General features: G+C 66.5%; 56 protein-coding genes (2 of these 56 cut by a window edge). 27 read left to right on the top strand and 29 right to left on the bottom strand.

Annotated elements, in window-relative coordinates:
* Together murJ and secB are read right to left on the bottom strand one after the other, a co-directional pair.
* Positions 1 to 739, bottom strand: the start of a protein-coding gene (murJ, locus tag QOL79_RS13130; RefSeq protein WP_283419886.1) for a murein biosynthesis integral membrane protein MurJ. The gene continues 872 nt to the left of window position 1, outside the view; 739 of the gene's 1,611 nt are visible here — the first part of the coding sequence; it begins with the start codon at positions 737 to 739; the stop codon falls past the left edge of the window.
* 27 nt (positions 740 to 766) lie between these two features.
* Positions 767 to 1,279 carry a protein-export chaperone SecB gene (gene secB / locus QOL79_RS13125; RefSeq protein ID WP_058456313.1) on the bottom strand — a complete coding sequence of 171 codons (513 nt, stop codon included), beginning with the start codon at positions 1,277 to 1,279 and terminating at the stop codon, positions 767 to 769.
* Between the two features lie 207 nt (positions 1,280 to 1,486).
* On the opposite strand from secB, the gene QOL79_RS13120 reads away from it, so the two are divergent.
* Genes QOL79_RS13120 through QOL79_RS13110 form a run of 3 tightly spaced genes read left to right on the top strand, consistent with a single transcriptional unit; the run spans position 1,487 to position 4,084 of the window.
* Positions 1,487 to 2,167, top strand: a complete 681-nt coding sequence (locus QOL79_RS13120; RefSeq protein WP_283419885.1) for a Tim44/TimA family putative adaptor protein — start codon at positions 1,487 to 1,489, stop codon at positions 2,165 to 2,167.
* Positions 2,168 to 2,172: 5 nt separating this feature from the next.
* Complete coding sequence (gene mltA / locus QOL79_RS13115) at positions 2,173 to 3,510, top strand: murein transglycosylase A (protein ID WP_283419884.1); 1,338 nt, start codon at positions 2,173 to 2,175, stop codon at positions 3,508 to 3,510.
* A 1-nt stretch (position 3,511) separates the two neighbouring features.
* Positions 3,512 to 4,084: a Smr/MutS family protein gene (locus tag QOL79_RS13110; protein ID WP_283419883.1), complete on the top strand. Its 573-nt coding sequence runs from the start codon at positions 3,512 to 3,514 to the stop codon at positions 4,082 to 4,084.
* Here the strand turns inward: QOL79_RS13110 and dapE are convergent.
* Positions 4,081 to 5,214, bottom strand: coding sequence for a succinyl-diaminopimelate desuccinylase (dapE, locus tag QOL79_RS13105; protein ID WP_283419882.1), 1,134 nt, complete (start codon positions 5,212 to 5,214; stop codon positions 4,081 to 4,083). The genes QOL79_RS13110 and dapE overlap by 4 nt on opposite strands.
* 94 nt (positions 5,215 to 5,308) lie before the next feature.
* Between dapE and QOL79_RS13100 the strand changes: the two genes are divergently transcribed.
* From QOL79_RS13100 to QOL79_RS13090, 3 genes are all read left to right on the top strand, one after another.
* Positions 5,309 to 5,776, top strand: a complete 468-nt coding sequence (locus QOL79_RS13100) for a cupin domain-containing protein (protein ID WP_283419881.1) — start codon at positions 5,309 to 5,311, stop codon at positions 5,774 to 5,776.
* 167 nt (positions 5,777 to 5,943) lie between these two features.
* The gene (locus tag QOL79_RS13095) at positions 5,944 to 8,112 is read left to right on the top strand and encodes a primosomal protein N' (RefSeq protein WP_283419880.1); all 2,169 of its coding nucleotides are present in this window, start codon (positions 5,944 to 5,946) and stop codon (positions 8,110 to 8,112) included.
* 68 nt (positions 8,113 to 8,180) lie between these two features.
* Complete coding sequence (locus QOL79_RS13090; protein WP_283419879.1) at positions 8,181 to 9,713, top strand: tetratricopeptide repeat protein; 1,533 nt, start codon at positions 8,181 to 8,183, stop codon at positions 9,711 to 9,713.
* Positions 9,714 to 9,720: 7 nt separating this feature from the next.
* Here QOL79_RS13090 and QOL79_RS13085 read toward each other — a convergent pair whose 3' ends face one another.
* From QOL79_RS13085 to QOL79_RS13075, 3 genes are read right to left on the bottom strand one after another with little or no spacing between them, the layout of a single operon-like run.
* Positions 9,721 to 10,479, bottom strand: a complete 759-nt coding sequence (locus tag QOL79_RS13085) for an isocitrate lyase/PEP mutase family protein (RefSeq protein WP_283419878.1) — start codon at positions 10,477 to 10,479, stop codon at positions 9,721 to 9,723.
* On the bottom strand, positions 10,476 to 11,510 hold the full coding sequence (gene ada / locus QOL79_RS13080) for a bifunctional DNA-binding transcriptional regulator/O6-methylguanine-DNA methyltransferase Ada (protein WP_283419877.1): 1,035 nt from the start codon (positions 11,508 to 11,510) through the stop codon (positions 10,476 to 10,478). Before ada ends, QOL79_RS13085 begins: the two co-directional genes overlap by 4 nt.
* Positions 11,507 to 11,977, bottom strand: a complete 471-nt coding sequence (locus QOL79_RS13075; RefSeq protein WP_283419876.1) for a DUF1203 domain-containing protein — start codon at positions 11,975 to 11,977, stop codon at positions 11,507 to 11,509. Before QOL79_RS13075 ends, ada begins: the two co-directional genes overlap by 4 nt.
* 162 nt (positions 11,978 to 12,139) lie before the next feature.
* Here QOL79_RS13075 and QOL79_RS13070 point away from each other — a divergent pair, with 162 nt between their 5' ends.
* Both QOL79_RS13070 and QOL79_RS13065 read left to right on the top strand, forming a co-directional pair.
* Positions 12,140 to 12,961, top strand: a complete 822-nt coding sequence (locus QOL79_RS13070; RefSeq protein WP_283419875.1) for a DUF2306 domain-containing protein — start codon at positions 12,140 to 12,142, stop codon at positions 12,959 to 12,961.
* Positions 12,962 to 13,096: 135 nt separating this feature from the next.
* On the top strand, positions 13,097 to 14,632 hold the full coding sequence (locus QOL79_RS13065; RefSeq protein WP_283419874.1) for a S1C family serine protease: 1,536 nt from the start codon (positions 13,097 to 13,099) through the stop codon (positions 14,630 to 14,632).
* Positions 14,633 to 14,675: 43 nt separating this feature from the next.
* Here QOL79_RS13065 and QOL79_RS13060 read toward each other — a convergent pair whose 3' ends face one another.
* Both QOL79_RS13060 and QOL79_RS13055 read right to left on the bottom strand, forming a co-directional pair.
* The gene (locus QOL79_RS13060; protein WP_283419873.1) at positions 14,676 to 16,049 is read right to left on the bottom strand and encodes a M20/M25/M40 family metallo-hydrolase; all 1,374 of its coding nucleotides are present in this window, start codon (positions 16,047 to 16,049) and stop codon (positions 14,676 to 14,678) included.
* Positions 16,050 to 16,136: 87 nt separating this feature from the next.
* On the bottom strand, positions 16,137 to 17,459 hold the full coding sequence (locus tag QOL79_RS13055; RefSeq protein WP_283419872.1) for a hemolysin family protein: 1,323 nt from the start codon (positions 17,457 to 17,459) through the stop codon (positions 16,137 to 16,139).
* A gap of 222 nt (positions 17,460 to 17,681) precedes the next feature.
* Here QOL79_RS13055 and QOL79_RS13050 point away from each other — a divergent pair, with 222 nt between their 5' ends.
* Positions 17,682 to 18,371, top strand: coding sequence for a YiaD family glycine zipper/OmpA-like lipoprotein (locus QOL79_RS13050; protein ID WP_058456323.1), 690 nt, complete (start codon positions 17,682 to 17,684; stop codon positions 18,369 to 18,371).
* A 56-nt stretch (positions 18,372 to 18,427) separates the two neighbouring features.
* On the opposite strand, the gene QOL79_RS13045 is transcribed toward QOL79_RS13050, so the two are convergent.
* From QOL79_RS13045 to QOL79_RS13020, 6 genes are read right to left on the bottom strand one after another with little or no spacing between them, the layout of a single operon-like run.
* Positions 18,428 to 19,057: a MarC family protein gene (locus tag QOL79_RS13045; RefSeq protein ID WP_058456324.1), complete on the bottom strand. Its 630-nt coding sequence runs from the start codon at positions 19,055 to 19,057 to the stop codon at positions 18,428 to 18,430.
* Positions 19,054 to 19,719, bottom strand: coding sequence for a hypothetical protein (locus QOL79_RS13040; protein WP_058456325.1), 666 nt, complete (start codon positions 19,717 to 19,719; stop codon positions 19,054 to 19,056). Before QOL79_RS13040 ends, QOL79_RS13045 begins: the two co-directional genes overlap by 4 nt.
* The gene (gene folD / locus QOL79_RS13035) at positions 19,719 to 20,615 is read right to left on the bottom strand and encodes a bifunctional methylenetetrahydrofolate dehydrogenase/methenyltetrahydrofolate cyclohydrolase FolD (RefSeq protein WP_282949396.1); all 897 of its coding nucleotides are present in this window, start codon (positions 20,613 to 20,615) and stop codon (positions 19,719 to 19,721) included. Before folD ends, QOL79_RS13040 begins: the two co-directional genes overlap by 1 nt.
* Position 20,616: 1 nt before the next feature.
* Positions 20,617 to 20,925 (bottom strand): YggT family protein, encoded by a 309-nt coding sequence (locus QOL79_RS13030; protein ID WP_204992196.1) that lies wholly within the window; start codon positions 20,923 to 20,925, stop codon positions 20,617 to 20,619.
* A 36-nt stretch (positions 20,926 to 20,961) separates the two neighbouring features.
* Positions 20,962 to 21,870: an acetylglutamate kinase gene (gene argB / locus QOL79_RS13025; RefSeq protein ID WP_058456328.1), complete on the bottom strand. Its 909-nt coding sequence runs from the start codon at positions 21,868 to 21,870 to the stop codon at positions 20,962 to 20,964.
* Positions 21,867 to 22,514 (bottom strand): queuosine precursor transporter, encoded by a 648-nt coding sequence (locus QOL79_RS13020; RefSeq protein ID WP_283419871.1) that lies wholly within the window; start codon positions 22,512 to 22,514, stop codon positions 21,867 to 21,869. Before QOL79_RS13020 ends, argB begins: the two co-directional genes overlap by 4 nt.
* 117 nt (positions 22,515 to 22,631) lie before the next feature.
* On the opposite strand from QOL79_RS13020, the gene QOL79_RS13015 reads away from it, so the two are divergent.
* The 3 genes from QOL79_RS13015 (at position 22,632) to QOL79_RS13005 (ending at position 24,990) form a co-directional block, all read left to right on the top strand.
* A complete protein-coding gene (locus QOL79_RS13015) occupies positions 22,632 to 23,957 on the top strand; it encodes a NupC/NupG family nucleoside CNT transporter (RefSeq protein WP_283419870.1) in 1,326 nt (441 codons plus the stop codon).
* Between the two features lie 93 nt (positions 23,958 to 24,050).
* Positions 24,051 to 24,665: a beta/gamma crystallin-related protein gene (locus QOL79_RS13010; protein WP_283419869.1), complete on the top strand. Its 615-nt coding sequence runs from the start codon at positions 24,051 to 24,053 to the stop codon at positions 24,663 to 24,665.
* A gap of 13 nt (positions 24,666 to 24,678) precedes the next feature.
* A complete protein-coding gene (locus QOL79_RS13005) occupies positions 24,679 to 24,990 on the top strand; it encodes an MliC family protein (protein ID WP_283419868.1) in 312 nt (103 codons plus the stop codon).
* Here QOL79_RS13005 and QOL79_RS13000 read toward each other — a convergent pair.
* From QOL79_RS13000 to gluQRS, 8 genes are all read right to left on the bottom strand, one after another.
* Complete coding sequence (locus QOL79_RS13000) at positions 24,985 to 26,127, bottom strand: epoxide hydrolase family protein (protein WP_283419867.1); 1,143 nt, start codon at positions 26,125 to 26,127, stop codon at positions 24,985 to 24,987. The two genes, QOL79_RS13005 and QOL79_RS13000, sit on opposite strands and share 6 nt — an antisense overlap.
* A gap of 41 nt (positions 26,128 to 26,168) precedes the next feature.
* Positions 26,169 to 26,657 carry a hypothetical protein gene (locus tag QOL79_RS12995; protein ID WP_058456333.1) on the bottom strand — a complete coding sequence of 163 codons (489 nt, stop codon included), beginning with the start codon at positions 26,655 to 26,657 and terminating at the stop codon, positions 26,169 to 26,171.
* Between the two features lie 38 nt (positions 26,658 to 26,695).
* Positions 26,696 to 27,562, bottom strand: a complete 867-nt coding sequence (locus QOL79_RS12990) for a 3-hydroxyacyl-CoA dehydrogenase NAD-binding domain-containing protein (protein ID WP_283419866.1) — start codon at positions 27,560 to 27,562, stop codon at positions 26,696 to 26,698.
* 69 nt (positions 27,563 to 27,631) lie between these two features.
* Complete coding sequence (gene egtD, locus QOL79_RS12985) at positions 27,632 to 28,618, bottom strand: L-histidine N(alpha)-methyltransferase (RefSeq protein WP_283419865.1); 987 nt, start codon at positions 28,616 to 28,618, stop codon at positions 27,632 to 27,634.
* Position 28,619: 1 nt separating this feature from the next.
* Positions 28,620 to 29,906, bottom strand: coding sequence for an ergothioneine biosynthesis protein EgtB (gene egtB, locus QOL79_RS12980; RefSeq protein WP_283419864.1), 1,287 nt, complete (start codon positions 29,904 to 29,906; stop codon positions 28,620 to 28,622).
* A gap of 225 nt (positions 29,907 to 30,131) precedes the next feature.
* Positions 30,132 to 30,713: a cob(I)yrinic acid a,c-diamide adenosyltransferase gene (locus tag QOL79_RS12975; RefSeq protein ID WP_282949386.1), complete on the bottom strand. Its 582-nt coding sequence runs from the start codon at positions 30,711 to 30,713 to the stop codon at positions 30,132 to 30,134.
* A gap of 11 nt (positions 30,714 to 30,724) precedes the next feature.
* Positions 30,725 to 30,949 carry an HIG1 domain-containing protein gene (locus tag QOL79_RS12970; protein ID WP_058456338.1) on the bottom strand — a complete coding sequence of 75 codons (225 nt, stop codon included), beginning with the start codon at positions 30,947 to 30,949 and terminating at the stop codon, positions 30,725 to 30,727.
* A 9-nt stretch (positions 30,950 to 30,958) separates the two neighbouring features.
* Positions 30,959 to 31,810: a tRNA glutamyl-Q(34) synthetase GluQRS gene (gene gluQRS, locus QOL79_RS12965; protein WP_283419863.1), complete on the bottom strand. Its 852-nt coding sequence runs from the start codon at positions 31,808 to 31,810 to the stop codon at positions 30,959 to 30,961.
* A 170-nt stretch (positions 31,811 to 31,980) separates the two neighbouring features.
* Between gluQRS and QOL79_RS12960 the strand changes: the two genes are divergently transcribed.
* From QOL79_RS12960 to ppc, 3 genes are all read left to right on the top strand, one after another.
* A complete protein-coding gene (locus QOL79_RS12960) occupies positions 31,981 to 32,547 on the top strand; it encodes an HNH endonuclease (RefSeq protein WP_058456388.1) in 567 nt (188 codons plus the stop codon).
* Positions 32,548 to 32,688: 141 nt separating this feature from the next.
* A complete protein-coding gene (locus QOL79_RS12955; RefSeq protein WP_283419862.1) occupies positions 32,689 to 33,075 on the top strand; it encodes a YbaY family lipoprotein in 387 nt (128 codons plus the stop codon).
* 84 nt (positions 33,076 to 33,159) lie between these two features.
* On the top strand, positions 33,160 to 35,829 hold the full coding sequence (gene ppc, locus QOL79_RS12950) for a phosphoenolpyruvate carboxylase (protein WP_283419861.1): 2,670 nt from the start codon (positions 33,160 to 33,162) through the stop codon (positions 35,827 to 35,829).
* An 81-nt stretch (positions 35,830 to 35,910) separates the two neighbouring features.
* Here the strand turns inward: ppc and QOL79_RS12945 are convergent, their stop codons facing one another.
* The 4 genes from QOL79_RS12945 to QOL79_RS12930 form a co-directional block, all read right to left on the bottom strand.
* Complete coding sequence (locus QOL79_RS12945) at positions 35,911 to 36,432, bottom strand: hypothetical protein (RefSeq protein ID WP_283419860.1); 522 nt, start codon at positions 36,430 to 36,432, stop codon at positions 35,911 to 35,913.
* Positions 36,433 to 36,604: 172 nt separating this feature from the next.
* A complete protein-coding gene (locus QOL79_RS12940) occupies positions 36,605 to 37,408 on the bottom strand; it encodes an SDR family oxidoreductase (RefSeq protein WP_283419859.1) in 804 nt (267 codons plus the stop codon).
* Between the two features lie 17 nt (positions 37,409 to 37,425).
* On the bottom strand, positions 37,426 to 38,544 hold the full coding sequence (locus tag QOL79_RS12935) for an acyl-CoA dehydrogenase family protein (protein WP_283419858.1): 1,119 nt from the start codon (positions 38,542 to 38,544) through the stop codon (positions 37,426 to 37,428).
* Between the two features lie 120 nt (positions 38,545 to 38,664).
* Positions 38,665 to 39,846, bottom strand: coding sequence for an acyl-CoA dehydrogenase family protein (locus QOL79_RS12930; protein WP_282949380.1), 1,182 nt, complete (start codon positions 39,844 to 39,846; stop codon positions 38,665 to 38,667).
* Between the two features lie 171 nt (positions 39,847 to 40,017).
* On the opposite strand from QOL79_RS12930, the gene QOL79_RS12925 reads away from it, so the two are divergent.
* The 12 genes from QOL79_RS12925 (at position 40,018) to QOL79_RS12870 (ending at position 52,909) form a co-directional block, all read left to right on the top strand.
* On the top strand, positions 40,018 to 40,875 hold the full coding sequence (locus tag QOL79_RS12925) for an SDR family NAD(P)-dependent oxidoreductase (protein WP_058456346.1): 858 nt from the start codon (positions 40,018 to 40,020) through the stop codon (positions 40,873 to 40,875).
* On the top strand, positions 40,872 to 42,311 hold the full coding sequence (locus QOL79_RS12920) for an MFS transporter (protein WP_283419857.1): 1,440 nt from the start codon (positions 40,872 to 40,874) through the stop codon (positions 42,309 to 42,311). Before QOL79_RS12925 ends, QOL79_RS12920 begins: the two co-directional genes overlap by 4 nt.
* A complete protein-coding gene (locus tag QOL79_RS12915) occupies positions 42,308 to 43,747 on the top strand; it encodes an MFS transporter (protein WP_283419856.1) in 1,440 nt (479 codons plus the stop codon). The genes QOL79_RS12920 and QOL79_RS12915 overlap by 4 nt, the downstream gene beginning before the upstream one ends.
* 123 nt (positions 43,748 to 43,870) lie before the next feature.
* On the top strand, positions 43,871 to 45,163 hold the full coding sequence (locus QOL79_RS12910) for an acyl-CoA dehydrogenase family protein (RefSeq protein WP_283419855.1): 1,293 nt from the start codon (positions 43,871 to 43,873) through the stop codon (positions 45,161 to 45,163).
* A 26-nt stretch (positions 45,164 to 45,189) separates the two neighbouring features.
* On the top strand, positions 45,190 to 46,281 hold the full coding sequence (locus QOL79_RS12905; protein WP_283419854.1) for a Zn-dependent alcohol dehydrogenase: 1,092 nt from the start codon (positions 45,190 to 45,192) through the stop codon (positions 46,279 to 46,281).
* On the top strand, positions 46,278 to 47,351 hold the full coding sequence (locus QOL79_RS12900) for a phosphotransferase family protein (protein WP_058456351.1): 1,074 nt from the start codon (positions 46,278 to 46,280) through the stop codon (positions 47,349 to 47,351). Before QOL79_RS12905 ends, QOL79_RS12900 begins: the two co-directional genes overlap by 4 nt.
* Positions 47,348 to 48,124 (top strand): SDR family NAD(P)-dependent oxidoreductase, encoded by a 777-nt coding sequence (locus QOL79_RS12895; RefSeq protein WP_204992174.1) that lies wholly within the window; start codon positions 47,348 to 47,350, stop codon positions 48,122 to 48,124. Before QOL79_RS12900 ends, QOL79_RS12895 begins: the two co-directional genes overlap by 4 nt.
* Complete coding sequence (locus QOL79_RS12890; protein WP_058456353.1) at positions 48,124 to 48,927, top strand: SDR family NAD(P)-dependent oxidoreductase; 804 nt, start codon at positions 48,124 to 48,126, stop codon at positions 48,925 to 48,927. The genes QOL79_RS12895 and QOL79_RS12890 overlap by 1 nt, the downstream gene beginning before the upstream one ends.
* A 13-nt stretch (positions 48,928 to 48,940) precedes the next feature.
* The gene (locus QOL79_RS12885; protein ID WP_283419853.1) at positions 48,941 to 50,143 is read left to right on the top strand and encodes a serine hydrolase domain-containing protein; all 1,203 of its coding nucleotides are present in this window, start codon (positions 48,941 to 48,943) and stop codon (positions 50,141 to 50,143) included.
* A 73-nt stretch (positions 50,144 to 50,216) separates the two neighbouring features.
* Positions 50,217 to 52,250 carry a 3-hydroxyacyl-CoA dehydrogenase NAD-binding domain-containing protein gene (locus QOL79_RS12880; protein ID WP_283419852.1) on the top strand — a complete coding sequence of 678 codons (2,034 nt, stop codon included), beginning with the start codon at positions 50,217 to 50,219 and terminating at the stop codon, positions 52,248 to 52,250.
* 141 nt (positions 52,251 to 52,391) lie between these two features.
* On the top strand, positions 52,392 to 52,628 hold the full coding sequence (locus QOL79_RS12875) for a hypothetical protein (protein ID WP_283419851.1): 237 nt from the start codon (positions 52,392 to 52,394) through the stop codon (positions 52,626 to 52,628).
* Positions 52,629 to 52,759: 131 nt separating this feature from the next.
* Positions 52,760 to 52,909, top strand: coding sequence for a hypothetical protein (locus QOL79_RS12870; RefSeq protein WP_283419850.1), 150 nt, complete (start codon positions 52,760 to 52,762; stop codon positions 52,907 to 52,909).
* A 293-nt stretch (positions 52,910 to 53,202) separates the two neighbouring features.
* Here the strand turns inward: QOL79_RS12870 and mmsB are convergent, their stop codons facing one another.
* From mmsB to QOL79_RS12855, 3 genes are all read right to left on the bottom strand, one after another.
* Positions 53,203 to 54,078, bottom strand: coding sequence for a 3-hydroxyisobutyrate dehydrogenase (mmsB, locus tag QOL79_RS12865; protein WP_283419849.1), 876 nt, complete (start codon positions 54,076 to 54,078; stop codon positions 53,203 to 53,205).
* A 118-nt stretch (positions 54,079 to 54,196) separates the two neighbouring features.
* Positions 54,197 to 54,979, bottom strand: a complete 783-nt coding sequence (locus QOL79_RS12860) for an enoyl-CoA hydratase-related protein (RefSeq protein ID WP_204992170.1) — start codon at positions 54,977 to 54,979, stop codon at positions 54,197 to 54,199.
* Between the two features lie 95 nt (positions 54,980 to 55,074).
* Positions 55,075 to 55,179, bottom strand: partial view of an enoyl-CoA hydratase/isomerase family protein gene (locus QOL79_RS12855; RefSeq protein WP_283419848.1) — the 3' portion only. It continues 942 nt past the right edge of the window; only the last 105 of its 1,047 coding nucleotides appear in the window; the start codon falls outside the window, past its right edge; its stop codon occupies positions 55,075 to 55,077.

The following is a 55,179-nucleotide window of genomic DNA, read 5'->3' as shown; positions in this document are numbered from 1 at the left end:
GAATCAGCGCCCCAAGCCGCTTCACCTCGGGGGTGAATTTCGGGAGGCGCCAGTGGAGCGTCAGGCCCGCGCGCCGCACCGCCCACACCATATAGGCGAGCTGAACGACGCCAGCGAGGCTCACCGCGATCGCGAGCGCTTCCGCAACGATCCGGTCGTCGCCGCCGGGACCGCGCAGCCACCAGCCGGTGACGATCCCGCCGATCAGCACGATGTTGAGCAATACCGGCGCAAAGGCGCCGGGCGCGAAGCGCGAGCGCGCGTTGAGCAGGCCCGAGAGCATCGCGACGAGGCTGATGAGCGCCAGATAGGGAAAGGTCACGCGGCTCAGGAACACCGCGAAGTCGAACTTGCCCGGCACCTGCTGGAAATCGCGCGCGAGCAGCCACACGATCCCGGGCATCACAACCATCATGATCGCGGAGAAGCCGAGCAGCACCCAGAGGAAGACCGAGAGCACATCGTCGGCGAATTTCGCCGCCGCTTCCTCACCGCCCGCTCCGCCTTGTCCCGTTCCGTGCAGCGCGCGGCTGTACATCGGCACGAAGGCGACCGAAAAGGCCCCTTCCGCAAACAGGCGGCGGAAGGTGTTGGGCAGGGTGAAGGCCAGCTGGAAGGCGTCGGCGGCGAGCCCGGCGCCGAGGACGCGGGCAAGCAGCATGTCGCGCGCAAAGCCGAAAAGGCGGCTGACCATCGTCAGGCCGCCGATCGTCCCCACGCTTTTGACGAGGCTGCTCAACCCCTTCGCCTGCCCCCGTCGCGGGGTTTAGGCCTGACCGACCACGACGTCGCCGGCCGCCTCGGCCTGCATCGCCTGCGCCTGTTGCATGAACAGGCCGTGGAAATCGATCGGTTCGAGGAGCAAAGGCGCGAAGCCGCCGTCGCGCACGACGTCGGCGACGACGCGGCGCGCGAAGGGGAAGAGGATGCGCGGCGCTTCGGCCAGGAAGAACGGCTGCAGCTGGTCGTCGGGGACGTTGCGGACGCCGAACAGGCCGGCATATTTCAGGTCGACGATGAACGACGTGCCCTCGTCGGTCTTCGACGTGATGTCGATCTTCAGCGACACTTCGTACAGATTTTCGCCGACGTTGTCGGCGCCGATGTTGAACTGGACATCGACCTGCGGCGCCGACTGCCACTGGTAGACGGCGGGCGCGTTCGGATTCTCGAACGACAGATCCTTCACATATTGCGAGATCAGGCCGATCGCGGGCGCGGTATCCTCGCCGTTCGGCTGCAGGGCGGGGTTGAAGTCGCTGCTGGTCTCGTCAGCCATGATCTTAACGCTTTCGTTGGAAAAAAATGGGAAGGATCGGCCGCGAAGGCGGCGCGTTGCCGCGGCGCTTAGCAGCGGCGAAGCGTCAGCACAATGGGCGCGAATCGTTGACCTGCCGCAAGCCTGCGGTCATGGTGATTTGAAACATGGCCGCGGATCGCCTATGTTGAACCAAGATTTTCCATCGTCCGCACTGGATATTTGCCTGTGACCGCTTTTTCGATCGTCCTGCTCGCCATGATCGCTGCCTTTTTGGGTATGCGGCTCTACTCGGTGCTCGGCAAGCGAACGGGGCACGAGCAGGAACCCGTGCTCCCGCGCCGCGACGACCGTCCAACCTCGCCTTCTGCCTCCGCGCCGGTTCGCCTCGACGACGCCGACACGTTGAGCGCGCCGCAGGCGGCCGCGCCCGGCGGGACAGGCCTCGTCTATGAACCCGCCGCCGAAGCGGGCCTTCGCCAGCTGCTCGCGAGCGATCGCAATTTCGACGCCGGCCGCTTCATGGAGGGCGCCGAGGCGGCGTATCGGATGATCCTCGAGGCCTTCTGGACCGGCGACCGCGACACGCTCCGCGACCTCTGCGACGACGACAGCTACGATGGTTTCGTCACCGCGATCGAGGCGCGCGAGGCGCGCGGCGAGAAACTCGACAACCGCCTGATCGGGATCGATTCGGCAAAGATCACCGCGGTCGAGATCGACCGCCGCGAGGCGCGGATCACCGTCCGCTACCAGGCCGACATCAGCGCCGTCACCCGCGACGCCGACGGCAAGATGATCGCGGGGTCGATGAGCGACGCGTCGCAGACCGACGATTTCTGGACCTTCCGCCGCCAGCTCGGCAGCAGCGATCCGAACTGGCTGCTCGACGAAGTCGAAGCCGCCTGATTTCCGTGGCTGACGCGAAGACGCACCGGGCGCCGCTGGCGCGCCGATCCGGCTTCGCCCTCTTGGCCTTCCTGCCGTTGCTGTCGGCCTGCACTTCGGTGATCCCCGAAGCGGGCCCGCGTCCGGCCGCCGCGACGCCGGTCCCCACGCCTGCGCCTGCGCCCGTCGGTTCACCGCGCCCCTATACGCCGCGCCCATCGGAAACCGGGAGCGTCGCCGCGCAGCCGGTCCCTGCGACACCCAATCCGCCGCTACCGGCCCCCGCCCCGTCCGCGACAGCGACGACCGCGGCCGAGGCAGGCGTGATCGTCGGGCCGGAATATACCGAGCTGGGGATCGGCGCCGAACAGGCGACCGCCGCGCTGAAGGCGTTTCGCCTGAGCTGCCCGTCGCTGCTCCGCCGCACCGACACGAGCGGTCTCACCCAGAACGCCGAATGGACCGAAAGCTGTGCCGCGGCGAAGGACTGGGCCGACCGCGACGCGACCAATTTCTTCAGCCGCTATTTCGGAACCGTGCAGGTCGGCGCGGGCACCGCCTTCGTCACCGGCTATTACGAGCCCGAAATCGCCGGATCGCGGACCCCGCGCCCGGGCTATGACGTGCCCATCTATCGCCGCCCCGCCGACCTGGTCGACGTCGACCTCGGCCAGTTTTCGGACGACCTCGCGGGCAAGAAGATCCGCGGCCGCGTCGAAGGCAGCAATCTCATTCCCTATTACGACCGCACCGCGATCGAGAGCGGCGCGCTCGCGAACCGCGGGCTCGAAATCGCCTGGGCGGCCGACGCCGCCGAATTCTTCTTCCTGCAAGTTCAGGGGTCGGGACGACTCCGCCTGCCCGACGGCGGGATCATGCGGATCGGCTACGACAGCCAGAACGGCCGCGATTATGTCGGCATCGGCAAGCTCCTGCTCGACCGCGGCGAGTTGCAGCGAGGACAAGCGTCGATGCAGGGCATCCTCGACTATCTGCGCGCCGATCCGGTGCGCGGCGCGGCGGTGATGAACGAGAATCCGAGCTGGGTCTTCTTTCGCGAAGTCACCGGCCCCGGACCGCTCGGCGCGCTCGGCGTGCCGGTGACCGCGCGCTCAAGCCTTGCCGCCGATCCCAAATTTGTGCCGCTCGGCGCGCCGGTCTTCCTGTCGCTCGACCGCGCCGAACCGAACGGGCTTTGGATCGCACAGGACACCGGCGGCGCGATAAAGGGCGCGAATCGCTTCGACAGTTTCTGGGGCGCGGGCGATCAGGCGCGCGCGATCGCCGGCGGCATGGCGGCGCGCGGCGCGGCGCTGCTCCTCCTGCCGCGCGCGAGCGTCGCGCGGCTCGCCCCGCAACCCTGACATGGCACGCCGGCTCGATCCGCACGAAACGGCGCTCTGGAAAAGGGTCGCGGCGACCGTCGAGCCGATCGTCAAGCGCCCCGCAGCACCCGAACCCAAGGCCCCGCCGACCGTGCGCCCGCCGAAAGCCACGCCGCGAAGCACCGCCGTGCCTGCCGCTACACCTGATCCGGTCCGCTTGCCGCCACGGCGGCGGACCTGGTCGGGCGCGACCCTCGACGGCCATTGGGACCGGCGCCTGCGCAAGGGGCTCGTGCGCCCCGAGATGACCATCGACCTTCACGGGCACAGCCTCGCCTCGGCGCAGGCCCTGCTCGACGAGGCGATCGGGCGCGCACTGATGCGCGGGGCGCGTGTCCTGCTGGTGGTTGCCGGGCGATTGCGCCCCGGCGCCGACCGCTTGCCGCTGATGCACGGCGATCCGCGTCCGCGCGGCGCGATCCGCGCCTCGCTGCCCGACTGGCTGTCGGTGTCGCCCTATGCCGACCGGATCGTCGCGCTGCGCCCCGCGCATATCAGCCACGGCGGCGGCGGCGCGGTCTATGTGATCCTGCGCCGCCCGAGAGAAGACTAAAGGAAGGCGCGCATCAAAATGCCGCGATAGATGGCGGTCAGCTTGTGCAGGTCGTCGACCGCAACCGCCTCGTCGAGCTTGTGCATCGTCGCGTTGGTGAGGCCGAATTCGACCACCGGGCACAGCGCGTGGAGGAAACGCGCGTCGGAGGTGCCGCCGGTCGTCGACATTTCGGGCGTCAGGTCGGTCTCGGCATGGATCGCCTCGGCGACAAGCCCCGACAGTTCGCCCGGCGGGGTCAGAAAGGCTTCGCCCGAAATCCTGCCCACGACCTTCGCCAGCGGCTCCACGTCCTGCGCCAACCGTTCGACCATCGCGACGAGATCGGCGCCGCGATGCTGGTCGTTGAAGCGGATCGACAGCCGCGCGCGCGCCGAGGCGGGGATGACGTTGGTCGCGCCATTGCCGACCTCGATGTCGGTGAATTCGATGTTCGACGGCTGGAACCAGTCGGTCCCGGCGTCGAGGCTGACCGCGTCGATCGCCGCCAATATCCTGACCAGCTTGGGGATTGGATTGTCGGCGAGGTGGGGATAGGCGACATGGCCCTGCGTCCCCGGTACGTCGATCCAGATATTGACCGAGCCGCGCCGCCCGATCTTCACCATATCGCCGAGCCGGTTGACCGATGTCGGCTCGCCGACGACGATCATGTCGGGCCTTATGCCGCGCGCGTCCATATGCTCCATCAGCGCACGGGTGCCGAAGATCGCGGGCCCCTCCTCGTCGCCGGTGATGATCAGGCTGATCGTCCCCGCTTCGGCCGGGGTCGCAGCGGCGGCGGCAACGAAAGAGGCGATCGCGCCCTTCATGTCGACCGCCCCGCGGCCGTAGAGCAAATCACCACGGATCTCCGGCACGAAAGCGTCGCTCGTCCAGCCGACGCCCGGCGGCACCACATCGAGATGCCCCGCGAAGCCGAAATGCACCGGCCCCTTGCCAGCACGCACCGCGAGCAGATTCTCGACCGGCCCGTCGGGTTCGATGCCGTCGATGAACCGCTCGACCGTGAAACCAAGCGGCGTCAGCGCTGCCTCGAGCACGTCGAAAACGCTGCCCGTGGCGGGCGAGATGCTCGGCGCGGCGATCAGCGCCTGCGCGAGGGTGACGGGATCGACGGCGTTGCTCATGCCGCTCCCTTACCCGCTTGCGCCGCACCAAGTCGAGGCTTTGCATCGGACCCGCGTTGTGCGAAACAAAGGAAGAACAAGGAAAGGGACTGCCATGCCCAAGCTCGATCTCGACGCCATCCCGCAGACCAATGCCACCGGCTATCCCGCGCCCTATGATGCGCCGGTGCGGGGGCGCTGGTATCGCCGCCTCGCGCCGCCCGGCGGGATCAGCGACTTCGCGGCGAGCCACGTCGTGCTGAAACCCGGCGCCTGGTCGTCACAGCGCCACTGGCACGACGGCGAGGACGAGATGCTGGTAATGATTTCGGGCGAGGCGGTGCTTGTCGAGGACGACGGCCGCTGGCCGATGCGCGCCGGCGATATCGCGGTGTGGCCGAAAGGCAGCACCAACGGCCATCATCTGATCAATGAATCGGATGCCGATTGCGTGTTCGTCGCGCTGGGCGGCGGCAAGAAATATGATACCGGCGGGGGCTATTCGGACATCGACATGGTTTTTACGCCCGACGGCTATTTCCACAAGGACGGCACGCCCTATCCGGCGAAGCGGATTCCATGATGCCCAGGCAGCAGCGATGGGCCGCTTTGCGGCGGGGAGCAGACAGTGCTTCATCATCCTCGGTCATCGCGTGCCCAGCCCGGGAGTGACGATGAAACAAGCATCGCCTTCGGCCGGACCCTAGCCGCTTTCCTATTCTACCCGCCGCCCTATATCCTGCTCGCTTCATGACCCGCGCCCGCGTCCTCCTTTTGACCGCCGCCCTCGGCCCGCTCGACTATCGCGTGCCCTATGGCAGCGAAGCCCCGCTCGGCAGCGTCGTCGTCGTGCCCTTGGGGCCGCGGCGGATGGGCGGCGTGGTGTGGGAGGACGCCAGTTTCGGCGCCCCCGAGCCCGTCGGCGACAACCGCCTGCGTAACCTGCTCGAGGTCGTGCCGGTCCCGCCCGTCGCCGCGCCGCTGCGCAAGCTGGTCGAATGGACGAGCGACTATTATCTCGCACCGCCCGGATCGGTGCTGCGCATGGTGCTGCCCGGCGCGGCCTTTGCCGACGCGCGGCGCCCGATCGTCGAATATCGCGCCACCGGCGAATTGCCGGCGCGGATGACCCCGCAGCGCACCGTCGCGCTCGAAAAGATCGGCACGCGGCAGGGCATCGTCCGCGAACTCGCCGCCATGGCCGAAGTCAGCGAGGCGGTGATCCGCGGGCTCGTCCAGACCGGGGCGCTCGAAGCGGTGAGCATGTCGGCAGACCAGCCCTATCCCGAGCCCGACAGCGACTTTGCCCCGCCCGACCTCTCCGACGAGCAATCCGCCGCCGCGCAGCAACTGAGGGACGCGGTCGCCGCGGCGAAATTCGAGACTTTGCTGCTCGACGGCGTCACCGGATCGGGCAAGACCGAAGTCTATATGGAGGCGATCGCCGCCGCGGTCGAGGCGGGCAAGCAGGCGCTGGTGCTGCTCCCCGAAATCGCGCTCACCGAGCCGATGCTGACGCGCTTCGCCGCGCGCTTCGGCTGCGAACCCGTCGCCTGGCACTCGGGCCTGCGCTCGACCGAGCGCCGCCGCGCCTGGCACAGCATCGCCGCGGGCGAGGCGAAGATCGTCGTCGGCGCACGCTCGGCTCTGTTCCTGCCCTATGGCAACCTTGGGGTCATCGTCGTCGACGAGGCGCATGAGACGAGCTTCAAGCAGGAGGACGGCGTCCATTACCACGCGCGCGACGTCGCCGTGATGCGCGGGCATTTCGAGGGGCTGCCGGTCGTCCTCGCGAGCGCGACCCCGGCGCTCGAAAGCCTCGCGCAGGTCGAGGCGGGCCGCTACCGCCACATCGTCCTCCCTGCGCGCTACGGCGGCGCGACGATGCCCGACCTCGCCGCGATCGACATGCGGCAAGATCCGCCCGACCGCGGGCGCTGGCTCGCGCCGCCGCTCGTCGATGCACTCGCCGACCGGCTTCACAAGGGCGAGCAGAGCCTGCTCTTCCTCAACCGCCGCGGCTTCGCGCCGCTGACGCTCTGCCGCACCTGTGGCCACCGCATCCAGTGCCCGAACTGCACCGCGTGGATGGTCGAGCACCGCCTCGTCCATCGCCTCGCGTGCCACCATTGCGGGCATGTCATGCCGCCGCCGCGCCTCTGCCCCGAGTGCGAGGACGAGGACAGCCTGGTCGCCTGCGGCCCCGGGGTGGAGCGTGTTGCCGATGAGGTGAGCTTACGCTTTCCCGAAGCGCGCACCGCGATCGTCACCTCGGATACCCTGTGGTCACCCGCGAAGGCCGCCGAATTCGTCGATGCGGTCGAGGCGGGCATGGTCGACATCATCATCGGCACCCAGCTCGTGACCAAGGGCTATCATTTCCCGAACCTCACGCTCGTCGGGGTGGTCGACGCCGACCTCGGGCTCGACGGCGGCGACCTCCGCGCATCCGAGCGCACCTTCCAGCAGATCGCGCAGGTCGCGGGACGCGCAGGTCGCGGGGTCAAGCCCGGCGAAGTGCTGATCCAGACGCGCGTCCCCGACGCCCCCGTCATGGCCGCGCTCGTCGCGAACGACCGCGAGGGATTCTACGCCGCCGAGGCCGCGGCGCGAAGGCAAGCCGGCGCGCCGCCCTATGGCCGCTTCGCCGCCCTCGTCATCTCGTCCGAGGATATCGAGGTCGCGCGCGGCGTTGCCAAAAGGCTGGGCGAGAAGGCGCCGGTCGCCGACGGACTCGCCATCTACGGCCCTGCCCCCGCGCCGCTGGCGATGCTCCGCGGCCGCCACCGCTTCCGCCTTTTGCTCCACGCGCCGCGCAGTTTCGACCTGCAAGGGGCGATCCGCGACTGGGTCGGCCGCATCGACTGGCCGGCGAAGGCGCGCCTCGCGATCGATATTGATCCATATAGCTTTGTATAGGCGTACCAGCCCTTTACACCGTCGGAGGGTGCTGGCAGCATTGCGGCATCAGGGGACGGGGGCGCATAATGAAGAAAGCCGGTTTGGGCCTGTTGGCCGGAATCGCGATCATGGGCGGGGCAGACAGGGCTGAGGCCAAATGGCTGCGCGCCGATACCGACAATTTCATCATCTACAGCGAGGGCAGCGAGAAATCGCTGCGCGACTTTGCCGACAAGCTCGAACGCTTCGACGCGACGCTCAGCCTGCGCTTCGGCATTTTGCGCGTGAAAGAGCCCAACCGCCTGACCATCTATCTGGTCGAGCGCTCGGAGGATGCGGGAAGGCTCACCGCGGGCCGGCTGGGGCCATCGATCGCGGGCTTCTACAGCCCCGATCCCGAAGGCAGCTTCGCGGTGTCGAACCGCGAGAGTACGGTCATCAAGGGCACGCCCGAATGGCAGCAGACGCTGTTCCACGAATATGGGCATCATTTCATGCGGCGCTACCTGCCCGCCGCCTTTCCTGCCTGGTTCATCGAGGGCTTTGCCGAATATTATTCGACCACCGATTTCACCAAGGACGGAAAGGCGGAGATCGGCAAGCCACCCTACGGACGCGCCTATGGCCTGCTCGAAATGCCCAAGATCCCGGCGGAGACCCTGCTCTTCCAGCGGCCGGGCACGATGCGCAATTCGGGCCAGATGGACGTCTATTACGGGCGCGCGTGGCTGCTCACCCACATGCTCTACAGCAGTGCCACGCGCTCGGGTCAGCTCGGCGCCTATCTGGGCGCGATCAACAAGGGGGTGGAGGCGAAGAAGGCCGCGACCGACGCCTTCGGCGACCTGGCGCAGCTCGACCGCGACCTCAACGCCTATCTGAAACAGCGCCTATCCTATCGCACCACGGGCGAACCGATAGCCGTTTCGGCCACCGTCACGATCACGCCGCTGTCACCCGCCGACGATGCGATGCTGCCGCTGCAGCTCGAGCGCAAGAGCGCGAGCGGTGACGAGGAGCGGCTGAGCAAGGTGCGCGATGGCCTGGCGAAGCTGGCGGCGCAGTATCCGGGCGATGCCGACGTCTGGTATGAACTGGCGATGGCCGAATGGGACCGGGGCAAGGAAAAGCGCGACCCCGGCGCCGCGCGTGCGTCCGTCGACAAGGCGCTGGCGCTCGACCCCAAGCATGTCCGCGCCAATGTCCTGCTCGGGCGCATCATGCTCGACGCGCTGCGCGAGAAGGCCGATCCCTCGGCGGCCGACTGGAACGCCGCGCGCAAGCCGATCATCCTCGCCAATCAGGCCAACCCCGACGATCCGGTGCCGCTGCTGGCCTATTTCCAGAGCTTCGCCCCCCAGGGCCGCGAGCCGCCGTCGATCGCAGTTGACGGTCTAGCGCGCGCATTCGAACTTGCGCCCGAAAATGGCGAGGCGCGGATCAACTACGCCTTTGCGCTTGCGAATCGGGGCAAGTTCGACCGCGCCATCGCCCTCGCCAAGAGCATCGCCTACGATCCGCATGGCAATGGCGATGGCCCGGCGCTGCTCGACCAGCTCGAAGCGATGAAGGCAAAAAGCGAAGGCAAGGCCGCGGCCGACGACGAAAGCGCCGACTGACCCTGCCTCAATAGTCTGGCTCTTCGCCCCCCAGCACCTGCACCGCTTGCCCCGTCAGCCACGCCATCGCCCCTGCCCACGGCTGGTGCCCGTGGCTGATCCGCGCGACGCCGAGCGCGGCCAGTTCCCGGTGCGTCGGGCCGCCCCTGCCGCGCAATATGTTCACCGGCAGCGGCGAGCCTTCGCAGATCGCGCCGATAGATTTCGGGTCGAGCAGGAAAGGCACGAACAGCGACCCCGCGCCCGCGTCGGCGTAGGCACGCGCGCGTTCGAGCGTCGCGGCGACCAGCGCCGCGCCGTCCTTTGCGACGTCAGCCCCGCGAAACGTGTCGCAACGCGCATTGACGAAGATGCCGGTGTCGGCCGCGGCGCGATAGCGCGCCACCGCCTCGGCGACCGGCAGCAGCGCATTCTCGCCGGGCAGCCGGTCCTCCATATTGATCCCCGCCGCGCCCGCCGCCTTTGCGCGGCCGACCGATGTGCCGACCGCCGCGGCATCGGCGCCATAGCCCGATTCCATGTCGATCGTGACCGGCAGGTCGGTCACCGACAGGATACGGTCCAGATTTTCGAACACATCCTCGAGCGGGAAATCCTCGCCGTCGGCGCGGCCCTGCGCGCCCGCGACACCAAAGCTGCCCGTCGCGATCGCCTTCGCGCCCGCGCCGGCGACCGCGCGCGCGCTCCCGGCATCCCAGATATTGACGAGGATCAGCGGGTTGCCCGGAACATGCAGCGCGCGGAACTCAGCCACTTTATCGGTCATTTGCTTTCCCTCTTCAGAAGCTCGCGCTTGATCGGCAGGCCATAGGCATAGCCGCCGAGCGACCCGTCGCTGCGTACCACGCGGTGGCACGGGATCAACACCGCGACATTGTTCGCGCCGTTGGCGCTCCCCGCCGCGCGCACCGCCTTGGGCTTACCGACCGCGGCCGCGATATCGGCATAGCTGCGCGTCTCGCCCGCCGGAATCTTGCGCAGCTCGCGCCACACCGCCTCCTGGAAAGCGGTGCCCTTCACGTCGATCGGGATATGGTCGAAGCCGGCCGTCGGCGCCTCGACCGCGTCGACGACCTCTTTCAGCAGCGCCGAAAACTCGTCACCGCCTTCGACCAGCTCGGCCGCGGGAAACCGCTCTTCGAGCGCCTCGCGCCCCTCGTCGAAGCTCAGGCGGCACACGCCTTTATCGGTCGCCGCGACGAGCATGTCGCCAAGGCTGGTCGACACGACCGCCCAGTGGATCGTCGCGCCCTTGCCGCCATTCACCCACGCCGAAGCCGTCATGCCCATGCGTCCCTCCATATTGTCATAGAAACGCGAAGGCCCCGAAAAGCCCGCGTCGTAAATCGCGTCGGTCACCCTTGTCCCGTCGCTCAGCGCCTGCCGCGCGCGCTCCTCGCGCAGCGCGCGGGCGTAAGCGGCGGGCGACAGGCCGGTGTGGCGAGTGAAGACGCGCTGGAAATGCGTCGGCGAATAGCCGGTGCGCGATGCAAGATCGGCGAGCGCGAGCGGTTCTTCGCTCGCCTTGATCGCCTGGATCGCGGCGAGCACCGCCCCCTCGTCGCGCGCGACATCGTCGGGCAGGCAGCGCTTGCAGGGGCGAAGCCCCGTCTCGCGTGCCGCGGCGCCGTCGGCGAAGAAGCGGATATTCTCGCGCAGCGGATGGCGGGCGGCGCAGCTCGGCCGGCAATAGATGCCGGTCGTGAGCACGCCGGTCACGAAACGCCCGTCGAGCGCGCGGTCGCGGCGCAGCACCGCCGCCCAGCGATCGTCGTCGGTCATCAGATCGCCGGTCATGCTGCATCCCTTTCGATCCGCGCGGCAAAGCAGCCATACGCAGCGTTGTGAGCGTGAATATAGGCAATGCCATCGTCGGCGAACAGGTCGCGGATCGCCGTGTCGGCCTCTCCCGGCGCCGCGAGCCGCGCGGCCTGCAGCATCCCGGCAGAGTCGAAGGCGCGCAGCGCGAGCGGGCGGCCCTCGAACACCGGCGGCGTCCGGGCGCGATAGGTCGCCGCTTCGACGCCGGGCCGGACATAGATCGCATAGGCGCTCCGATAAGGCGTCGCGACGTCGTGGCTGGTGTGATGCAGCAGGATCAGCTCCTCCCCCGCCCTCGCATCCTCCAGGCTGATGCGGCAGGGAAAGCCGCGGTCGGCGGTCGCGGTGACGCGGCGGGCGTTCAGGGCATCGAGGTCGGCCTCATCGAGGTCGAACAATCGGGAAAAGGGTTCGGGGTCGAGCCCCCGGATCACATAGGTCATGGCTTGTCCTTTCTCTTGCCTGGACCGCCAATGCCACGCCTCGATCCCGGCCGCGTCCCGATGCTTGCGTTCAAAATATCGCAGCGAACTGTATTACTGTATTATATCATTGACTCACTTCGGCAACAGCGCCATTCTCCCAACAATTTCGGGGAGTCTGCCATGGCGACAATCGACGCATCCCTCGCATCCGCCCCGCCCGGGCGCCGCGCCGACTGGCTGGGCCGCGCCGCGACCTTTTGCTATCTGTCGATCGCGGCGGGACAATTACTCTTCGCCGCTTTCATCCTGCTCTTCTATTACCCCTCGTCGCTGTCGGGCGATTTCGCGGCATGGAACGCCAAGCCGCTGATCAAGGGCTTCGTCGCGGGCGACGCGAGCGGCAATCTTTTCTTCGCGGCCCATGTGCTGATGGCGGCGGTGATCACCTTCGGCGGGCTGGTCCAACTCGTCCCGGCGATCCGGGGTCGCTGGCCGCAGGTCCATCGCTGGAACGGCCGCCTCTATCTGGCGAGCGCGCTCATGCTGTCGCTCGGCGGGCTGTGGCTGACATGGGGCCGCGGCACCTGGCTCAACCTGATCGGCGCGGCCGGCATCACGCTTGACGCGCTGCTCATCCTGGCATTTGCGGCGATGGCGTATCGCGCCGCCCGCGCACGCCGTTTTGCCGATCATCGCCGCTGGGCGCTGCGCCTGTTCGCGGTCGCTTCCGCCGTCTGGTTCATGCGGGTCGGCTATATGGCGTGGGGCGTCGCGACCGGCAGCGCGGGGATCGGCAAGTCGATGGACGGACCGTTCGACATCTTCCTTGCCTTCGCCAACTCGCTGCTGCCGCTGGTCGTGACCGAACTCTATCTCCGCGCCGGCGCACGCGGGACGCCAGCCGCCAGGAATGGCGTCGCCGCGCTGCTGGCAATCGGCGGCGTCGTCATCCTCGCGGGCAGCGCGGGCGCGTGGATGATGATGTGGAGCCCTTATCTGTAACTGGCTGACTATAAAGTCGTGCTCGCGCCATCCCGCTTTGACTCCTCGGGAGCCGGATTCCCGCCTTCGCGGGGACGCAGGACATTTCATGTCCAGCGGCTTGCCTTCGTGGCCTCAACGGCTAGGTTCGCCGCCATGACCCGCTTCCTCGCGCTCCTGCTCGCCCTCCTCACCGTCACCCTCCCCGCCCGCGCCGCCGACGATATCAGCGCCGTTTCGCGCAGCGTCGTGCGCGTCGTCACCGTGGCGATGGTCGATGGCGAGGTCGTCGGCTTCGGCCACGGCAGCGGCATCGCCATTTCGCCGACGCGCATCGTCACCAACGCGCACGTCGTCGAATCGGCGGCGCGCTACCCGGGCAATGTCGCCCTGGGTGTCGTCCCGTCGGAGGGGCAGAAAAGCTATGCCGCGAAACTGATCGCGATCGACACCGAGCGCGACCTCGCGCTGATCGAGATGACCGAGGGGCGCGTTCCCGCCGCCGCGGTCTATTCGGGGCCGATCGAATCGGGGGTCGACGTCGTCGCCCTGGGCTATCCGGGCAACGTCGATCTCGCGACCGCGCGCAGCGCCGCCGACTATATCACCCCGCGCACCCCGGTGCGCAGCGAGGGCAATGTCTCGAACCGCCAGCTCGTCGAGGGTGTCGATTCGCTCGTCCATACAGCAAAGATCTCGCGCGGCAATTCGGGCGGGCCGCTCGTCGACCAGTGCGGCCGCGTCGTCGGCATCAACGCCGCGATCACCCGCGCAGACGAAGGCGATTCGCCTTTCGCCTTCGCGATATCGACGCGCGAGCTCGCGCGCTTCCTCGCCGATGCGAACCAGCCCTACAGCTCGATCGGGACGCCCTGCCTGTCGATGGCCGAGGCCGATGCGCGCGACCGCGCCGCGCTCGACGCCGACGCACGCAAGGCGGCCGAAGCCAATGCCGCGAAGGAAGAGGCCGCGGCGCGCGACCGCCAGCTGAGGCAGGAGCGCGCCGATGAGGAAGCGCTTGCCGCGCGCGAGAACCGTATCGCGCTGGCCGGAGTGTTGTTCGTCATCGGCGCGCTGTCGGCCGGCGCGGGCCTGATGTTCCATGGCCAGGAGAACGCCCGCAACGCAAAGATCGCCGGCGCCGCCGGTGCGGCGCTGATCCTGGCCGCGGCGGTCGTCTTCATCACCCGCCCCGACGCCCATGCCGAGCCGCCCGCGGAGAAAGCGAAACCTGTATTCGCCGATGCGCCGACGGTCGCCGAGGGGCAGTTCCTCTGCACGATCCGCGCCGACCGCAGCCGCATCACCGTCTCATCGACCACCGACGTGCCGATGAAGGTCGCCGCGAACGGCTGTGTCAACGACCGCACCCAATATGCGCAGGGGGCCGACGGCCATTGGCAGCGCATCCTCGTCCCCAACGACGACGCGACCGTCACCGTCGCCTCGCTCGACCCGACGGGGAAGGAGTATCGCGTCGAACGCTATCTGCTCGACGCCGACACGATGACGCGGGCGCGCGAGATTCGCGCCGGGGTGACGCTCAAGAGCTGCACCGCCGACCCCGACGCACTCGCGGGCCTCGCGACCCAACAGGAGGCGATCCGCGCCGTCCTGCCCGCGAGCCCGAACGAGCGCCTCGTCTATCAGTGTCAGAAGGCAGCCGCGAGCGCGGCCGCGCCTGCCCCCTGATCGGGGAAACGACGGCCGGGGAGCGGGCGCGAGCGGCCGCGCGCTATTTCGACAGGTCGCGCAGCAGACTGTCCCAGTGCGCCAGCGCGGGGGCGATCGCGTCGACGGGCACGCGCTCGTTGAGGCCGTGCGCGTAGCTGTCGCTGGCTTTCGAGAAGAGCCCCGCGACGCCGTAGCTCGGCACGCCCTGGATGCGGAAATGATAGCTGTCGGTCGCGCCCGCGCTCATCGACGGGATGATCGGCAGGCCCGGCGCGCGGGCATGGACCGCCTTCGCCACCGCCGCCATCACGTCTGCGCGCAGCGGCGAGGCGTCGCTGGCGCTGGCGTCGGGATCGGGGTTCACCGTCACGCCGGGGTCGCCGATCACCTTCACCAGTTCGGCGCGCACCTCTTCGACCGGCACGCCCGGGAAGATGCGGCAATTGATGTTCGCGGTCGCGCGCTGGGGCAGCGCATTTTCGGCATGGCCGCCCTTGACGAGCGTCGGCACGCAAGTCGTGCCGATCTGGCCGACATATTCGGGGTCGGCGCGGATCGCGGCGATCGCCTTCGCATCCGACGGGTTCGCGGCAAAGGCTTTCAGCGCCGCGCCGATGTCGCCGCCGACCTGATCGGCGACGATCGGCATACCGACCTTGGTCAGCTCGTTCTGCTGCGGCGTAAAGCGATAGGCGCCGATCCTGGCGAGCGCCTCGGACAGCTCGGCGATCGCATTGACTGCGCCGGGGCGCGAGCTGTGGCCGCCGGGATTGGTGACTTCGAGGGTGAAGTCGGCATAGGTCTTCTCGCCCGCCTGCAGCCCGTAATATTTGGGCTTGCCGTCCTCGCCGATCAGCCCGCCGCCGCCGTCGCCGTTGAGCGCGAACTCGGCGTTCTTGTATTTGGCGGCGAGCGCGCGCGTCGTCGTCATCGAGGTTTCCTCGTCGCCCGACAGGAGCAGGATGATCGAGCGCTTGGGCTTGAAGCCGTCCTTCTTGAGCTGCGCCATCGTCGCGACCATCATCGAGACGTCGAACTTGTTATCCTCTGACCCGCGGCCGAAAATATAGCCATTTTCCTCGACCGGAACGAAGGGATCGCGCGTCCAGTCCTTCGGATCGGCCTCGACGACGTCCATATGGCCGAGCAGGACGATCGGCTTTTGCTTCGTCGTGCCCTGCAGGGTCGCGGCGAAGGTTGCGGTCTCGCCCATCGGGGTGATTTCGATGTCGGCGTCGGTGTAGCCCGCCGCCTTGAGCACGCTCGCGTAATAGGCCGCCAGCTCGGGAACCTTGCCGCGGCCCATCACCGTCGGGATCGCGATGCTGTCCTTCAGGATCTTTTTCGCCGCGTCGGTGTCGGCGGGCTTGGCGTGGACGGGCGCGGCGGCGAGCAGGGCGGCGGCGAGGGCGATGGGGGCGGTAAGGTTTCGCATGGAAACCCAACCTAGCCGGCCGGCGCCGCGGCGCAAGAGATAGAAATGGATCACCATCGCGTCGATGCCGATCCGCATCGCAGCAACCTATTCGCTCGTCTCGGCCTTCGGCTTGCGGAATTCACTGACCAGCAATTTGTCGATCTTGCGCCCGTCCATATCGACGATCTCGAACTTCCAGCCGCGATCGGTGAAGCATTCGCCTTCCTTGGGCAGATGTTTCAGGATCGCAAGCGCATGGCCCGCCGCGGTTGCATAGTCGCGGTCGTCGCCAAGCTCGATCCCAAGCCGCTCGGCCATCTGGTCGGCGGGCATCGATCCCGCGATCAGCAGGCTGCCATCCTCGCGCTCGACCACGAAGGGCTCGCTGCCGATATCCTGGTCGGACGCGAATTCGCCCGCGATTGCGGAGAGCAGATCGGCGGGGGTCACCAGCCCGTCGAAATGGCCATATTCGTCGTGGACGAGCAGCATCGGCACCTCGGCCGCGCGCAACCCCTCGAGTGCGTCCATCGCGTCGAGCTGGTCGTGGATGACCTTTACCGGCCGCATCAGCTGCTCGAGGTCGATCACGTCGCCGCGAAACAGCGCCGCCACTATATCGCGCGCCTGCACGACGCCGACGATGTCGTCGACCGACCCGCGTGCGACCGGCAATCGGCTGTGCGGGGTGTCGAGCAGCTTGTCGCGCACTCCGCGCGCGTCGAGCGACGTGTCGATCCAGTCGACGTCCTTGCGCGGGGTCATCACCTCGCGCACCGGCCGATCGGCGAGCCGCACGACGCCCGAGATGATCGCACGTTCGCTTTCCTCGATCAGGCCCGACTTCGACGCCTCGGCGACGATCAGGTGCAACTCCTCGGCGGTCACCCGGTCCTCGGATTCGCGGCTGAGCCCGAGCAGGCGAAAGACGAGCGCCGAGCTGTTGTCGAGCAGCCAGACGAGCGGCGCCGCGACGCGCGACAGCCAGACCATCGGTCCCGCCATCGCGATCGCGATGCGTTCGGGCGCGCGCAGCGCAAACTGCTTCGGGACCAGCTCGCCCGCAATCAACGAGAAATAGGTGGTGATGCCGATGACGACCGCGAACCCCGCAGCCTCGGCATGTTCGGCGTCGAGCCCGAACCAGGCGACGAGCCGGTCGGCGACCGGCTGCCCCAGACTCGCGCCCGAATAGGCGCCCGCCAGAATGCCGATCAAGGTGATGCCGACCTGCACGGTCGACAGGAAGCGGCCGGGGTCGGCGGCGAGTTGCCGCGCTATCTTCGCGCCGCGGCTCCCGCGCTTTTCTGCCGCCTGCAGCCGCGGGTCGCGCGACGAGACGATTGCGAGCTCGGACATGGCGAACAGGCCGTTGAGGAGGATCAGCACCGCGATGATCGCGACGTCGGACCAGGGGAAAGGAGTCATCGGGCGTGCGTGCGGCGCATCGGCGCCCGGCCCCTGTCGGCGTTGGTCATCGCGCACCTATAGGCGAAACAGGACGCGCAGCACAATGGCGCTCGCTGAACGGCCCGGTCAGGGGGCGTTCAGCGAGATTTTGGAACCAGTTGCCCCGGCCATATGTTATCGACACCGACGGCGGCGATCGCAGGGCCGACAGGCAGCCGCCGCAGACAAGGGAGCGACAAGATGAACAGCAAGACGATCAAGCTCACCGCCCTCGCCAGCATCGGCGCGCTCGCGCTGACCGGCTGTGTGACCGACCCCGAAACCGGCAAGCAGACGATCTCGAAGGCCGCGATCGGCGGCATCGGCGGCGCGCTCGGCGGCTATCTGCTCGGCGATCTCGTCGGCGGCCGCAACGATCGCACCGAGAAGATCCTCGGCGCGGGCATCGGCGCCGTCGCGGGCGCGGGGGTCGGCTATTATATGGACCAGCAGGAAAAGAAGCTGCGCGAACGGACCGCGGGCACCGGCATCGACGTCGAGCGCCAGGGCGACCAGCTCGTCCTCAACATGCCCGGCGACGTCACCTTCGACTATAACAGCGCGGTGGTGAAGCCGAACTTCCGCAGCGCGCTCGACAGCGTCGCCTCGACCCTCGGCGAGTATCCGAGCACCTTCATCGACGTCTACGGCCACACCGATTCGACCGGCAGCGACACCTATAACCAGGGCCTGTCCGAGCGCCGCGCCGCGTCGGTCGCCGACTATCTCGCCGGCCGCGGGGTCAATCGCGCGCGCATGGCGACGCTCGGCTATGGCGAATCGCAACTGAAGTGTGCACCCGAGCGCAGCGAGGCGGATTATCAGTGCAACCGCCGCGTCGAAATCCGCATCGCGCCGGTGACGCAGAACGACGTCAACGCCGCGCAGTAACAAGCTTCCATTCCCGTGGAAGGATCGGGGCGTCGCCGCAGGGCGGCGCCCCGTTCTTATCCTAGGCTGGGGAAGCTGGCCTTCAGGCCGTCGATCACGAACTGCGCCGCGAGCGCCGCAAGCAGCACGCCGAGCAGGCGGGTGATCACCGCCTCGCCCTTGTTGCCGATCAGCCGCATCAGCGGCCCCGCTGCGAGGAGCGCTCCCAGCGTGAGAAGCAACACCAGCAGCAGCGCCGCAAAAATCACCACTGCCCGGTCAAGCCCGTTGTTCTGAGCGACGAGCAGCATCACCGAGGCGATCGACCCCGGTCCCGCGAGCATCGGCATCGCCATCGGAAAGACCGAGACATCCTCGACCTCGGGCGTCGCCTTCACTTTCTCGGCGCGTTGTTCGCGGCGTTCGGTGCGCTTTTCGAACACCATATCGATCGCGATGATGAACAGCATGATCCCGCCCGCGATGCGGAAACTGTCGAGGTCGATGTGGAGGAAACTGAGCAGCGCCTCGCCGAACATCGCGAAAAAGACGAGGATGAACCCCGCGATGACCGTCGCGCGAATCGCCATCGAGCGACGCTGCTGCGCGCTCGCGCCGGTCGTCAGGCTGGCGTAGATCGGGGCGCAGCCCGGCGGATCGATGACGACGAACAAGGTCACGAACGCCGAGATGAAAAGGTCCATCATTTCGGCGGCGCGGCCACTTTATCGTCGATCACCGTCGCCATCGTCTTGCCGTCCCAGAGGCGGATGACGAGGCGGCGCGACTGGTCGGGGTGAACGGTCGAGGTCCAGCTGAGCGTCTGGTCAGGCGACAGGCCGACCGCCATGTCGTCGCCCTCGTCGCCGGCCTCGATCGGCACCGCGGGACGCGAGCCGCATTTCGCCTGTTTCGTTTCGATGAAATCGGGCGCGGCACGCGGCGCCGTCAGCGCGTCGCCATGATCGAGCACCCAGTTGATCTTGCCGCTGATCGGGTCGCGCAGCCAGACGGTGGTGAAATAGCCGTTGCCGCCCCCCTTTTGCCAGGCGCCGGTGGTTGCGCCGGCGTTTCCGTCGCAGCTCACATAGACGGCGTGCGGCTGCCACTTCACCGCTTCGGCGGGGTTCGCCTGCGCCTTCAGCCAGTCGCGCGCTTTCACCCGTTGCGGCACGAACATCACCGCATCGGGCGCCGAGGTCTCGCGGAACGCCGTCCACTGGCCTTTCTCCTGCGCCAGCCGCGCGAAGGCGATTTCGGCGGCGACATAAGCACTCGGGTTCGCGGCGAGCGGCCGCTTGCGCGGATCGGGCCCCTGCGCGCAGCCGGCAACCAGCGAAAGCGTGACGGCAGCAAGCACAAGGCGCATCAGAAACCCTCCGGGTCGGCGAGCCCGGCGCGGCGATGCGCCGCGACAAGCGTGTTGCGAAGCAGGCAGGCAATCGTCATCGGCCCGACGCCGCCGGGGACCGGGGTGATCGCCGAGGCGACCGCAGCCACATCGGCATAATCGACGTCGCCGACGAGCCGCCCTTTTGGCGCGCCGTCGGCGGGCGGCAGGCGGTTGATCCCGACGTCGATGACGACCGCGCCGGGCTTGATCCAGTCACCCTTGACCATCTCCGCCCTGCCCACCGCCGCGACGACGATATCGGCGCGGCGGACAAGGTCGGGCAGGTCGCGAGTGCGGCTGTGCGCCATGGTGACGGTCGCGTTGGCGCCGAGCAGCAGCGCCGCCATCGGCTTGCCGACGAGGATCGAGCGACCGATCACGACCGCGTCCTTGCCCGACAGGTCGCCAAGCCGGTCCTGTAGCAGCAACAGGCAGCCATAGGGCGTGCAGGGTACCATGCCGGGGATACCGAGCGCGAGCCGCCCGGCGCTGACCGGCGTCAGCCCGTCGACATCCTTGTCGGGGTCGATCGTCGCCACCGCGCGCTGTTCGTCGAGATGGCCCGGCAGCGGGAGCTGGAGGAGAATGCCGTCGACGGCTTCGTCGGTATTAAGCGCCGCAAGCAGCGCCTCGACCTCGTCCTGCGTTGCCGTTGCCGGCAGGCGATGCTCGAAGCTTTCCATGCCGGCGGCGAGGGTCGCCTTGCCCTTGGACCCGACATAGACCGCGCTCGCCGGATCGTCGCCGACTAGGACGACCGCGAGCCCCGGCACGCGGCCGGTCGCGGCCTTGAACGCGGGTACGGCCGCCGCAATGCGGTCGCGCAGCCCGGCGGCGAATGCCTTGCCGTCAATGACCTGCGCATCGGTCACCTCAGATCGCCCCCGAGTTGACGCCGAGCGTGTAGAGATATCTGATCACCGGCCCCTGGAGGATGATGAGAAGGATCAGCACCACCATCGGCGTCAGGTCGAGCCCGCCGAAATCGGGCATGATCCGCCGGAACGGCCGGTAAAGCGGCTCGGTGATCCGGTCGAGCACATGCCAGAGCTGGCCAACGAAATCGTTGTGCGTGTTGATGACGTTGAAGGCGATCAGCCACGACATCACCGCCTGCACGATGATGATCCACCACAGGATGTTGAGGAGGATCGACAGGATTTGAAGGAACATCAGGTACATGAATATCTCCGGCGGGGCGCGTCGGCTTGCCGCACCCTAGCGATGAATGAGCGTGCCCGCACCCCGTGCGGTGAAAATTTCGAGCAGCATCGCGTGCGGGATGCGCCCGTCGAGGATGACCGCGGCCTCGACTCCGGCGTCGACCGCGGCAACGCAAGTTTCGACCTTCGGGATCATGCCGCCGGTGATCGTCTCATCGGCCTTCAGCGCATCGATCGCTTCGCGATCGAGATCGGTCAGCAGCGAACCCGATTTGTCGAGCACGCCGGCAACGTCGGTGAGCAGGAAGAAGCGCTTGGCGCCGAGCGCCCCGGCGATCGCCCCCGCCATCGTGTCGGCGTTGATATTGTATGTCGCTCCGTCGGCGCCAAGCGCCACCGGCGCCACCACGGGAATGAAATTGTCGCTCGCGAGATTGGTCAGGATCGTCGGGTCGACCGCGACCGGTTCGCCGACGAAGCCCAGGTCGACGTGGCGCTCGATCCCCGAATTCGGGTCGGGCTCGGTGCGGCTGATCTTTTCGGCGAGCACCAGATTGGCATCCTTGCCCGAAATGCCGACCGCCCGCCCTCCGAGCCCGGCGATCCAGCCGACGATTTCCTTATTGATCTTGCCCGCCAGCACCATCTCGGCGACCTCGGCGGTCGCGGCGTCGGTGACGCGCAGCCCGCCGACGAAGGTCGATTCGATCCCGAGCTGTTTCAGCATCCGGCCGATCTGCGGCCCGCCGCCGTGCACGACGACGGGGTTGATGCCGACCGCTTTCAGGAGGACGACATCCTCGGCGAAGTCGCGCTGCGCCTCGGGATCGCCCATCGCGTGGCCGCCATATTTGATCACAAAGGTCTGGCCGGCATAGCGCTGAAGATAGGGCAGCGCCTCGACGAGCGTCTCGGCCTTTGCGAGCAGGTCGGGCATTTTCGAAGGGTCGGTCACGGGCGTCATCCAGCGTTGTTCGCGTCGAGTTTGCGGCCGATGGCGACCACCGCCATCACGAGCAGCGGGACCATGACCGCCGACAGCACGACCTTTGCCAGCATCTGGCCAAGCATCAGGTTCAGGATCGGGCGCTCACCGTAAAAGCTGATGGTAATGAAGATCAGCGTGTCGACAATCTGGCTCAGAGCCGCCGCGACAAAACCGCGGACCGGAAGCAGGCGACCGTTATTGGCCGTCATGCGCGAGAAGAGCCAGACGTTGAGACTGACCGATACGCCATAGGCGAAGATGCCAGCCACCATCATGCGCCAGCTCTGTCCGATAATGATCGGGAAGGCAGCCTTCGCGGGCTCGAACATCTCTTCGTCCGTCGGGAGTTGCAGGACGAAAACAGCCAGGATGATCGCGACGATCAGCGGAATAAAACCGAACCTTACCAGCCGGTCGGCGATGTCGCGCCCGTGCAGTTCGGCGATGCCACTCGAAATCGCGATCAGGGTCAGAAAAGGAAAAATTCCCGCCTCGACCGCGAGCGGGCCGAGCGCGACCTGCTTCGCGCCCAGAAAGCCGCCGAGCGGGACCATGCCGCCATAAAGGATTGCGAACAGCAGCAACGAAGGCGCGATCACGCGCGTGGGGCTAGTTTCCATCGGCGCCGCTTAATCGCTTTTACGGCGCGTGGAAAGATGGCGCATCAGCGCAGGCTTGCCCCGCGCCCAAAGCCCGTTAGACACGGGCAACAAACTTGCGGGGGACGCACGCTTATTATGGAACGCCTGATCGGTCTGCTCGGCATTGTCGCATTGCTCGCGATAGCCCTGCTTTTTTCTTCAAACAGGCGCTGGATTCGTCCGCGCGTCGTAATCCCTGCGTTTCTTTTGCAAGCCGGTTTCGCTTTGCTGGTGCTCGGCACCCCATGGGGCCGATCGATCATCGGCGGCATGTCGGCCGGCGTGTCGAACCTGCTTGGCTATGCAAAGGCAGGCACCGACTTCATCTTCGGCCCGCTCGCAAGCCCCGAAATGGGCGGGCACAGCTTCGCGATCGCCGCGCTCCCCGTCATCATCTTCTTCGCCTCGATGATCTCGATCCTCTATTATCTCGGCATCATGCAACTGGTGATCAAATGGGTCGGCGGTGCGATCCAGAAGATCACAGGGATCACCAAGGTCGAAAGCCTCGGCGCAGCGGCGAATATTTTCGTCGGGCAGAGCGAAAGTCCGCTCGTCATCCGCCCCTATCTCGCCGCACTGACGCCGTCGCAGCTCTTCACGGTGATGACGGTCGGCATGGCGGGCGTCGCGGGGACGATCCTCGGCGCTTATGCCAGCATGATCGGCGAGCAATTGCTGCCCTATCTGCTCGCCGCGAGCTTCATGTCGGCGCCGGGTGGCATATTGATGGCGAAGATCATGATGCCCGACGACCCCAAGGATCTCGGCATCGAACCGGTGATCATGCCCGAGGCGAGCCATGACGAGGAAAAGCCCGCGAACATCATCATGGCGGCGGCCCAAGGCGCGCAAACCGGCGTGAAGCTCGCGGTCGCGGTCGGCGCGATGGTGCTCGCCTTCGTCGCGCTCGTCGCGCTCGCCAACGGACTGCTCGCCGGGATCGGCGGCTGGTTCGGCTATCCCGATCTCTCGTTCCAGGCGGTGATCGGAACGATCTTCCGCCCGGTGATGTGGTTGATGGGCGTACCGTGGGACGAAAGCGCCGCCGTCGGCGGACTGTTCGGCACGAAGATCGTACTCAACGAATTTGTCGCTTTCATCGACCTCGGCAAGGTGCAGGGCGCCATGTCGCCCGCGTCGATCGCGATCGCGACCTTTGCGCTGTGCGGCTTCGCCAACTTCAGCTCGATTGCGATCCAGATGGCGGTCACCGGCGGCCTCGCTCCGAACCAGCGCCCGATGATCGCGAAACTCGGCCTGAAAGCCCTGCTCGCGGGCAGCCTGTCGAACCTGATGTCGGCGGCGCTCGCCGGGCTGATGCTCGGCATCGCGCCGCCGGCCGCACCCCCTCCCGCAAAGACCGTCGCGGCGCCCGCCGCGCCCGCCACAACGACCGCACCGGCGTCCGTCGATCCCTGACGACAGGGAGAATTTGCAAGCCGCTCCAGCTTGGCTTAAGCTTCCGGAATATAACGAATCCCGGGTCGCGTTTCGCTGAAATGGGAGGCTATCATGAAAAGCGCATATCGTTTGTCGATCGTTGCCGCTGTGGTCGCGGTTTCGGGGGCGGGACTTTTCGCAACTTCGAGCGCCCAGACGCCCGAAGACAAGATGCTGCGCCCGCCCGAAGCGACCATCTATCGCGACGCGGCTTATAAGGGGCCGGCGGTCTTCATCGGCGAGGAGAAGTCCAATCTCGGCCTCGCCTGGCCGGTCAATTCGATCCGGGTCGCGAGCGGCCGCTGGGAATTGTGCGAAAGGACACGCTTCCGCGGCCAGTGCCGCACCGTCGACCGCGACACCCCGATGATGGGCAATATCCTGCGCGGCATCACCGTCCAGTCGATCCGGCCCGTCGGTTCGGGCGGGGGCGGCTGGAACCCCAACCCGCCCGCCAACGACCAGGTCGCGCGCGGCAATTTCGCCGAATTTCACACCCAGCCTTCGCAAGGCAATTACCGTGTTCTCGCCTGCACACGAGGGTCGGCGACGGCCAATTGCGCGGCGCAGACCGCCGACACCTGGTGCCGCTCGATCGGCTGGAACGGGTCGGCGCGCGAACATATGGAGACGGTCGCGGGGCGGATCTATCTCGCCGACGTGCTGTGCGTACGCTCGGGCTATTAGGGGGAGAGACATCATGAATAAGACGGTGGCAATCCTCGCCGCAGCGCTTGCGCTTGCCGGCTGCTCGTCGGTCCCGCGCAATACGGGCACCAGCTATGAGTGCAGCGGCGGTACGAAACTCAAGGTCGACTATGTCAGCAACGGTGCGATCGTGCGCGTCAACGGGATGCGGACGATGGTCCTGAAGGCGACGCCCGCCAACGCGGGTCAGATCTACGAGAACAAGTCGGGCGCCCGCCTCGCCCGCAATGGCAATGACGTGATGTGGAACACGGCCGCACGCACCGCAGCCGAAAGCTGCCGCGTCGTTTATACCCCGCTATAGGGTCATTTCGGCGAGGGCCGCGCGCACTTCGCCGACGAACAGGTCGGGCTGCTCCCACGCGGCGAAATGGCCGCCGCGGGGCAGGTCGTTCCAGTAGACGATATTCTTGTATCGCCCCTCGGCCCAGCGGCGCGACAGGCGCATGATCTCGTTCGGAAAGAGGCTGCATCCTGTCGGCACATGAATTTCGCCGAAGCCGAATTGCGCGAAGCTGTGCCAATAAAGCCGCGCCGACGAGGCCGCGCTATTGGTCAGCCAGTAGAGGCTGACGGTGTCGAGCATCGCATCCTTCGACAGCGCCTTTTCGGGATGGCCGCCGATCGACTGTCCGCCCGGCTCATGACCGCAATCGGTCCATCCGTGAAATTTCTCGACGATCCAGCACATCTGTCCCACCGGAGAATCGGCAAGGGCGTAACTCACGGTCTGGGGCCGCGTCGCCTGCTGGGTCGAATAGCCGTTATCCTTGGCGCGATACCAGCCGAAGCGGGCGAGATAGGCCTTCTCGTCGTCGGTGAGGTCGGACATCGTCGCCGGGTCGGGCTGGCCGACGATCATGTTGACGTGGATGCCCGCGCAATGGTTCGCGTGATTGCCGCCGATCGCGCAGGTCACGGCGCTGCCCCAGTCGCCCCCCTGCGCAAAATAGCGGTCGTAGCCGAGCGCGACCATCAATGCGTCCCATGCCGCCGCAATATGCTCGACGCTCCATTTGGCCTCCGCCGGCTTGCCCGAAAAGCCGTAGCCGGGGAGCGACGGGATCACGAGATGATAGTCGGCCGACAGCGGTTCGATGACATCGAGGAATTCGAGCACCGAGCCCGGCCAGCCGTGCGTCAGGACGAGCGGCCGCGCCGCGGGATTCGGCGAGCGGATGTGGAGGAAATGGATGTCGAGGCCATCGATCTGCGCGAGGAAGTTGGGATAGCTATTGAGCCGCGCCTCTACCTCTCGCCAGTCGTAACGGTCCTGCCAATAGGCCGCGAGTTCCTGCGCATAGGCGAGCGGAACGCCCTGGTCCCAATCGTCGACGGTCTCCTTATCGGGCCAGCGCGTCCGCGCCAGCCGATCGCGCAGATCGTCGAGCGCCGCCTGCGGCACATCGACGGTGAAGGCCCGGATATCGGCGACGTCCATCCAAATCCCCTCGCTCGCTGCTCCCTATGTCGGGGCATGTATCAGGGCCGCGCGGGCGCTTTGCAACCGCGTTGCAGGCCGACCCCTTTCAGAAAACCACGCCGTACCGTTCCGGCATAGACCGCCGCGGCATAGCGCCGCCGTTCGGCGTTGGCCCCGGTGACTTCACCGATTAGCCCGCGGAAGGGAATGACCGATCCGGCCAGACTGCCCGCGACGCGCCCCGCGGTTTCTTCGCGCTTTTTTTCGCGGTCCTTGTCGACCATTTCGTTGACGTCGGGGCCGAGCACCTCGTTGAGTTCGGTCACCTCGCGAATGATCGCCGAACATTTGCCCAGCCCGGCCAGCGAATAGGGGTCGCCTTGGATCGCCAGCAGTTTCGGGGGCGCTTCCTTGCCGTCGAACGGTTCGGTCACCTGGTTGGCGGTGTCCTTGATGGTGGAATCTTCGGGCGCGCCCTGCTGGGCGTATGCGGTCGCCGAAACGGCCAGCGCGGCGGTCGATAAAACTGCGAAAGTCCCTTTGTGCATCTGACGCCTCCTTCGCTGCTCCCGTGCAGCCTGCCAAGCTAACGCGTCGGAACCGGTTCGGCTCCCGTCCAGTCGTAGAAGCCGCGCCCCGCCTTCTTGCCGACCCATCCCGCCTCGACATATTGGACGAGCAGCGGCGCGGGGCGGAATTTCGGATCGCCGGTGCCGCTCTGCAGCACGCGGATGATTTCGAGGCAGGTGTCGAGCCCGATGAAGTCGGCGAGCGTGATCGGACCCATCGGATGGTTGAGGCCGAGGCGGCAACCGGTGTCGATATCCTGCATCGTCGCGACCCCCTCGCCGAGCGCAAAGATCGCCTCGTTGATCAGCGGCATCAGGACACGGTTGACGATAAAGCCCGGCGCGTCGTTGGCATGGACGATTTCCTTGCCGAGCCCGCGGCCATAGGCCTCGACCTTGGCGAGCGTATCGTCGCTCGTCGCGAGGCCGCGGATCAGTTCGATCAGGCCCATGACGGGCACAGGGTTGAAGAAATGGACGCCGATGAAGCGCGCGGGATCGGGCGCGGCCTGCGCAAGGCGGGTGATCGGGATCGAGCTGGTGTTCGACGCCAGGATCGCGGTCGCCGAAAGATGCTGGCCGACGCTGGCGAAGATCGCGCGCTTGATCTCCTCGCGCTCGGTCGCGGCTTCGACGATAAGGTCGGCAGGTGCGAAGGCGGCATGATCGGCGACGGGGGTGATCCGGCCGAGCAAGGCGTCGGCGTCGGCTTGCGTCGTCTTTTCCTTGGCAACGAGGCGCCCGAGCGATTTCGCGATTCCTGCCTTGCCGGCCTCGGCGCGCGCGATGTCGATGTCGGAAAGGAGCACATCATGGCCCGCGCCCGCCGAAACCTGCGCGATGCCCGCGCCCATCTGCCCTGCCCCGATCACGCCTACGATCATTGCCTGCCCTTTCGCTGAAATCCTGCCCGTGCCCCTACGGCTTCGAGCATAGGCGTCAAGAGCGGAGCATCACGGAGCCGAGCGAAACTCGGTCGCTTCGGCGAGGATCAGTGCGAAGGCGGGGTCGGCGTCGTCCCAGGTCGCGACCGGGGTCCAGCCGCCGGCCCGGAGCAGCAGGTTCGCGTCGCGCGGGCCGTACTTGTGGCTGTTCTCGCTGTGGATCGTCTCGCCCTTCGCCATCGCATAGCTGCGGCCGTCGACGGTGAATTCCATCTCGCACGCCGCAACGAGATGCATTTCGATGCGCGCATGGACATCGTTCCAGATCGCGCGATGGCTGAAATTCTCGACCGGGATCGTCCCGCCGAGTTCGCGATTGATGCGTTCGAGGAGGTTGAGATTGAACGCCGCGGTGACCCCAGCCGGGTCGTCATAGGCACGTTCGAGGACGGCGATATCCTTGATCCGGTCGACCCCGATCAGCATCAGCGAGCCGTCGCCGAGTGCAACGCGCCAGTTGCGAAGGAGGTCGATTGCCGTGCGCGCGACCATGTTGCCGATCGTCGAGCCCGGAAAGAAGCCGAGCTTGGGCAGCGGGCAGATTTCGCGCGGCAGGTCGACGCGCTGGGTGAAATCGGCCTCGACCGGATAGATGGCGAGCGCCGGAAAGCGGTCCGCGAGCGCCTCGGCGCTGTCGCGGAGGAAAGCGCCCGAAATATCGACGGGGACATAGGCGGCGGGATCGATCGCCTCGAGCAGCAACGGCGTCTTGGTCGAGCTGCCCGAGCCCAATTCGACGACCGCGCGGCGCGGACCGATCGCCGCCGCCATTTCGGCGGCGTGACGGGTCAAGAGATCGGTTTCGCTGCGGGTCGGATAATATTCGGGGAGCGCGGTGATATCCTCGAACAGCGCCGATCCCGTCGCGTCGTAGAACCAGCGCGCGGGGATCGCTTTTTGCCGCTGCGACAAGCCCGCGTGGACGTCGGCGCGAAACGCGATGTCGACGCCCGTTGCATCGGCATCGACCTGTCGGAGTTGGCGGACAACGCCCATGTCAGAGATCCTTTGCGAGACGGAGGCCGGTGAATTGCCAGCGCTGGTGGGGGTAGAAGAAATTGCGATAGGACGCGCGCATATGGCCGCGCGGCGTGGCGCAGCTACCGCCGCGCAGCACGAACTGCCCGCTCATGAACTTGCCATTATATTCGCCGACCGCGCCGGGCGCGGCACGGAAACCGGGATAGGGGCGATAGGCGCTGCCGGTCCATTCCCACACGCTGCCGAACATCTGTTGCAGATCCGTGTCGTCGCTGGCAGCCTGCGGCTGGACCGGCCCGGCCGTATCGAGCTGCTGTCCGCCAAGCGGGTCGAGCGCGACCGCCGCGGCTTCCCATTCGAACTCGGTTGGCAGGCGCGCCCCGGCCCAGGTCGCGAAGGCGTCGGCCTCGAAGAAGCTGATGTGGGTGACCGGCGCGGCGGGGTCGATCTCGCGCCATCCCGACAAGGTGAAATGTCGGCCTTCGCGCCAATAGGCCGGCCCCTGAATATCCTCGGCCTGCACCCATGCCCAGCCGTCGCTGAGCCAGAGCGCGGATGTGTGATAGCCGCCGTCGGCGATGAATTCCTGCCATTCGCGGTTGCTCACCGGACGGCTGGCGAGCGCATGCGGCGCGAGAAGCGCATCGTGGCGCGGGCCTTCGCAGTCGAAGGCGAAGCCGCCGCCGACGTCACCGACCGGGATTACCCCTTCGGCGCCCTTGACCCACTGCAGAGCGCCCTGCCCGGAATCGGCGGAAATCTGCGCAACTTCACTCGCGATTGCACCCTGTTCCCACACCGCGGGGCCGAGCGGGTTCTGCGCGAAGAGATGCTTGAGGTCGGTGAGCAGCAATTCCTGATGCTGCTGTTCGTGGTGGATGCCAAGCTCGACCAGCGCCAGCGCGGCGGGCGGCAGATCGGGGAGCGCGGTCTGTAGCGCGGCGTCAACGTGCGCGCGCCATATGCAGACTTCGTCGAGCGAGGGGCGGGTCAGCAGCCCGCGGTGCGGGCGCGCATGGCGCGGCCCCTCGGCCTCGTAATAGCTGTTGAAGAGATAGGCGTAGCGGGTGTCGAAGAGGCGATAGCCGGGCAGATGGTCGCGCAGCACGAACGTCTCGAAAAACCATGTCGTGTGCGCGAGATGCCATTTGGCGGGCGAAGCGTCGGGCATCGACTGCGCGCTCGCGTCGGCGTCGGACAGGGTGGCGACAAGATCGCGCGACAGGCACCGGGTCGCGGCGAAGCGGCGGGCCAGTTCGTCCAGCGGATCGGTGCGGTTCGAAGCGTCGGTGCGGCTGGCCATAACTGAGACAATCCCCCGAGGTGCGATTCGGTTTCGCTGCAGAACCGATTATGGTTACGGCGCGAAGGATTGTCTAGAACAATAGGGGAACATAGCCCTCCCTGTCGCGCAGCGATGGGGAGGTGGCAGCCGCGCAACCGCCGACGGAGGGGCTATGGCGCAGCCCCTCTACCACGCGCTTCGCAAGCGGTCCCCCTCCCCACGGCTTCGCCGCAGGGAGGATGCTCAGCGCGTGGCGCCGGGCTTCCAGAGCACATCGCCCCCGGCGGCGGCGTTGATGTGCCGCGTCATCACGAACAGATGGTCCGACAGGCGGTTGAGGTAGTTGAGCGCGAGCGGATTGAGGTCGCGGTCGGCGTTGGCGGCGACGGCCGCGCGCTCGGCGCGGCGCGTCACCGCGCGCGCCAGATGCAGCCGCGCCGCCGCATCGGTGCCGCCGGGCAGGATGAAACTCCGCAGCGCATCGAGCGCATCGTTCATGCGGTCGATCTCGTCTTCCAGCCGCGCGATCTGGCTCGGCACGATGCGCAGCGCCATGTCGTGCGGGCCGAAACCGAACTGGATGTCGGGCGGGGTTGCCAGGTCGGCGCCGAGGTCGAACAGCTCGTTCTGGATGCGCGACAGCATCGCCGCCTCTTCGCTCGCCGGATCGAGCGCAACTGCCGCGAACCCGACCGCGCTGTTCGCTTCGTCGACGTCGCCGATCGCCGCCATCAGCGGCGCCGATTTGGCAATCCGCGAGCCGTCGACGAGGCCGGTGGTGCCGTCGTCGCCGGTGCGCGTGTAGATCTTGTTGAGCTTGACCATGGGGCCGCGGCTTAGCTTCCCGCGGCGGTCACGCCGATGATGATCAGCAGGATGATCGTGATCGCCTGCCACTTAACCCGGGCCATCATCATCTTGTTCTGCATGATCTGGTTTTCGCGGAGATTGCCCTCGGCCTCGGCGCGGTGGCCTTGCGCGAAATAGATGAGCCCGCGCGCGAGCGAGAAGAGGACGAGACCGGCGGCCGCGATGACCGCGAGGACGAGGATGATCTGCATGACCCCACTTTAGGGAATTTGCAGCGAATAGCCAGCGGGAAGCCGCTGCGCGAGCAAATCGGCGGCGAGCGCAGGGCCGTCGACGCCGCTATCGCGAAGCGAAGCGAGCGCGGCGGCGGCGTCGCGTTTCGCGAGCCTCTTGCCGTCGGGGCCGCAGACGAGGCCGTGGTGGCGATAGACCGGGGTCGGCAGGCCGAGCAGTGCCTGCAGCAGCCGGTGGACATCGGTCGAGGCGATAAGGTCGGCGCCGCGAATGACGTGCGTGACGCCCATCGCGGCATCGTCGAGGGTCGAGGCGAGATGATAGCTGGCGGGCGCGTCCTTGCGCGCGAGGACGATATCGCCATGCGCCAAGGGATCGGCGATGCGCATCCCCCGCCCCTGCTCTTCCCAGCGAAGGTCCCCCGCGAGCGCGGCGGCGCGCGCCATATCGAGGCGCCACGCGTGCGGCTCTGCGGCGAGGCGACGGTCGCGTTCGGCCCCGGATAGATGGCGGCAGGTGCCGGGGTAGATCGAACCGGATGGGCCGTGCGGCGCGGCGAGGCTCGCGGCGATATCGGCGCGGGTACAGAAGCAGGGATAGACGAGCCCGCGCGAACGCAGCTCGTCGAGCGCGGCGGCATAGCGCCCGAGATGCGCCGACTGGCGCACCGGATCACCGTCCGGGTCGAGCCCGAGCCAGACGAGGTCGGCGAGCGAGGCCGCGACATAGTCCTCGCGCGAGCGGCTGCCATCGATATCGTCGATCCGGACCCGAAAGCGCCCGTTTGCGGCGCGCGCCGCGCCGTGCGCGAGCACCGCGCTATAGGCATGGCCCAGATGAAGCTCGCCCGTCGGACTCGGCGCGAAGCGCGTCAGCATGGCAGCCCGAGCGAATCCATATGCTGTGCCGTGCCAAAGCGAATCATTCCATATCTTGCGGGCATAAGCCCCTTGACGTCAGAATCTGATACGTCATGTAATGACGGTGTCACGCAGGGAAGGCAGTGGCGCGCCATCCCGCGAAGAAATGGGGGCAGCGTTACCAAGCCATGTTCCATCCCGATCTTGCCCGGCATCCCGATTCCTGTCCGGCTCTCGTCCTCAACGCAGACTATACGCCGCTGAGTTACTATCCGCTGAGCCTGTGGCCATGGCAGACTGCGGTCAAGGCGGTTTTCCTCGACCGGGTGACGATCGTCGAGAATTACGAACGCGAAATCCATTCGCCGACGCGGACGATGCCGATCCCGAGCGTGATCGCACTCAGGCAGTATGTGAAGCCGTCGCAATATCCCGCCTTCACGCGCTTCAACCTGTTCCTGCGCGACCGCTTCGCGTGCCAATATTGCGGGTCGGGGAAAGATCTGACGTTCGATCATGTCGTCCCGCGCCGCCTCGGCGGACGGACGAGCTGGGAGAATGTCGCCACCGCGTGCGCGCCGTGCAACCTCAAGAAGGGCGGGCGGACGCCGCAACAGGCGCACATGCCGCTGCACCAGCAGCCGTGGCGCCCGACGAGCTGGCAGCTGCAGGACAATGGCCGCTGCTTCCCGCCCAATTACCTGCATGAAAGCTGGATCGACTGGCTTTACTGGGATGTTGAACTGGAAGGTTAGGCAGCCCCGCCCGTTTGGGCTATGCCTTTGGTTTCCGTGTCCCTGCGAAGGCAGGGATCCATCTTCTGCCGGTTCCATTTTGCACCGGCCGGTGATGGGCCCCTGCCTTCGCAGGGGTGCATGGTTTGCAGGGAGAAGATCATGCTCCGTATCGCGGTCCCCATCGCCCTTTCACTGACCGCCTGCGCGACGACCGCGCCTGCCGAACGGACGCTCGCCGTCACGGGCAGCATCGCCTATCGCGAGCGCATCGCGCTGCCGCCGACCGCGCGGATCGAGGTGCGGCTCGACGATGTCAGCCGTGCCGACGCGCCCGCCACCAATATGGCGACGCAGAGCTTTGCGAGCGAAGGCAAGCAGGTGCCCTTCGCGTTCACCCTGACCGTCGACCGCGCCGACATAGACCCGCGGCACAGCTATGCCGTGTCGGCGCGGATCACCGATGCCGACGGCAAGCTGATGTTCATCACCGACACGCGCAACTCCGTTACGTTCGATAGCCGTCAGAGATCGATCTGGGAACGCTGATGCTCGTCAGGACGCACTGATCTTTCGCAAGCATAGCTATGCGCGGCTTGACGCTGCGCCTTCGCAGGTGCAGCAAAGCCGCCCATGGGACCGCCGATCCAGATCTCGCAAAATCCCGACATCCGCTATCTCGGGCGGATTCTCGGCGACGTCATCCGTGCCTATGGCGGCGAGAAACTGTTCCGGCAGACCGAATATATCCGCTCGTCGAGCGTCGACCGGCATCGCGGCATCGCGGGGGCCGAGGCGATCGATCCGGGGCTCGATGCGCTGAGCCTCGACGATACGGTCGCCTTCGTGCGCGGTTTCATGCTGTTCTCGATGCTCGCGAACCTGGCCGAGGACCGGCAGGGCGTCGCGGCCGAGCCCGAGGCGACGGTTGCCGCCGCGCTCGAAAAGCTGCGCGCCGACGGGATCGATGGCGACGCGGTCGCGGCGCTGCTGAACGCCGCGCTCGTTGCGCCGGTGCTCACCGCGCATCCAACCGAGGTGCGGCGCAAGTCGGTGCTCGACCACAAGAACCGCATCGCCGAACTGATGCGGCTGCGCGACGCGGGGCTCGACGAGACGCCCGAGGGCGACATCGTCGAAGAAGCGATCCGGCGCCAGATCGTGCTCTTGTGGCAGACGCGGCCGCTGCGCATGGAAAAGCTGTTCGTCGCCGACGAGATCGACAATGCGCTGACCTACCTTCGCGACGTCTTCGTGCCGGTGCTGCCCAAGCTCTATGCGCGCTGGGAGAAGGAACTGGGGCAGCGCCCCGCGAGCTTCCTGCGCGTCGGGAGCTGGATCGGCGGCGACCGCGACGGCAATCCCTTCGTCACCGCCGAGACGCTGAACATGGCGACGAGCCGCAACGCCGCGGCGGTGCTCGGCCACTACGCAGACGCCGTTCACGCCCTCGGCGCCGAGCTGTCGGTGTCGTCGGGCCTCGCGCCGGTGCCGCAAGCGGTCGAGGCGCTGGCCGAGGCGAGCGGCGACAATGCGCCGAGCCGCCGCGACGAGCCCTATCGCCGCGCGCTGTCGGGCATCTACGCGCGCGTCTGTGCGACTTATGCGAGCATCGTCGGCAAGGCGCCGCCGCGCGCGTCGGCGCTGAGGGGCGAGGCTTACGCGACCCCCGCCGATTTCCGCCGCGACCTGCTGGTCATCGCGAACGGGCTGTCGGCGAGCGGCGAAGGTCAGCTTGTCGGGATCGGCGCGCTCGGGCGGCTGATCCGCGCGGTCGAAGTTTTCGGCTTCCATCTCGCGACGCTCGACATGCGACAGAACAGCGCGGTCCACGAGCGCGTGCTGGCGGAGTTGCTCAAGGTGTCGGGGGTCGAGAGCGACTATCTGGCGCTGGACGAGGAGGCGCGCGTCGCGCTGCTCCGCCGCGAGCTGGGCGTGAACCGGCCGCTTGCCGCCACATGGCACGAGTGGAGCGAGGAGACTGCGGGCGAGCTTGCGATCGTCCACGCCGCCGCTTCGGTCCGCGCGCGGCTCGGCCATCAGGCGATATTGCAGTGGATCATCAGCAAGGCCGAGAGCCTGTCCGACCTGCTCGAAGTCCATGTCCTCGCGCGCGAGGCGGGACTCTGGTCTGCCGAGGGCAAAGACACGCTGATGGTCGTGCCGCTGTTCGAGACCATCGCCGACCTCGACGACGCGCCCGCGATCATGGCGCGTTACTTCGCGCTGCCCGAGATCGCGCCGCACATCGCCGCGCGCGGGCATCAGGAAGTGATGATCGGCTATTCGGATTCGAACAAGGACGGCGGCTACCTCACCTCGACCTGGGGGCTGCATCAGGCGTCCGACGCGCTGACCCCGGTGTTCGACGCCGCCGACACGTCGATGCAGCTGTTCCACGGCCGCGGTGGCGCAGTCGGGCGCGGCGGCGGCAGCGCCTTTGCCGCGATCCGCGCGCAGCCCGCCGGCACGGTGCAGGGACGCATCCGCATCACCGAGCAGGGCGAGGTGATCGCGGCGAAATATGGCACCGCCGACAGCGCGGCGACGAACCTCGAGGCGATGGTCTCGGCGAGCCTGCTCGCGAGCCTCGAGCCCGAGGGCATGAGCGACGCGAATTGCGGGCGCTTTACCGCGGCGATGGATGCGCTGTCGAACAGCGCGTTCACGGCGTATCGCGGGCTCGTTTACGAGACGCCGGCGTTCAAGGATTTCTTCCGCGCGATGACTCCCATCGCCGAGATTGCGGGGCTGAAGATCGGGTCGCGGCCGTCGAGCCGGACCAAATCGACCGCTATCGAGGATCTGCGCGCGATCCCGTGGGTGTTCAGCTGGGCGCAGGCGCGCACGATGCTGCCCGGCTGGTACGGAACGGGTGAGGCCTTTTCGGAGTTCGGCGACAAGGCCCTGCTCGCCGACATGGCCGAGAGCTGGCCCTTCTTCGCCGCGCTGCTCGGCAATATGGAGATGGTGCTCGCGAAATCGGACATGGGGATCGCGGCGCGCTATGCCGAACTGGCGAGCGGCGTCGACGGGCATGCGGCCATCTTCACCCGCATCCGCGACGGCTGGAATCGCGCGCATGACGGGCTGCTCGCCATCACCGGCCAGTCGCGGCTGCTCGAGAAGAATCCCGCGCTCGAGGCGTCGATCCGGCTGCGGCTGCCCTATATCGAACCCTTGAACCTGCTGCAGATCGAGCTGATGAAGCGCCACCGCGCGGGTGAAACCGACCCGCGCATCGCCGAGGGCATCCAGCTGACGATCAACGCGATCGCGACCGCGCTCAGGAACAGCGGCTAATGCTGTGAACCCCGGCGAAAGCCGGGGCCCATGTCCGAACATTGCTACTGGGCCCCGGCTTTCGCCGGGGAGCACGTCCGGTCAGCTCTTGCTGATCGTCACCTTGCCCTTGGCGTTCGCGCCGTCGGGGCCGAAGTCGATCTTGAAATCATCGCCGTCCTTGGTCGTCCCGCGCAAGGTGTCACCGGCGCGCTGGACCTGGATATTCTTCTTGGCGAACTCGCCCGCCATCCAGTCGGCCGCCTTGGCCGGCGGGGCGGGAGAGGTGAAGCCGAGTTCGACGATTGCCTTGTCGCCGCCGCTGCCATTGTCGCGCGCATCGACATTGACCGTCGTGACATTGCTGCCCGGATAGAGTTTCACGCCGTCGATATCGAAATCGCCCTCGACGTCGAGGTCGACGAAATCGGGGATCTTCATGTCGATCCCGACGCCGTCGCCACCGATCTTGATCCGGCCGTTGCCGTCCTTGCCGGCCGTGATCTGGACCCCGCCATGCTCGTCGCCGGCGTTGATCGAGACTTCGGTCTTATCCTTCTTCTCCTCGCCCTGCCCGCAGGCGGCGAGGAGCATCATCGGGGGGATCAGAAAGGCAAAACGCATGGCACATCTCCTTGGTGCATTAGTTACATAATACACCTTGGGTTTGCCGAGTCAACGCCTCCACTCTCGTCATCCCGGACCTGATCCGGGATCCATGCAACAGCGGTCGTTTTGGCCCCGGATCAGGTCGAACGAGTCACGTGTCTCGTTCGAGGGTGACGATGCTTGAGAATCAGGCGTCGATGCTGGTCTTCAGATCGCCGTGGACCAGCCCGCCGTCGACCGCGATCGTATCGCCGACGACATAGTCGCCCGCCTTCGACGCGAGGAAGATCGCGGCGCCGGCCATATCCTCGGGCACGCCGATGCGCTTGACCGGGATGCTCTTCGCGACCGCGTCGCCATGGTCGCGCGCCGCCTTGTTCATGTCCGACTGGAAGGCGCCGGGGGCGATCGCGGTGACGATGATATTGTCGGTCACCAGCCGCGCCGCGAGGCGCTTGGTGAGATAGAGGATCGCCGCCTTCGACGCGTGATAGCTGTAGGTTTCCCACGGATTGAGCCGCAGCCCGTCGATCGAGCCGATGTTGATGACCTTCGCCGGGCGCTCAGGCGTACCCGCCGCCTTCATCAGCCCGTGCAGCGCCTGCGTCAGGAAAAAGGGCGATTTGACGTTGATGTCCATCACCTTGTCCCAGCCCGCCTCGGGAAAACCCTCGAACGGCTCGCCCCATGCGGCGCCCGCGTTGTTGACGAGGATGTCGAGGCGCTCCTCGCGCGCTTCGAGTTCCTTGGCGAGCGCGCGGCAGCCCTCGACGGTCGAGAGGTCGACGGGAAGCCCGATCACCTTGCCCGGATAGCGCGTCTCGAAATCGGCGACGGCTTCCTCGATCTGCGCACTCTTGCGCGCCGAGATATAGACGCGCGCGCAGCCCGCGGCGAGATAGCCCTCGACGATCATCTTGCCGATCCCGCGCGAGCCGCCGGTGACGAGCGCGATGCGGCCGTCGAGGCCGAACATGTCCTGAAGATTCATCTGGCTTCTCCCGTCGATCAGTAGCCGCTCATCCGTGCGACCTGTTCGGTGTGATAATGGACGTCGCCCATAAATTCGGCGAGCGCACGGTCGCGCTTCATATAGAGGCCGATGTCATATTCGTCGGTCATGCCGATGCCGCCGTGCATCTGCACGCCTTCGCGCACCGCGAGGTTCGCGGCGCGGCCGGCCTTCGCCTTGGCGACCGAGACCATCAGCTTCGCGCCGTCATTGCCCTGGTCGAGCAGTTCCTGCGCCTTCATCACCGCCGCGCGCGCGACTTCCATCTCGCCATAAAGATGCGCGGCGCGGTGCTGGAGCGCCTGGAATTCGCCGATCAGACGCCCGAACTGCTTGCGTTCCTTGAGGTAACCGACCGTCATGTCCATCGCACCCTGGCCGACGCCGACCATTTCGGCGGCGGCGCCGGTGCGCGCAGCGGCGAGCAGCGCGTTCAGCACCTCTTCGCCGGCATCGACTTCGCCGATCACCGCATCGGCGTCGACCTCGACGCCGTCGAGCGTGACGTGGCTCGCAAGCGAGGAATCGACGAGGCGGCGCGGATCGGCGGTCACGCCCTTCGCTTGCCTAGGCACCGCGAACAATGTGATCCCGCCGTCGGTCTTCGCCGCGACGATGCTCATGTCGGCGACATGGCCGTGGAGCACGAAGCTTTTCTTGCCGTCGAGGCGGAAGCCGTTGCCCGCGCGCGTCGCGGTCGTCGCGATGCGGTCGGGGCGATGCTTCGATCCCTCGTCGATCGCGAGTGCGACGATCGCCTCGCCGCTGGCAATCGCGGGAAGCCAGCGGCCCGCCTGCGTGCCGCCCGCCTTCGCCAGCGCGGCGACCGCGCCGACGCTGGTCGCGAGGAAGGGCGACGGCGTCAGGTTGCGGCCGATTTCCTCGAGCACGATGCCCGCTTCCATATGCCCCATGCCGAGCCCGCCATGCGCCTCGGGAACGAGCATCCCGGGCAGACCCATTTCGACGAACTGCGCCCAGAGGTCGCGCGAGAAGCCGGTGGCGTCGTCGCTGTCGCGAAGCTGGCGAAGATGCGCGACCGGCGCCTGTTCGGCGATGAACGGGCCGACGCTGTCCTTCAGCATCAGCTGGTCTTCATTATGATAAAGCGGCATTTTGTTTCTCCAGTTCCCCTCCCGCTTGCGGGAGGGGTTAGGGGAGGGCTTGTTAAGACACCGCCCCTGAAATCGACAGGCCCTCCCCCGACCCCTCCCGCAAGCGGGAGGGGAGAAGGATTACGCTCCCGGCAGGTCGAGAATGCGCTTGGCGACGACATTGAGCAGGATTTCGCTCGTCCCGCCTTCGATCGAATTGGCCTTGGTGCGAAGCCACCCGCGCGGGCGGGCGCCGCCCTTGGTTTCGGGGCTGTCCCATTCGAGCGCTTCGCTGCCGCCGCACGCCATCACCAGCTCGTGCCGTGCCTTGTTGAGTTCAGTGCCGACATATTTCATCATGTTCGAGCTCGCGGGATGCGCGCGGCCGGTTTTCCACATATCGATGAAACGCTCGCCCATCGCCCGATAGGCAAAGGCGTCGACGTCGAATGCGGCAAGCTGGGCGCGCAGGATCGGATCGTCGAGCTGGCCCGCCGCGTTGCGGCCGAGCACCCCGGCAAGCGAACCGCCAAGACTGACGAGCTCACCCGCCGAATCGCCGCCCGAAATCATCTCGCGCTCGTGCCCGAGGAGATATTTGGCGACGTCCCAGCCGCGATTGATCTCGCCGACATACTGCGTCTTGGGCACGACGACATCGTCGAAGAAGGTCTCGCAAAACGGGCTGTTGCCCGAGATGAGCTTGATCGGCTTCGTCGTGACACCGGGGGTCGTCATGTCGAAGAGCATGAACGTGATGCCCTGATATTTGTTCGTCTTGTCGGTGCGGACGAGGCAGAAGATCCAGTCGGCCTTGTCGGCATAGCTGGTCCAGATCTTTTGGCCGTTGACGACCCAGTGATCGCCCTTGTCCTCGCCATAGGTCTGCAAGGACACGAGGTCGCTGCCCGAGCCGGGTTCCGAATAGCCTTGGCACCAACGGATTTCCCCGCGCGCGATCGGGTTCAGATAATGGACCTTCTGTTCTTCGGTGCCGAACTGCAGCAGCGCCGGGCCGAGCATCCAGATGCCGAAGCTGTTGAGCGGCGAGCGGGCGCCGATGCGCGCCATTTCCTGCTTGAGGATCTTGGTCTCGGCCGCCGAGAGACCGGCGCCGCCATAGGGCTTCGGCCAGTCGGGAACGGTATAGCCTTTGGCTACACAGCGTTCGAGCCACAGCTTCTGCGCCTCGCTCTGGAATTTCCAGTTGCGGCCGCCCCAGCAGACGTCCTCGTCACCGCGGACGGGTTCGCGCATTTCAGGCGGACAATTTTCTTCCAGCCACGCGCGCACTTCGGCGCGGAAGGCGTCCAGATCGCTCATCTTCAAGGCTCCTCTTCTGGCCGCAAATCTAGGACCGGAGAGCTACTTTACGCAAGCGTCAACTTGGGCCAAAAAACCGACGCTACGGCGCCGTAACGGAAGATTGCTCGCCGTTGACGCGACGGGCTTCGCGCCTAAGTTGCGTGGCAAAATAAAACGGGAGCAGAGGATATGCGATTCGCAGGCAAGATCGCCGTGGTCACCGGCGCGGCATCGGGCATCGGCAAGGCGGCCGTGCTGAAACTCGCGGGCGAAGGCGCGCATGTTTTCGCGGCCGACATCGACGAAGCGGGCGGGCGGGCGCTGGCCGAACAGTCGAACGGCAAGATCGACTTCGTCCGCTGCGACGTCACCGTCCCCGCCGATATCGAAGCGCTGATGAACACCGCCGCCGAGAAAGCCGGCGGGATCGACATCGTATTCAACAACGCCGCCGCGGGCGGCGACCGCGCGCCGATCGACGAGATCACCCCCGAAGGCTGGGACCGCACGATGGATCTCGTCCTCAAATCGGTCGCGATGGGCATCCGTTATGCCGCGCCGCATATGAAGCATCGCAAGGGCGCCAGCATCGTCAACACTGCAAGCGTCGCGGCGCTCGGTGCCGGCTATTCGCCGACCGCCTATGCGGTGGCGAAGGCCGGCGTGCTGCACCTCAGCAAGGTCGCGGCCACCGATCTGGCGCAATATGGCATCCGCGTGAACGCGATTTGCCCCGGCTTCATCAACACCAATATCTTCACCGCTTCGCTCGACGTGCCGGGCGAGCTCAAGACGCAGGCGAACGCCGTGATCGCGCAGATGAGCGCGCAGGCGCAGCCGGTCGCGCGCGGCGGCCAGCCCGAGGATATCGCGAACGCGGTCGCCTATCTCGCGAGCGAGGAGTCGAGCTTCATGACGGGCACGCATATGCTCGTCGACGGCGGGCTGACGATCGGCCAGCGTCACGCATGGGACAAGGAAACGCCGGGCATGTTCGATGCCCTGCTCGCGATGGAGGAAGCGGCGAAAGCCGGAGCCGCCGGGTGACCGCCGACACCCCGGCATCGACGCGCCTGCCGGTCCGCCTGAAGCTGTTCCACGGCCTTGGCAGCGTCGCCTATGGCGTCAAGGACAACGGCTTTTCGACCTTCCTGCTGATTTTCTACAGCCAGGTGGTCGGGCTGGATGCCAGCCTCGTATCGCTCGCGCTGATGTTCGCGCTGCTCGCCGATGCCTTCGTCGATCCGCTGATCGGCTATTTCTCCGACCGCACCTACACGCGCTGGGGTCGGCGCCATCCCTGGCTTTATCTCGCGCCGATCCCGCTCGCTTTCGCATGGATGCTGCTCTGGTCACCGCCCGACGACCATACGCATATCTTCGCCTATCTGGTCGTCGTGGCGGTGCTGGTGCGTACGCTCGTTTCGTGCTGCGAGGTGCCGTCGCAGTCGCTCGTCGCCGAACTGACGAGCGATTATGACGAACGCACCGCGCTCGTCCGCTTCCGCTTCCTCTTCGCGTGGGGCGGCGGGCTGCTCGTCTTCTTCCTCGCCAACACGGTCTTCCTGCGCCCCGACGCGACGCACGAATTCGGCCAGCTCAATCCCGCCGGCTATTGGCTCTACGGTCTCTGCGGCGCGATCATCATGGCAGCGACGGTGCTGATCTCGGCGATCGGCCAGCATCGCCGCGTCGCGCATCTGCCCGCGACCAAGCCCGAGCCCGGATCGCCGAAACGGCTGTTCGCCGAAATATGGGAATCGCTGCGCCACCCCGCTGCGCTGATCCTGCTCGGCGCCTCGCTGATCGCGATTTCGAGCACGCAGATGACCTTCACCATCTCGAACTTCCTATACCTCTATGTCTGGCGCTTTTCGGACGGCGCGTTCGCGGCGCTGCCGTGGCTGCTGATGGTGAGCGTGATCGGTTCCTTCCTGCTCGTGCAACCGTTGCACCACCGTTTCGGCAAAAAAAGGACCGCGGTGGTGTGCGGGATTATCAGCACGATTTTCTGGGTCGTCCCCTTCGTACTGCTGCTGTCGGGCAACTGGCCCGCGATCGGATCGAGTTTTTCCAGCAACCTGTTGATGGGCTTCATCCTCCTCTCGAACGTCAATGCGGTGATGGTGATGATCTCGGGCCAGTCGATGCTCGCCGATGTGGTCGAAGCCTCGCAGGTCGAGACCGGGCGCCGCACCGAGGGCGTGTTCGCGGCGGGCTGGATGTTCGTCCAGAAATGCGCGACCGCGGTCGGAATCGGGCTGACCGGGCTGCTGATCAGCCTGTCGGGGCTGCCGTCGAAGGCGATCCCGGGGCAGGTCGCGCCCGAGGTGATCGAGCGGCTGGTGGTGAGCTATGGCGTGATCGTGGTGATCGCCGCCGCCTGCTCTACCTGGATCTTCTCGCGCTTTCCGATCAACCGCGCCGACCATGAGGCACGGATCGCCGCATTGTCGGCGACCGAGGCGACCGGCCTGCAATGACCGCGCCCGCCCTTCCCGCCCCGCTGCCGATGCGGATCAAGCTGGCGCACGGGCTGGGCAGCGTGACGCTGGGGATCAAGGAGGCGGGGCTCACCACCTTCTTCATGCTCTATTACAATCAGGTGCTCGGCTTCGATCCGCGCACCGTGTCGCTGGTGTTGATCGGCGCGATGGTGATCGACGCGCTGGTCGACCCGCTGATCGGGCGCCTGTCCGACGCGACACGCACGCGGTTCGGGCGGCGGCTGCCCTGGCTCTATGGCGCGGCGGTGCCGATGGCGATCGCCTGGGCCTTGCTGTGGGTCTCCCCCGACATCGCGCAGCATTCGACGCTGGGCCTGATCGTCAACGTGGTTGCAGTGCGCATCCTAGTCTCGGCATGCGAAATCCCGTCGGTGTCGCTCGTCGCCGAACTGACGCGCGACTATGACGAGCGCACGACGCTGATGCGCTTTCGCTTCCTGTTCGGCTGGCTTGGCGGGCTCACCGCGACAGCGCTCGCCTACGGCTATTTTTTGACCTCCGACGAGCCGGGACAGAGCGGTCTGCTCGAAGCCGCGGGCTATACCGAATTCGGGCTGTTCGGCGCGGCGATGATCCTGATGACGACGCTGGGGTCGGCGCTGGGGCAACACCGGCGCATCGTATCGCTGCCGCCGCCACCCGCGGCGGGCCACGGCAATTCGATGCTCGCCGATATCGCGCTCGCCTTTCGCAACCCCGCCTTCGTCGCGCTGGTCAGCGGGGCGCTGTTCATCGTCACCGGCTATGCGACCGCGATCGCCTCGATCAACTATATGATGCTCTACGTCTGGCAGCTCGGCGACGCGCAGTTCGCCTGGTATCCGCTGGGGCTCGCGATCGCGGTGTTCGGCGCCTTTGCCGCGGTCGGGCGCGCGCATCGCCGCGTCGGCAAGCGCGACACCGCGATCGCCGCCGCGCTGTTCAGCGGCGCGCTCGCCTTTGTGCCCTATGCCGCGCGCAACCTCGGCTTCTGGCCCGAGCTCGGCGGGACGGCGTCGGTCTTTCTGCTGCTCGGCTTCATGACGCTGTCGCTCTTCGGGCAGATCGTGGCGAACATATCCGCCGCGTCGATGGTCGCCGAAATCGTCGAGGCGCACGAGGTCGATCATGGCACGCGAATCGAGGGCGTGTTTTTCGCGGGCTATCTGATGACGCAGAAATTCGGGCAGGCGCTCGGCATCTTCCTCGTCGGCCAGCTCGTCGCCTTTGCAGGGCTGGGCGAGCGGATGCGGCCCGAGGACCTGCCCGCCGACACGGCGACCCAGATGGGATGGATTTACGCCGGGCTGATGGTGTCGATCGGAGTGCTCGCGGCGCTCGGGCTGCGCCGTTACGCGATCGACCGGGCCAGCCACGAGGCGCGGCTGGCGCTGCTTGGCGGAGGCGAGCCCGCCCATAAGGAGCGCTCATAGCGAATATGCCGAAACATAATGTCCGCCGATCGCAGAAAAATGCGATTTCGCGGCATCCGGGCCTTGGCAAAGCGACCGAATCGGCCCAAGGGTTTACGTAAACGTAAAGGGAAGGATGTAGCGATGGATTTCGACCTCACCGACCGGCAGAAGCATTGGCAGGGCCGGGTTCGCGATTTCATCGAGCGCAAGGTCCGCCCCGCGGTTTCGACCTACAAGCAGCAGGATGCCGCGGGCGATCGCTGGAAGGTGATCGAGGTCGTCGAGGACCTGAAGGCCGAGGCGAAGGCGGCGGGCATCTGGAACCTGTTCATGCCGCCCAAGTCGGCCGCGCACCATCATGTCGACGAGACATTCGAGTTCGAAGGCCCCGGCCTCACCAACCTCGAATATGCGCTCTGCGCCGAGGAAATGGGCCGCGTCGGATTCGCGAGCGAGGTGTTCAACTGTTCGGCGCCCGACACCGGCAACATGGAAGTCTTCCACCGCTACGGGACGCGGGCACAGAAGGACAAATGGCTCGCGCCGCTGATGAACGGCGAGATCCGGTCGGCCTTCCTGATGACCGAACCCGCGGTCGCCTCGTCCGACGCGACGAATATCGAGACGCGGATCGAGCGCGACGGTAGCGATTATGTGATCAACGGCACCAAATGGTGGTCGTCGGGCGCGGGCGATCCGCGCTGCAAGGTGGCGATCGTGATGGGCAAGACCGACTTCGGCGCCAAGCGCCACGCGCAGCAGTCGATGCTGGTCGTGCCGATGGATGCGCCGGGGATCAACATCAAGCGCCACCTGCCCGTCTTCGGCTATGACGACGCGCCGCACGGCCATATGGAAATCGAGCTTAAGGACGTGCGCGTCAACGCCGAGGATGCCATGCTGCTCGGCGAGGGCCGCGGCTTCGAAATCGCGCAGGGCCGTCTCGGGCCGGGTCGCATCCATCACTGCATGCGCACCGTCGGCGTCGCCGAGGAAGCGCTGGAACGCATGTGCAAGCGGCTCCAGTCGCGCGTCGCCTTCGGCAAGACGATCGCCGAGCACAGCATCTGGGAACAGCGGATCGCGCGCGCGCGGATCGACATCGAGATGACGCGCCTGCTCTGCCTGAAAGCCGCCGACATGATGGACAAGGTCGGCAACAAGTCGGCCGCGGCCGAGATCGCGATGATCAAGGTGCAGGCGCCGAATATGGCGCTCTCGATCATCGACGATGCGATCCAGGCGCATGGCGGCGGCGGGGTCAGCGACGACTTCGGCCTCGCCAAGATGTACGCAGGCCAGCGCACGCTGCGCCTGGCCGACGGCCCCGACGAGGTTCACGCCCGCGCGATCTCGCGCATCGAGCTCGCGAAACATTCGCCCGCCGCGACCGATGCCGGCTTCTCGTCGGGCGACATCGGCGTTTCGCGCTAAACAGCAGCAGATTTCGGAGAGACACTTTGACCAAAGCCGCCGTTCTGATCGAGCCGGGCAAGCCGCTCGTCATCGAAGATGTCGTCGTCGACAAGCCCGGCCCGCACGAGGTGCGCATCCGCACCGCGGCATGCGGCCTGTGCCATTCGGACCTGCACTTCATCGACGGTGCCTATCCGCACCCGCTGCCCGCGATTCCCGGGCACGAGGCTGCGGGGATCGTCGAAGCGGTCGGCAGCGAGGTTCGCACGGTGAAGCCCGGCGATGCGGTCGTCACCTGCCTGAGCGCCTTCTGCGGCCATTGCGAGTTTTGCGTCAGCGGACGCATGTCGCTTTGCCTCGGCGGCGACACGCGCCGTCCCGCAGGATCGGCGCCGCGCATCACGCGCCCCGACGGCTCGCCGGTGAACCAGATGCTCAATCTCAGCGCCTTTTCGGAGGTGATGCTGGTCCATGAGCATGCCTGCGTGCGGATCGACCCCGACATGCCGCTCGACCGCGCCGCGGTGATCGGCTGCGCGGTGACCACCGGCGCCGGAACGATCTTCAACGCGTGCAAGGTGACGCCCGGCGAGACCGTTGCCGTCGTCGGCTGCGGCGGCGTCGGCCTCGCGACGATCAACGCCGCGAAGATCGCCGGCGCGGGCCGCATCATCGCCGCCGACCCCGTGCCCGAAAAGCGCGAACTCGCGAAGAAGCTTGGCGCGACCGACGTCGTCGATGCGCTGTCTGACGATGCCGCGAAGCAGATCCTCGAAATCAGCAAGGGCGGCGTCGACCATGCGATCGAGGCGGTCGGACGCCCGGCCTCGGCCAGCCTTGCGGTCGCTTCGCTCCGCCGCGGCGGCACCGCGACGATCCTCGGCATGATGCCCCTCGCCGAAAAGGTCGGCCTGTCGGCGATGGATTTGCTCTCGGGCAAGAAATTGCAGGGCGCGATCATGGGCGGCAACCGCTTCCCGGTCGATATCCCGCGCCTTGTCGACTTCTACCTCCGCGGACTGCTCGACCTCGACAGCATCGTCGCCGAGACGATCCCGCTGAGCCGGGTCAACGAAGGCTTCGACAAGATGCGAAAGGGCGATGCCGCGCGGTCGGTGATCGTGTTCGACCAATGACGACGGGCATCGACGCGCAAAAGGCCTTCAGCGGCACCGTCGCCCCCGAGGGGGCCGACATACTCGACGAAGCGAAGCTGACCGCGTGGATGGAGGCGAATGTCGAAGGCTTCAAAGGCCCGCTGACCCAAAGCAAGTTTGCCGGCGGCCAGTCGAACCCGACCTACAAGATCAGCGCGCCCTCGGGCAATTATGTCCTGCGTCGCAAGCCCTTCGGCCCGCTCCTCCCCTCGGCGCACGCGGTCGATCGCGAGTACAAGGTGCAGGCCGGACTCCATAAGACCGGCTTCCCCGTCGCGCGCCAGTACGGCCTCTGCACCGACGACAGCGTCGTCGGCAGCTGGTTCTACGTCATGGGCATGGTCGACGGGCAGACAATCTGGGATGGGTCGATGCCCGGCTCGACCCCCGAGAACCGCCGTGCGACCTATCATGCTATGATCGACACGCTCGCCGCACTGCACAGCGTCGATATCGAGGCGGCGGGTCTGTCGGACTTCGGCAAGCCGGGCAATTATTTCGGCCGCCAGGTCGACCGCTGGACAAAGCAGTACAAGCTCTCCGAAACCGAGACGATGGACGAGATGGAGCGGCTCATCGCCTGGCTGCCCGCGACCTTGCCCGAACAGACGCGCACCAGCGTCGTCCACGGCGACTATCGCATCGATAACATGATCTACGCCAAGGATCGGCCCGAAGTTCTGGCGGTGCTCGACTGGGAACTCTCGACGCTCGGCGATCCGCTCGCCGATTTCACCTATGTCGCAATGGCCTGGGTGACCGAGAATGGCGGGCGATCGGGGGTCATGGACCTCGACCGCAAAGCGCTCGGCATTCCCGAACTGGACGAGGTCGTCGAACGCTATTGCCAGGCAACGGGCCGCGACGGCGTGCCCGACATGAACTGGTATTTCGCCTATAACTTCTTCCGCCTTGCCGGGATCATGCAGGGGATCAAGAAGCGCGTCATCGACGGCACCGCTTCCTCCGCCCATGCCAAGGCGATGTCCGAACGCGTCCTCCCGCTCGCGGAAAAGGCGTGGGATTTTGCACGAAAGGCAGGCGCATGAGCCTTTTCGACATGAGCGGTCAGGTCGCGCTGATCACCGGATCGTCGCGCGGCATCGGCAGGGCGATCGCCGAGGCGATGGCCGAGCAGGGCGCAAAGGTCGTGATCTCGAGCCGCAAGCAGGACGCCTGCGACGCCACCGCGGCCGAGATCAATGCACGGTTCGGCGACGGCACCGCGATCGCTGTCCCCGCGAATATCTCGTCGAAGGACGATCTGCAGCACCTCGTCGATACGACGCGAAAGGCGTTCGGCAAGATCACCGCGCTTGTCTGCAACGCCGCGTCGAACCCCTATTACGGCCCCGGCCTCGGGATCAGCGACGACCAGTTCCGCAAGATCATGGACAATAACATCCTGTCCAACCATTGGCTGATCTCCATGGTCGCGCCCGAAATGGTCGAACGCGGCGAAGGCGCGATCACGATCATCAGCTCGATCGGTGGGCTCAAGGGATCGCCGATCATCGGCGCCTATTGCATCTCGAAGGCCGCCGACATGCAGATGGCGCGCAATTTCGCGGTCGAGCTGGGTGCGAGCGGCATCCGCGTCAATTGCATCGCGCCGGGCCTGATCCGCACCGACATGGCGCGCGCGCTGTGGGAGGATCCCGAAAATCTGCGGCGCTCGACCGCCGCCTCGACGCTGAAGCGCATCGGCGAACCCCACGAGATCGCGGGCGCCGCGGTCTTCCTCGCCAGCAAGGCGGGAGCATTCACCACCGGCCAGACCATCGTCTGCGATGGCGGCGCCACGATTTCGGGAGGCGCATGATGGGCGCATTGGACGGCAAGATCGCAATCATCACCGGCGCAGGTTCGGGTATCGGCCGCGCGAGCGCACTGCGTTTCGCCGCCGAGGGCGCGAAGCTGGTGCTCGGCGACAAGACGGCGGCGGTGCACGACACCGCGCAGGCGATCAAGGATGCGGGCGGCGAGGCGATCGCGCTCGAGATCGACGCGGGGGTCGAGGCCGACGTCGCGAAGCTGGTCGCGGCCGCGAAGGACAGTTTCGGCGGGCTCGATGTCGCGTTCGCCAACGCCGGGATCATCGGCGACATGGGGGGCATCTTCGATTTCGACCCCGCCGCGTGGGCCGAAACGCTGCGTGTCAACCTGATCGGCCCCGCGCTGATGGTGAAGCACGCCGGCAAGGCGATGGTCGACCAGGGGCGCGGCGGCGCGATCGTGCTGACCGCAAGCGTCGCCGGGATCAATTCGGGCGCGGGCCCGGGCGCCTATTCTGCGTCGAAGGCGGGCGTCATCAACCTCGCCAAGGTCGCGGCGCAGCAGCTGTCGACCAGCGGCGTGCGGGTCAACGCGATCTGCCCCGGCCTGACCGAGACCGGCATGACCAAGCCGACCTTCGACTATGCGAAAGCCAAGGAGGTCACGCACAAGCTCGGCCAGCTCAATCCGCTGCGCCGCGCAGCGCAGCCCGAGGAGCTGGCGAATGTCGCCCTCTTCCTGGCGAGCGACCAGGCGAGCTATGTCAACGGACAGGCGATCGCGGTCGACGGCGGCCTTACCAGTTCGCATCCGGTGACGCGCCAGCTATTGGGCCAGACGTCACACTGAGCGCGGAGGCTATATGAGTCACGGATTCGACACCAGGCGGCTCGACCGCATCCCGGCTTTCCTGCAGGCCAAATATGTCGACACCGGCCGCCTTCCGCACGCCGCGACCCTGGTGTCGCGACGCGGCGAGATCGCGCATCTGTCGTGCATCGGCGACGCGCGGCCGGGCGCGGCGCTGAAAGACGACGCGATCTTCCGCATCGCCAGCATGACCAAACCGATCACGTCGATCGCCTTCATGATGCTGCTCGAGGAGGGCAAGGTCGCACTGAGCGATCCGCTGACCAAATTCTGTCCCGAATTCAAGGATACCGGCGTCTTCGTCGCGGGCGGCGGCAACGTCCCGTTCCTGACGCGGCCGCCGACGCAGCCGATCCGCATGGTCGACCTGCTGCGCCACACATCGGGCCTGACCTATGGGTTTCAGGAACGCACCCCGGTCGATGCGGCTTACCGCAAGGCGCGGATCGACGATTTCGACGCCGATTATACGATGGACAGCTTTATCGCCGATCTGGCAAAGATCCCGCTTCAGTTCGACCCCGGCGCGCACTGGAATTATTCGATGGCGACCGACGTGCTCGGCGCCGTCATCGAACGCATCGAGGGCAAGCCTTTCGCGCAGGTTTTGCAGGAACGCATCTTCGGCCCGCTCGGCATGGTCGACACCGGCTTCAAGGTGCCTGCCGACCAGCAGCATCGCCTCACCGACTGCTACGCCTTCGACCCCAGGGAGAAGATGAAGCCGTTCGACAGCGGCGACCGCAGCCGCTGGGCGAAGGACCGCAGCTTCCATTCGGGCGGCGGCGGGCTTGCCTCGACGCTCGACGATTATCACCGCTTCTGCCTGATGCTGCTCGGCGGCGGCAAGCTCGGCGATGTGCGGATCATCGGCCGCAAGACGCTCGATCTGATGACCTCGAACCATCTCGTCGGCGGCGGCGATCTGACGCAGCACAGCGTCGGCATCTTTTCGGAGGACGAGAATGCCGGAGTCGGCTTCGGCCTCGGCTTCGCGGTCACGCTCGCCCCCGCCAGCGCCGGCATTCCGGGCTCGGCCGGCGATTTTTACTGGGGCGGCATGTTCTCGACCGGCTTCTTCGTCGATCCGGTCGAGGAGATCTGCATGGTCTTCATGACCCAGCTCATGCCCTCTTCCACCTATCCCGTCCGGCGCGAGGTCAAGACACTCGTCCACGCCGCCATCGACGACTGAAACGCCCACCCACCCCTCCGTCCGCAGCGGACAAAGCCCGAGCGGACGGTCACACATTCAAGAGGAGTCTCCCATGTCCGAAGAAACCCCCGTCAGCGTGACGCTGCAGAAGGACGGCGATGTCGCCGTCGTCATCGTCAACAATCCGCCCGTGAACGCGCTGTCGTGGCACGTCCGCCAGGGTCTGAAGGATAATTTCGAAGCCGCGCTCGCCGACGACAGCGTCAAGGCGATCGTGCTGCGCTGCGACGGCGCGACCTTCATCGCCGGCGCCGACATCAGCGAGTTCGGCAAGCCGCCGCGCGGCCCCGATTTCAACGCGGTGCTCAACATGATCGAAGCCGCGTCGAAGCCCGTCGTCGCTGCGATCCACGGCACCGCGCTCGGCGGCGGTCTGGAGACCGCGCTGGTCTGCCACTACCGCGTCGCGGTGCCCTCGGCGAAGCTCGGCGTGCCCGAAGTGAAGCTCGGCCTGCTGCCCGGCGCGGGCGGCACGCAGCGCTTGCCGCGCGTCGTCGGCGTCGAAGCCGCCGCGACGATGACCTCGCTCGGCGACCCGCTGCCCGCCGCCAAGGCGAAGGACCTCGGTCTCGTCGACGCACTCGCGGGCGAGGACAGCCTGGCCGCCGATGCGATCGCCTTCGCGCGCGCCAAGATCGCCGACGGCCCGCGCCCGACGCGCGAACGCCCGGTGTTCGGCGATGCCGCGGTCATCGAACAGCTCAAGGCCGCAAACGCCAAGCGCTGGCGCGGCTTCGAAGCGCCCTATGCGAACCTCGCCTGCGTCGAGGCCGCAACGCGCCTGCCGTTCGACGAAGGCCTCGCCTTCGAACGCCAGGAATTCATGAAGCTGATGATGGGCAGCCAGTCGGCGGCGCAGCGCCACCTGTTCTTTGCCGAGCGCCAGGCCGCGAAGATCGACGGCCTGCCGAAGGATATCCAGCTCCGCGACGTCAAGAAGGTCGGCATCATCGGTGCCGGCACGATGGGCGGCGGGATCATGATGAACTTCCTGCAAAAGGGCGTCCCCTGCACGATCGTCGAGATGCAGCAGGACGCGCTCGACCGCGGGCTTGGCGTCATTCGCAAGAATTACGATGCCTCGGCAGCGAAGGGCCGCTTCAAGCCCGAACAGGTCGGCCAGATGATGGGCCTCATCACGCCGTCGCTCGACCTCGAAGCCCTCGCCGACTGCGACATGATCATCGAGGCGGTCTATGAGGATATGGGGGTCAAGAAGGAGATCTTCGGCAAGCTCGACAAGATCGCCAAGCCCGGCGCGATCCTCGCGTCGAACACCAGCTATCTCAACGTCGACGAGATTGCCGCCTCGACCAGCCGCCCCGGCGACGTCGTCGGCATGCACTTCTTCTCGCCCGCGAATGTGATGAAGCTGCTCGAAGTCGTGCGCGGCGAAAAGACCGCGGATGACGTCCTCGCGACCGCAATGGCGTGGGGCAAGAAGATCGGCAAGGTGTCGGTTGTCGCCGGCGTCTGCCACGGCTTCATCGGCAACCGCATGCTCGCACCGCGCCAGATCGAGGCGCAGAAGCTGCTGCTTGAAGGTGCGACCCCGCAGCAGGTCGACAAGGTCCACACCGATTTCGGCATGCCGATGGGCCCGTTCCAGATGAGCGACCTTGCGGGCGTCGACATCGGCTGGCACCGCGACCCGAACCGGATCGAAAGCATCCGCGACGCGCTCTGCGCCGAAGGCCGCTGGGGCCAGAAGAAGCAGGCGGGCTTCTACGACTATGACGAGAAGCGCACTCCGACGCCGAGCGCGCGCGTCGAGGAAATCATCGACGAGTTCCGCAAGAAGGCGGGGATCGAGAAGCGCGAGATCACCGATCAGGAGATCATCGAGCGCACCCTTTATCCGATGGTCAACGAGGGCGCGCTGATCCTGGAGGAAGGCAAGGCGCAGCGCGCGAGCGACATCGATGTCGTCTGGGTCTTCGGCTATGGCTGGCCCGTGTATCGCGGCGGCCCGATGTTCTGGGCGGGCATCGAGGGCACCGACAAGATCGCCGCGGCACTTGAGAAGCACGGCTTCACCGTCGCGCCGCTGCTCGCAGAGAAGGCGGCGGCGAAGGCAGGCTTCTAAGCCAGCGCGAAACTAAGCAAGGGCCGACTGTCCCCGCTTGGGTCAGGCGGCCCTTCTTTTGTCAAGATCCCGGCGACCGGCCGCAAAAACAGCGGCGATTCGGGGTTAAGATCATGGCGGCATCGGCCGTTAGGGCAGAGCATGAATGCCATGTCCTTCGCCCTCGCCCTGCTCGTCGCCGCCGGCGCGCCGACGGCGGCGCAAGCACCGCCGCCGCAGGCAACCGCCGTGGGCATCGCACGCGCGCGCATATTGGAGCCGGCCGAGGTCCGGCGGGTGAATGGCCGGATGGAAGTGCGCACCGGCGACCGCAAGGCGCCAACCCAAGTGCATCGTACAAAGAGGCCGGATGGCGGCGAGACAGCGGATTTTTATTGAAACGGCGCCGGAAAGCGCGATCGGCGCGTTTCGACCGGAAGGCGACTTATCCTTCATCGTCACCCCGGACTTGATCCGGGGTCCATGCCTTCGCCGACGCCGTGGATCCCGGATCAAGTCCTGGATGACGAATGAGGATCGGCGAACGTATGCTCCCCACCCTAATTGCGTCGTTGGTCGCCGATCTCGATGCGATGGCAGGAATCGACCGATTGCAGACGCTGAACAATGTTGGCACAAAGCGGCATGCCGATGTTGCCGACATCCTCATCCGCCTTTAGGTTGTTCCTGTGGTATCTTTGGTCAATTCCGATTGTTATCGCCGTCCTGTCCATCTTCGATCTGCATTTCGAGTACGACGGTGACATAATGTTCTGGGTGATCGTTGGCTACATAGCCCCCGCGGGACTGGTTAGCGAAGCGATAGGCCAAGGGTTCGGTATCGGACTGCTAGTCTACATATTGCTACTTGCCGTCATCACGGCATGGTCAGTTCAGCGCACCCGGCGCGAAAAATGCGCCGGCTGAGGACGTCCGCTCCCCACCCCAAACCCGCCACTGGCGACGCTGCTGTTTATCCCTGCAAAGTCTGGATGATCGCTGAAAAATCGCGGCCATCCTTGTCGGCTTCGACGAACGCCTCGTACAATTCGCGCGCCTTCGATCCCATTGGAACATCGGCGTCGACGCTCGCCGCCGCCTCCATCGCAAGACGCAGATCCTTGAGCATCAGCGCCGCGGCGAAGCCGCCCTTGTAGCCATTGTCGGCCGGCGTCGTCGGCCCGACGCCCGGAAGCGGCGCGTAGGACGTCAGCGACCAGCATTGCCCCGACGACACGCTGGCGATGTCGAAGAATTTCTGCGGATCGAGCCCGAGCTTCTGCGCGAGCGCGAGCGTTTCGCACGTCGCGATCATCGAGGCGCCGAGCAGCATGTTGTTGCAGATCTTCGCGCCTTGTCCGGCGCCCGCGTCGCCGGCGTGGATCACCGCCTTGCCCATTTTCGCGAGGATCGGTTCGGCGCGCGCGAACCCTTCGTCGGTGCCGCCGACCATGAAGGTCAGCGTGCCCGCATTGGCGGCGGCGATGCCGCCCGAAACCGGCGCGTCGACCGCGACAAGGCCCTTGGCTCTCGCCGCTTCAATATTGGCGCGCGCAGTTGCGACGTCGATCGTCGAGCAATCGAGGAGCAAGGTGCCGGGCGCGGCATTGGGGAAGACATCGGCTTCATAGACCGAGGCGACATGCTTGCCCGCGGGGAGCATTGTCACGACCGCTTCGGCGCCGGTGACGGCTTCGGCCGCCGAAGCAGCGCGCGTACATCCCGCCTCGACCGCGCGCGCCAGCGCCTCTTCGCTGAGGTCGAAGGCGCGAACCTCATGGCCCGCCTTGGCAAGGTTTGCGGCCATGCCGCCGCCCATATTGCCGAGTCCGATGAATGCGATTTTCATAGTCTCTCCCCTCCCGCGTGCGGGAGGGGCCGGGGGAGGGCCTGTCCCGAATATTGAACTTGTGGAGAGGAAACAGCCCCTCCCCTAACCCCTCCCGCAAGCGGGAGGGGGACTGGGCTCACCGACCCTTCCACACGCCTTCGCGCTTCTCGATGAACGCGGCCATGCCTTCGGCCTTGTCCTCGGTCGCGGCGAGGATCTGGAACAGGCGGCGTTCGTAGACCAGCCCCTGGTCGAGCGTCGTCTCGAACGCGGCGTTGACCATGTCCTTGTTCACCATCGCGGCCATCGGCGGCATCGCGGCGATGACGGTCGCGGTCTTCACCGCTTCGTCGACCAGCGTCTCATGCGGAACGACCCGCGCGACGAGGCCCGAGCGCTCGGCTTCGGCGGCGTCCATCATCCGGCCGGTCAGGCACATTTCCATCGCCTTCGCCTTGCCGATCGCGCGCGTGAGCCGCTGCGACCCACCCATGCCCGGCGCGACGCCGAGCTTGATTTCGGGCTGGCCGAATTTCGCCTTGTCGCTGGCGATGATGAAGTCCGCCATCATCGCGAGCTCGCAGCCGCCGCCCAAGGCAAAGCCGTTCACGGCGGCGATCCACGGCTTGCGAACCTTCTTCACGAACTCGCTCGTCCATTTCGAGAAGAAGTCCTCAATATAGAAATCGGCGGCCGCCTTGTCGGCCATTTCCTTGATGTCGGCGCCCGCGGCAAAGGCCTTGTCGCCCGAACCGGTGAGGATGGCGCAGCGCTGGCCGGCGTCGGCCTCGAAGGCGGCGAAGGCGGCAATCAGATCATCGAGCACGCCCGAGTTCAGCGCATTCAGCGCCTGCGGGCGGTTCAAGGTCACCAGCGTGACGGCGCCGCGTTGTTCGACGAGAAGGGTTTCGTAGGTCATTCAGATCGTCTCCAGATGGTCGTCATGCCGGACTTGATCCGGTATCCATTCCGACGGTGCGCCAATGACCCCGGATCGAGTCCGGGGTGACGAGGTTAAGTGAGCGGGGTCCATTTCTCGGATTCGGGCAGCGGCGCGAAGATCGCGTCGATCCAGTCGTCGGTGACGGCTTCGGGCGTCGGCGGGTCCCATTTCGGGCT

Origin of the sequence: Sphingopyxis sp. Geo48, from assembly GCF_949769155.1 — a bacterium.
Taxonomy (GTDB): Bacteria; Pseudomonadota; Alphaproteobacteria; order Sphingomonadales; family Sphingomonadaceae; genus Sphingopyxis.
This window is presented reverse-complemented; position numbering and strand designations above follow the sequence as displayed.

Bases quoted from the DNA above. Each gene is read 5' to 3' on its own strand.
- QOL79_RS13110 (WP_283419883.1), top strand. From the start codon at position 3,512: ATGGCACGCCGGCTCGATCCGCACGAAACGGCGCTCTGGAAAAGGGTC.
- QOL79_RS12910 (WP_283419855.1), top strand. From the start codon at position 43,871: ATGGATTTCGACCTCACCGACCGGCAGAAGCATTGGCAGGGCCGGGTT.
- QOL79_RS13085 (WP_283419878.1), bottom strand. From the start codon at position 10,479: ATGACCGATAAAGTGGCTGAGTTCCGCGCGCTGCATGTTCCGGGCAAC.
- QOL79_RS13005 (WP_283419868.1), top strand. From the start codon at position 24,679: ATGAATAAGACGGTGGCAATCCTCGCCGCAGCGCTTGCGCTTGCCGGC.
- QOL79_RS13055 (WP_283419872.1), bottom strand. From the start codon at position 17,459: ATGACTCCTTTCCCCTGGTCCGACGTCGCGATCATCGCGGTGCTGATC.
- QOL79_RS12925 (WP_058456346.1), top strand. From the start codon at position 40,018: ATGCGATTCGCAGGCAAGATCGCCGTGGTCACCGGCGCGGCATCGGGC.
- QOL79_RS12995 (WP_058456333.1), bottom strand. From the start codon at position 26,657: ATGCACAAAGGGACTTTCGCAGTTTTATCGACCGCCGCGCTGGCCGTT.
- egtB (WP_283419864.1), bottom strand. From the start codon at position 29,906: ATGGCCAGCCGCACCGACGCTTCGAACCGCACCGATCCGCTGGACGAA.
- QOL79_RS12875 (WP_283419851.1), top strand. From the start codon at position 52,392: ATGAATGCCATGTCCTTCGCCCTCGCCCTGCTCGTCGCCGCCGGCGCG.
- egtD (WP_283419865.1), bottom strand. From the start codon at position 28,618: ATGGGCGTTGTCCGCCAACTCCGACAGGTCGATGCCGATGCAACGGGC.
- QOL79_RS13050 (WP_058456323.1), top strand. From the start codon at position 17,682: ATGAACAGCAAGACGATCAAGCTCACCGCCCTCGCCAGCATCGGCGCG.
- QOL79_RS12915 (WP_283419856.1), top strand. From the start codon at position 42,308: ATGACCGCGCCCGCCCTTCCCGCCCCGCTGCCGATGCGGATCAAGCTG.
- QOL79_RS13020 (WP_283419871.1), bottom strand. From the start codon at position 22,514: ATGGAAACTAGCCCCACGCGCGTGATCGCGCCTTCGTTGCTGCTGTTC.
- QOL79_RS13095 (WP_283419880.1), top strand. From the start codon at position 5,944: ATGACCCGCGCCCGCGTCCTCCTTTTGACCGCCGCCCTCGGCCCGCTC.
- QOL79_RS12880 (WP_283419852.1), top strand. From the start codon at position 50,217: ATGTCCGAAGAAACCCCCGTCAGCGTGACGCTGCAGAAGGACGGCGAT.
- mmsB (WP_283419849.1), bottom strand. From the start codon at position 54,078: ATGAAAATCGCATTCATCGGACTCGGCAATATGGGCGGCGGCATGGCC.
- QOL79_RS12895 (WP_204992174.1), top strand. From the start codon at position 47,348: ATGAGCCTTTTCGACATGAGCGGTCAGGTCGCGCTGATCACCGGATCG.
- QOL79_RS12870 (WP_283419850.1), top strand. From the start codon at position 52,760: ATGAGGATCGGCGAACGTATGCTCCCCACCCTAATTGCGTCGTTGGTC.
- QOL79_RS12960 (WP_058456388.1), top strand. From the start codon at position 31,981: ATGTTCCATCCCGATCTTGCCCGGCATCCCGATTCCTGTCCGGCTCTC.
- QOL79_RS12940 (WP_283419859.1), bottom strand. From the start codon at position 37,408: ATGAATCTTCAGGACATGTTCGGCCTCGACGGCCGCATCGCGCTCGTC.
- gluQRS (WP_283419863.1), bottom strand. From the start codon at position 31,810: ATGCTGACGCGCTTCGCGCCGAGTCCGACGGGCGAGCTTCATCTGGGC.
- QOL79_RS12860 (WP_204992170.1), bottom strand. From the start codon at position 54,979: ATGACCTACGAAACCCTTCTCGTCGAACAACGCGGCGCCGTCACGCTG.
- QOL79_RS13000 (WP_283419867.1), bottom strand. From the start codon at position 26,127: ATGGACGTCGCCGATATCCGGGCCTTCACCGTCGATGTGCCGCAGGCG.
- QOL79_RS12930 (WP_282949380.1), bottom strand. From the start codon at position 39,846: ATGAGCGATCTGGACGCCTTCCGCGCCGAAGTGCGCGCGTGGCTGGAA.
- QOL79_RS12885 (WP_283419853.1), top strand. From the start codon at position 48,941: ATGAGTCACGGATTCGACACCAGGCGGCTCGACCGCATCCCGGCTTTC.
- argB (WP_058456328.1), bottom strand. From the start codon at position 21,870: ATGACGCCCGTGACCGACCCTTCGAAAATGCCCGACCTGCTCGCAAAG.
- QOL79_RS12955 (WP_283419862.1), top strand. From the start codon at position 32,689: ATGCTCCGTATCGCGGTCCCCATCGCCCTTTCACTGACCGCCTGCGCG.
- ppc (WP_283419861.1), top strand. From the start codon at position 33,160: ATGGGACCGCCGATCCAGATCTCGCAAAATCCCGACATCCGCTATCTC.
- QOL79_RS12945 (WP_283419860.1), bottom strand. From the start codon at position 36,432: ATGCGTTTTGCCTTTCTGATCCCCCCGATGATGCTCCTCGCCGCCTGC.
- dapE (WP_283419882.1), bottom strand. From the start codon at position 5,214: ATGAGCAACGCCGTCGATCCCGTCACCCTCGCGCAGGCGCTGATCGCC.
- QOL79_RS13100 (WP_283419881.1), top strand. From the start codon at position 5,309: ATGCCCAAGCTCGATCTCGACGCCATCCCGCAGACCAATGCCACCGGC.
- ada (WP_283419877.1), bottom strand. From the start codon at position 11,510: ATGACCGGCGATCTGATGACCGACGACGATCGCTGGGCGGCGGTGCTG.
- QOL79_RS13015 (WP_283419870.1), top strand. From the start codon at position 22,632: ATGGAACGCCTGATCGGTCTGCTCGGCATTGTCGCATTGCTCGCGATA.
- QOL79_RS12970 (WP_058456338.1), bottom strand. From the start codon at position 30,949: ATGCAGATCATCCTCGTCCTCGCGGTCATCGCGGCCGCCGGTCTCGTC.
- QOL79_RS12890 (WP_058456353.1), top strand. From the start codon at position 48,124: ATGGGCGCATTGGACGGCAAGATCGCAATCATCACCGGCGCAGGTTCG.
- secB (WP_058456313.1), bottom strand. From the start codon at position 1,279: ATGGCTGACGAGACCAGCAGCGACTTCAACCCCGCCCTGCAGCCGAAC.
- QOL79_RS13070 (WP_283419875.1), top strand. From the start codon at position 12,140: ATGGCGACAATCGACGCATCCCTCGCATCCGCCCCGCCCGGGCGCCGC.
- QOL79_RS13075 (WP_283419876.1), bottom strand. From the start codon at position 11,977: ATGACCTATGTGATCCGGGGGCTCGACCCCGAACCCTTTTCCCGATTG.
- QOL79_RS13040 (WP_058456325.1), bottom strand. From the start codon at position 19,719: ATGCGCCTTGTGCTTGCTGCCGTCACGCTTTCGCTGGTTGCCGGCTGC.
- QOL79_RS13090 (WP_283419879.1), top strand. From the start codon at position 8,181: ATGAAGAAAGCCGGTTTGGGCCTGTTGGCCGGAATCGCGATCATGGGC.
- QOL79_RS12935 (WP_283419858.1), bottom strand. From the start codon at position 38,544: ATGCCGCTTTATCATAATGAAGACCAGCTGATGCTGAAGGACAGCGTC.
- QOL79_RS13065 (WP_283419874.1), top strand. From the start codon at position 13,097: ATGACCCGCTTCCTCGCGCTCCTGCTCGCCCTCCTCACCGTCACCCTC.
- QOL79_RS12900 (WP_058456351.1), top strand. From the start codon at position 46,278: ATGACGACGGGCATCGACGCGCAAAAGGCCTTCAGCGGCACCGTCGCC.
- QOL79_RS13030 (WP_204992196.1), bottom strand. From the start codon at position 20,925: ATGTACCTGATGTTCCTTCAAATCCTGTCGATCCTCCTCAACATCCTG.
- QOL79_RS12975 (WP_282949386.1), bottom strand. From the start codon at position 30,713: ATGGTCAAGCTCAACAAGATCTACACGCGCACCGGCGACGACGGCACC.
- QOL79_RS13010 (WP_283419869.1), top strand. From the start codon at position 24,051: ATGAAAAGCGCATATCGTTTGTCGATCGTTGCCGCTGTGGTCGCGGTT.
- QOL79_RS13060 (WP_283419873.1), bottom strand. From the start codon at position 16,049: ATGCGAAACCTTACCGCCCCCATCGCCCTCGCCGCCGCCCTGCTCGCC.
- QOL79_RS12990 (WP_283419866.1), bottom strand. From the start codon at position 27,562: ATGATCGTAGGCGTGATCGGGGCAGGGCAGATGGGCGCGGGCATCGCG.
- QOL79_RS13045 (WP_058456324.1), bottom strand. From the start codon at position 19,057: ATGATGGACCTTTTCATCTCGGCGTTCGTGACCTTGTTCGTCGTCATC.